The sequence below is a fragment of the bacterium genome (assembly GCA_030685015.1).
Taxonomy (GTDB): Bacteria; CAIWAD01; CAIWAD01; order CAIWAD01; family CAIWAD01; genus CAIWAD01.
The window spans coordinates 1-57,671 of record JAUXWS010000058.1 but is presented as its reverse complement, the minus strand read 5'-3'; the positions used below and the strand labels follow the sequence as shown (position 1 = coordinate 57,671).

The 57,671-nt window shown below is 64.8% G+C and carries 48 protein-coding genes and 1 pseudogene (1 of these 49 running past the window's edge); 43 read left to right on the top strand and 6 right to left on the bottom strand.

Annotation, left to right across the window (positions count from 1 at the left end; translation table 11 throughout):
* The 7 genes from Q8O14_07845 to Q8O14_07815 all read left to right on the top strand — a co-directional run.
* Window positions 1-405: the end of a DUF4070 domain-containing protein gene (locus Q8O14_07845; GenBank protein MDP2360650.1), read on the top strand. 1,077 nt of this gene lie to the left of the window's left edge; only the last 405 of its 1,482 coding nucleotides appear in the window; the start codon falls outside the window, past its left edge; it ends in the stop codon at window positions 403-405.
* A gap of 104 nt (window positions 406-509) precedes the next feature.
* Window positions 510-1,490, top strand: a complete 981-nt coding sequence (locus Q8O14_07840) for a hypothetical protein (protein MDP2360649.1) — start codon at window positions 510-512, stop codon at window positions 1,488-1,490.
* A gap of 57 nt (window positions 1,491-1,547) precedes the next feature.
* A complete protein-coding gene (locus Q8O14_07835; protein ID MDP2360648.1) occupies window positions 1,548-2,513 on the top strand; it encodes an ROK family protein in 966 nt (321 codons plus the stop codon).
* Window positions 2,506-4,941 (top strand): hypothetical protein, encoded by a 2,436-nt coding sequence (locus Q8O14_07830; GenBank protein ID MDP2360647.1) that lies wholly within the window; start codon window positions 2,506-2,508, stop codon window positions 4,939-4,941. The genes Q8O14_07835 and Q8O14_07830 overlap by 8 nt, the downstream gene beginning before the upstream one ends.
* Window positions 4,938-6,026 carry a carbohydrate-binding family 9-like protein gene (locus tag Q8O14_07825; protein MDP2360646.1) on the top strand — a complete coding sequence of 363 codons (1,089 nt, stop codon included), beginning with the start codon at window positions 4,938-4,940 and terminating at the stop codon, window positions 6,024-6,026. The genes Q8O14_07830 and Q8O14_07825 overlap by 4 nt, the downstream gene beginning before the upstream one ends.
* A complete protein-coding gene (locus Q8O14_07820; GenBank protein ID MDP2360645.1) occupies window positions 6,023-7,951 on the top strand; it encodes a sodium:solute symporter in 1,929 nt (642 codons plus the stop codon). The genes Q8O14_07825 and Q8O14_07820 overlap by 4 nt, the downstream gene beginning before the upstream one ends.
* Before the next feature lie 312 nt (window positions 7,952-8,263).
* Window positions 8,264-11,089, top strand: a complete 2,826-nt coding sequence (locus Q8O14_07815) for a glycosyl hydrolase-related protein (GenBank protein MDP2360644.1) — start codon at window positions 8,264-8,266, stop codon at window positions 11,087-11,089.
* Between the two features lie 54 nt (window positions 11,090-11,143).
* On the opposite strand, the gene Q8O14_07810 is transcribed toward Q8O14_07815, so the two are convergent.
* Genes Q8O14_07810 through Q8O14_07800 form a run of 3 tightly spaced genes read right to left on the bottom strand, consistent with a single transcriptional unit; the run spans window position 11,144 to window position 14,039 of the window.
* Entirely contained in the window at window positions 11,144-11,869 is a 726-nt protein-coding gene (locus Q8O14_07810) for a hypothetical protein (protein ID MDP2360643.1), read from the bottom strand.
* On the bottom strand, window positions 11,869-13,206 hold the full coding sequence (locus Q8O14_07805; GenBank protein MDP2360642.1) for an FAD-binding oxidoreductase: 1,338 nt from the start codon (window positions 13,204-13,206) through the stop codon (window positions 11,869-11,871). The genes Q8O14_07810 and Q8O14_07805 overlap by 1 nt, the downstream gene beginning before the upstream one ends.
* Window positions 13,203-14,039 carry a UbiA prenyltransferase family protein gene (locus tag Q8O14_07800; protein MDP2360641.1) on the bottom strand — a complete coding sequence of 279 codons (837 nt, stop codon included), beginning with the start codon at window positions 14,037-14,039 and terminating at the stop codon, window positions 13,203-13,205. The genes Q8O14_07805 and Q8O14_07800 overlap by 4 nt, the downstream gene beginning before the upstream one ends.
* A gap of 94 nt (window positions 14,040-14,133) precedes the next feature.
* Here Q8O14_07800 and pyk point away from each other — a divergent pair, with 94 nt between their 5' ends.
* Both pyk and Q8O14_07790 read left to right on the top strand, forming a co-directional pair.
* Window positions 14,134-15,564 carry a pyruvate kinase gene (pyk, locus tag Q8O14_07795; protein MDP2360640.1) on the top strand — a complete coding sequence of 477 codons (1,431 nt, stop codon included), beginning with the start codon at window positions 14,134-14,136 and terminating at the stop codon, window positions 15,562-15,564.
* Complete coding sequence (locus Q8O14_07790) at window positions 15,561-16,958, top strand: MBL fold metallo-hydrolase (protein MDP2360639.1); 1,398 nt, start codon at window positions 15,561-15,563, stop codon at window positions 16,956-16,958. The genes pyk and Q8O14_07790 overlap by 4 nt, the downstream gene beginning before the upstream one ends.
* A 119-nt stretch (window positions 16,959-17,077) precedes the next feature.
* On the opposite strand, the gene Q8O14_07785 is transcribed toward Q8O14_07790, so the two are convergent.
* Entirely contained in the window at window positions 17,078-18,313 is a 1,236-nt protein-coding gene (locus tag Q8O14_07785; GenBank protein ID MDP2360638.1) for a M48 family metallopeptidase, read from the bottom strand.
* Between the two features lie 128 nt (window positions 18,314-18,441).
* Between Q8O14_07785 and Q8O14_07780 the strand changes: the two genes are divergently transcribed.
* The 5 genes and pseudogenes from Q8O14_07780 (at window position 18,442) to Q8O14_07760 (ending at window position 24,078) form a co-directional block, all read left to right on the top strand.
* Complete coding sequence (locus Q8O14_07780) at window positions 18,442-19,095, top strand: class I SAM-dependent methyltransferase (GenBank protein MDP2360637.1); 654 nt, start codon at window positions 18,442-18,444, stop codon at window positions 19,093-19,095.
* Between the two features lie 78 nt (window positions 19,096-19,173).
* Window positions 19,174-20,076 (top strand): annotated as a pseudogene (locus Q8O14_07775) (zinc metalloprotease HtpX).
* A 1-nt stretch (window position 20,077) separates the two neighbouring features.
* Window positions 20,078-20,773, top strand: a complete 696-nt coding sequence (locus tag Q8O14_07770; protein ID MDP2360636.1) for a pirin family protein — start codon at window positions 20,078-20,080, stop codon at window positions 20,771-20,773.
* Between the two features lie 144 nt (window positions 20,774-20,917).
* Entirely contained in the window at window positions 20,918-22,081 is a 1,164-nt protein-coding gene (locus Q8O14_07765; protein MDP2360635.1) for an FIST N-terminal domain-containing protein, read from the top strand.
* A 2-nt stretch (window positions 22,082-22,083) separates the two neighbouring features.
* Window positions 22,084-24,078 (top strand): response regulator, encoded by a 1,995-nt coding sequence (locus Q8O14_07760; protein ID MDP2360634.1) that lies wholly within the window; start codon window positions 22,084-22,086, stop codon window positions 24,076-24,078.
* 271 nt (window positions 24,079-24,349) lie between these two features.
* On the opposite strand, the gene Q8O14_07755 is transcribed toward Q8O14_07760, so the two are convergent.
* Window positions 24,350-25,513: a Fic family protein gene (locus Q8O14_07755; protein MDP2360633.1), complete on the bottom strand. Its 1,164-nt coding sequence runs from the start codon at window positions 25,511-25,513 to the stop codon at window positions 24,350-24,352.
* A 638-nt stretch (window positions 25,514-26,151) separates the two neighbouring features.
* On the opposite strand from Q8O14_07755, the gene Q8O14_07750 reads away from it, so the two are divergent.
* The 7 genes from Q8O14_07750 (at window position 26,152) to Q8O14_07720 (ending at window position 35,471) form a co-directional block, all read left to right on the top strand.
* Window positions 26,152-27,228: a site-specific integrase gene (locus Q8O14_07750; GenBank protein ID MDP2360632.1), complete on the top strand. Its 1,077-nt coding sequence runs from the start codon at window positions 26,152-26,154 to the stop codon at window positions 27,226-27,228.
* A gap of 594 nt (window positions 27,229-27,822) precedes the next feature.
* Window positions 27,823-29,832 (top strand): AAA family ATPase, encoded by a 2,010-nt coding sequence (locus Q8O14_07745; protein MDP2360631.1) that lies wholly within the window; start codon window positions 27,823-27,825, stop codon window positions 29,830-29,832.
* Between the two features lie 774 nt (window positions 29,833-30,606).
* Complete coding sequence (locus tag Q8O14_07740; GenBank protein MDP2360630.1) at window positions 30,607-31,509, top strand: hypothetical protein; 903 nt, start codon at window positions 30,607-30,609, stop codon at window positions 31,507-31,509.
* Window positions 31,510-31,669: 160 nt separating this feature from the next.
* On the top strand, window positions 31,670-32,359 hold the full coding sequence (locus Q8O14_07735) for a hypothetical protein (GenBank protein MDP2360629.1): 690 nt from the start codon (window positions 31,670-31,672) through the stop codon (window positions 32,357-32,359).
* A gap of 200 nt (window positions 32,360-32,559) precedes the next feature.
* The gene (locus Q8O14_07730; GenBank protein ID MDP2360628.1) at window positions 32,560-32,973 is read left to right on the top strand and encodes a hypothetical protein; all 414 of its coding nucleotides are present in this window, start codon (window positions 32,560-32,562) and stop codon (window positions 32,971-32,973) included.
* 151 nt (window positions 32,974-33,124) lie between these two features.
* Entirely contained in the window at window positions 33,125-34,054 is a 930-nt protein-coding gene (locus tag Q8O14_07725; protein MDP2360627.1) for a nucleotide-binding protein, read from the top strand.
* Between the two features lie 142 nt (window positions 34,055-34,196).
* Window positions 34,197-35,471 carry a HEPN domain-containing protein gene (locus Q8O14_07720; protein MDP2360626.1) on the top strand — a complete coding sequence of 425 codons (1,275 nt, stop codon included), beginning with the start codon at window positions 34,197-34,199 and terminating at the stop codon, window positions 35,469-35,471.
* A gap of 509 nt (window positions 35,472-35,980) precedes the next feature.
* On the opposite strand, the gene Q8O14_07715 is transcribed toward Q8O14_07720, so the two are convergent.
* On the bottom strand, window positions 35,981-37,024 hold the full coding sequence (locus Q8O14_07715) for an IS110 family transposase (GenBank protein MDP2360625.1): 1,044 nt from the start codon (window positions 37,022-37,024) through the stop codon (window positions 35,981-35,983).
* Window positions 37,025-37,807: 783 nt separating this feature from the next.
* On the opposite strand from Q8O14_07715, the gene Q8O14_07710 reads away from it, so the two are divergent.
* From Q8O14_07710 to Q8O14_07605, 22 genes are all read left to right on the top strand, one after another.
* On the top strand, window positions 37,808-38,515 hold the full coding sequence (locus tag Q8O14_07710; protein MDP2360624.1) for a hypothetical protein: 708 nt from the start codon (window positions 37,808-37,810) through the stop codon (window positions 38,513-38,515).
* A 62-nt stretch (window positions 38,516-38,577) separates the two neighbouring features.
* The gene (locus Q8O14_07705) at window positions 38,578-38,889 is read left to right on the top strand and encodes a hypothetical protein (GenBank protein ID MDP2360623.1); all 312 of its coding nucleotides are present in this window, start codon (window positions 38,578-38,580) and stop codon (window positions 38,887-38,889) included.
* Window positions 38,890-38,913: 24 nt separating this feature from the next.
* Window positions 38,914-39,663 carry a hypothetical protein gene (locus Q8O14_07700; GenBank protein ID MDP2360622.1) on the top strand — a complete coding sequence of 250 codons (750 nt, stop codon included), beginning with the start codon at window positions 38,914-38,916 and terminating at the stop codon, window positions 39,661-39,663.
* Window positions 39,664-39,863: 200 nt separating this feature from the next.
* Window positions 39,864-41,765, top strand: coding sequence for an ATP-dependent DNA helicase (locus Q8O14_07695; protein ID MDP2360621.1), 1,902 nt, complete (start codon window positions 39,864-39,866; stop codon window positions 41,763-41,765).
* Window positions 41,762-43,813 carry a DEAD/DEAH box helicase family protein gene (locus tag Q8O14_07690; protein ID MDP2360620.1) on the top strand — a complete coding sequence of 684 codons (2,052 nt, stop codon included), beginning with the start codon at window positions 41,762-41,764 and terminating at the stop codon, window positions 43,811-43,813. The genes Q8O14_07695 and Q8O14_07690 overlap by 4 nt, the downstream gene beginning before the upstream one ends.
* Window positions 43,814-43,822: 9 nt before the next feature.
* The gene (locus Q8O14_07685; GenBank protein ID MDP2360619.1) at window positions 43,823-45,214 is read left to right on the top strand and encodes a toprim domain-containing protein; all 1,392 of its coding nucleotides are present in this window, start codon (window positions 43,823-43,825) and stop codon (window positions 45,212-45,214) included.
* A gap of 5 nt (window positions 45,215-45,219) precedes the next feature.
* Window positions 45,220-46,743 carry a hypothetical protein gene (locus tag Q8O14_07680; protein ID MDP2360618.1) on the top strand — a complete coding sequence of 508 codons (1,524 nt, stop codon included), beginning with the start codon at window positions 45,220-45,222 and terminating at the stop codon, window positions 46,741-46,743.
* Window positions 46,744-46,761: 18 nt separating this feature from the next.
* A complete protein-coding gene (locus tag Q8O14_07675) occupies window positions 46,762-48,153 on the top strand; it encodes an AAA family ATPase (GenBank protein ID MDP2360617.1) in 1,392 nt (463 codons plus the stop codon).
* The gene (locus Q8O14_07670) at window positions 48,143-48,757 is read left to right on the top strand and encodes a hypothetical protein (GenBank protein ID MDP2360616.1); all 615 of its coding nucleotides are present in this window, start codon (window positions 48,143-48,145) and stop codon (window positions 48,755-48,757) included. Before Q8O14_07675 ends, Q8O14_07670 begins: the two co-directional genes overlap by 11 nt.
* Before the next feature lie 16 nt (window positions 48,758-48,773).
* Complete coding sequence (locus tag Q8O14_07665; protein MDP2360615.1) at window positions 48,774-49,187, top strand: hypothetical protein; 414 nt, start codon at window positions 48,774-48,776, stop codon at window positions 49,185-49,187.
* Between the two features lie 171 nt (window positions 49,188-49,358).
* On the top strand, window positions 49,359-49,619 hold the full coding sequence (locus tag Q8O14_07660) for a hypothetical protein (GenBank protein MDP2360614.1): 261 nt from the start codon (window positions 49,359-49,361) through the stop codon (window positions 49,617-49,619).
* The gene (locus tag Q8O14_07655; GenBank protein ID MDP2360613.1) at window positions 49,616-50,101 is read left to right on the top strand and encodes a hypothetical protein; all 486 of its coding nucleotides are present in this window, start codon (window positions 49,616-49,618) and stop codon (window positions 50,099-50,101) included. The genes Q8O14_07660 and Q8O14_07655 overlap by 4 nt, the downstream gene beginning before the upstream one ends.
* A gap of 10 nt (window positions 50,102-50,111) precedes the next feature.
* Window positions 50,112-50,612: a hypothetical protein gene (locus Q8O14_07650; protein ID MDP2360612.1), complete on the top strand. Its 501-nt coding sequence runs from the start codon at window positions 50,112-50,114 to the stop codon at window positions 50,610-50,612.
* 55 nt (window positions 50,613-50,667) lie between these two features.
* Window positions 50,668-51,039 carry a hypothetical protein gene (locus tag Q8O14_07645; GenBank protein ID MDP2360611.1) on the top strand — a complete coding sequence of 124 codons (372 nt, stop codon included), beginning with the start codon at window positions 50,668-50,670 and terminating at the stop codon, window positions 51,037-51,039.
* A gap of 4 nt (window positions 51,040-51,043) precedes the next feature.
* Window positions 51,044-51,337, top strand: a complete 294-nt coding sequence (locus tag Q8O14_07640; protein MDP2360610.1) for a hypothetical protein — start codon at window positions 51,044-51,046, stop codon at window positions 51,335-51,337.
* Between the two features lie 39 nt (window positions 51,338-51,376).
* Complete coding sequence (locus Q8O14_07635; GenBank protein MDP2360609.1) at window positions 51,377-51,850, top strand: hypothetical protein; 474 nt, start codon at window positions 51,377-51,379, stop codon at window positions 51,848-51,850.
* 172 nt (window positions 51,851-52,022) lie between these two features.
* Entirely contained in the window at window positions 52,023-52,715 is a 693-nt protein-coding gene (locus Q8O14_07630; protein ID MDP2360608.1) for a hypothetical protein, read from the top strand.
* Between the two features lie 35 nt (window positions 52,716-52,750).
* Complete coding sequence (locus Q8O14_07625; protein MDP2360607.1) at window positions 52,751-53,293, top strand: helix-turn-helix domain-containing protein; 543 nt, start codon at window positions 52,751-52,753, stop codon at window positions 53,291-53,293.
* Window positions 53,294-53,890: 597 nt separating this feature from the next.
* Complete coding sequence (locus Q8O14_07620; GenBank protein ID MDP2360606.1) at window positions 53,891-55,261, top strand: PD-(D/E)XK nuclease family protein; 1,371 nt, start codon at window positions 53,891-53,893, stop codon at window positions 55,259-55,261.
* A 227-nt stretch (window positions 55,262-55,488) separates the two neighbouring features.
* On the top strand, window positions 55,489-56,169 hold the full coding sequence (locus tag Q8O14_07615; GenBank protein MDP2360605.1) for a hypothetical protein: 681 nt from the start codon (window positions 55,489-55,491) through the stop codon (window positions 56,167-56,169).
* A gap of 558 nt (window positions 56,170-56,727) precedes the next feature.
* Window positions 56,728-57,375: a proline-rich domain-containing protein gene (locus tag Q8O14_07610; protein ID MDP2360604.1), complete on the top strand. Its 648-nt coding sequence runs from the start codon at window positions 56,728-56,730 to the stop codon at window positions 57,373-57,375.
* 45 nt (window positions 57,376-57,420) lie between these two features.
* Window positions 57,421-57,671: hypothetical protein (locus Q8O14_07605; GenBank protein MDP2360603.1), on the top strand; the 251-nt coding region annotated here is incomplete at its 3' end.

The window sequence follows — 57,671 nt, the reverse complement described above, 5'->3', positions numbered from 1 at the left end:
TTCCAACGTCTGCGGGAGGCGGGACGGATCACGGCCCAGGAATGGGGGGACAACGCGGACGGCCTGACCAACATCATCCCCTCCATGAATCTGGACTCCCTGCGCGAGGGCTATCGGGCGCTGATGGGGCATCTCTACTCGCCATCCGCCTACTACGCCCGCATCCGCACCTTCCTCCGCGAGTACCGACCGGCCGGCGTGAGGGCGCCCCTCGACCGGGACCGGCTGGCGGCCTTGCTGCGCAGCATGTGGCGGCTGGGCGTGCTGGGGCGGGAGCGCTTCCAGTACTGGCGCCTGCTGCAATGGACGCTCTTGCACCGGCCACGCGCCCTGCAGATGGCCGTCACCCTGGCCATCTACGGCCACCACTTCCGCAAGGTCTGCGAGCTGCACCTGCGCCCCTGACCCGCTCCGGCAATCCTGATCCTAACCCTACCTTGTGACCGTGTGCGGCCGACCCCGGGAGGCGTCGCCGCTTGGTCTCATCCAGCGCAGGAAGCACGACCATCATGTCGACGGGTCTTCGCCGCTTGCCCCAACCGATCATCACGCGCAACGACATTCCTCCCTTTCAACCCGACCTGGCGGATGTCAGCGGCGTGTTCAACCCCGGCGCCCTCCGCCTTGGCCGCTTCGACCATCTGCTGCTGCGTGTCCAGGATCGCGGGCGGGGCAGCCACCTGCTTCCGGCGCGTCGCGCCGACGATGGGTCCATCCAGGTGGAGGGCCGCGACCTGGTTCCCCCTCCCGGCTGCTTGCCCGGACACCGACTGCACCATGTCTACGACGCCCGCCTGACCCTGCTCGATGGCGTCTGCCATGTGCTGGCCGCCGCCGACCTGGACGAGGGCTGCCGACTGCTTGTGGGCCGTTGGCCCGACTTCGGCCCCCTCGAGTGGCTGGGCCTGGCCGGCCAGCGCGGCGAGCGCAACGGCGTGCTCTTCCCCCGCCGCTTCCAGGGCGATGCCCTGCGCCTCACCCGCCCCAACCTGCCCGCCGCCTCGCCCGGCGACCCACCCAGCGGCAGCGAGATCTGGCTGGAGCGCTCCCGCGACCTGCTGGACTGGCGGCCCGTGGCCTGCGTCGCCCGCGGCCGGCCGCGCCGCTGGGACGAGTTGATCGGACCCGGACCACCCCCCGTGGAGACGGAGGCAGGCTGGCTCTGTGTCTATCACGGGGTGGCCACCCACTTCGCCGCCGCCAACATCTACCAGGCGGGCGTGCTGCTGCTTGACCGCCACGATCCCGCCCGGCTGCTGGGACGTTGCCGCCTCAACATCCTGGAGCCGCGCGAGCCCTGGGAACTTGCGGGACAGGTCCCGGGCGTGGTCTTTCCCAGCGGCCTCTGCCTGGACCTGGACGGGCGCGGCCTTGCCTCCCCCGCCGCCGACTTCCGGCTCTATTACGGCGCGGCGGACACCTGCGTGGGCCTGGCCACCGGCCGGGTGGCGGACCTGTTGGCGGCGGCCCTGGACGGCAATCGGGCCTGAGCACCCTTCCCGCGGTGGGAGGGTCGGCCGGCCTCAACTGGCGCATGGAGGATCGGGATGAGCAGTGGCCTCGTCATCGGCATCGACATCGGTGGGACCAACACACCTTTCGCCCTGGTGGATGCGCAAGGCCGCACCCCGGCGCAGGGACTCATCCCGACCGAGGGCGGCCGTCCCCTCTCCGACCTGCTGGACCGGCTGGTCAACCAGATCGAGCAGGTGCTGGCACGGGCCGGGGAGAAGGAGCCGCCGCTGGCCGTGGGCGTGGGAGCGCCCAACGCCAATGCCCTTACCGGCTGGGTGGAGTCGCCGCCCAACGTCAGTTGGGGACGGGCCGACCTGGCCGGCGAACTGGCCCTGCGTCTCAGGCTGCCCGTCTTCGTGACCAACGACGCCAATGCCGCCGCCCTGGGCGAATGGTGGTGGGGCGCCGGCGCCGGAGTCCAGGACCTGCTTGTGATCACGATCGGCACCGGCCTGGGCAGCGGCCTGATCGTGGGGGGCGAACTGCTGCACGGCGCCAGCGGCCACGCCGGCGAGCTGGGCCACCTCTGCGTGGAGCCGGAGGGACGCTGCTGCTCCTGCGGCCTGCGCGGCTGCCTGGAGACCTGGGTCAGCGCGGGCGGCATGCTGCGCACGGCCGCCGAGTCGGGCCTGGACCTGCGACCCTGGTGCCGGCCGGGTGAAAGCCCCGCGCCGCTCCACCTGCATCGGGCGGCCGAGGAGGGGAACCTGCGCGCCGCCCGCGTCTTCCGGCACACGGCCGAAATGCTGGCGCGCGGCTTGGCCGCCGCTGTCCATCTGACCAGCCCGGGCCGCATCGTGCTGGGCGGCGGGATCATGCGGGCCGGGGATTGGCTGCTGGAACCGGTGCGCGCCCTGCTGCCCGACCTGCTGATGGAGCCCTTCCGCCCCACGGTGACGGTGGAGCGCAGCCGCCTGGACCCCGACCTGGCCGGCGTGCTGGGAGCGGCCGTCTGGGCCCGGCACGGTCTGGCGCGGCGGGAGGCGAACCGTGCCTGAAGCCCGCCCCGGCCCGCGCCGCGTGCGCCGCATCCTGCTCATCCACCACACCCACACCGATGTCGGCTACACGGCCCCGCCCGGCGTCGTGGCCGCCTGGCAATCCGACTGGCTGCGCGCCGCCATCAGCCTGGCCGAGTCGCGGCCAGCCTTCCGCTGGACCTGCGAGGGCTTCTGGGGCGTGGAGCGCTTCCTGGAGAGGGCGGACGCGGCCTGGCGGGACCGCTTCGTCAAACAGGTCCGCGCCGGGCGGATCGGCCTCTCCGCCTCCTGGCTCAACCTGACCGAGCTGCCCGACCAGACGCTGTTGGACGAGCTGTGCGGGCGGGCCGCCCGCTGGGCCGCCACCCAGGGCCTGACCGTGTCCTGCGCCATGAGCGCCGACATCAACGGCCATTCCTGGGGAACGGCCACGGCCCTGCTTGACCAGGGCGTGCGCCTGCTCTTCACCTGCATCCACAGCCACCACGGCCTGCCTCCCCTTTTCCGCCGCCACCAGCCCTTCTGGTGGGAGGCGCCCGACGGGCGGCGCCTGCTCGTCTACAACGGGGAGCATTATCACCTGGGCAATGAGCTGGGCCTGGCCCCCGGCGCTCTCTCCTCCTATTTGATCAAGGACGAGTGCCGGGCGGAGGAGATCTTCGGCGACGCCTGGCCCGTGGCGCTCCGCCGCATTCCCCGCTATCTGGAGGCCCTGGAGGCGGCCGGCCACCCCCTCGCCTTCGCCCCGCTCATGATCAGCGGCCTGCGCACGGACAACAGCCCGCCCTCCGCCGCCGTCCTGGAGCAGGTGGAGCGCTGGGCGCGGGAGGGCGATCCCGCCATCGCCATCCGGCTGGCCACCCTGGAGGAGGTGCTGGCGGAGCTGGAGGCGGCCCGCGGGGACTGGCCCGTGCACCGCGGCGACTGGCCGGACTGGTGGTCGGACGGCGCCGCCTCGCGCCCGGCGGCCGTGCGCCAGTTTCGCCAGGCCCTGCGCGAAAGGCGCTTCTGCCGACAACTGGCCGACCGGGCGGCCCTCCCCGCCCCGGAGCTGGATCGCCAACAGGCCTGGGAGGAGGAGCTGGAGACGCGCCTGGGACTCTTCGCCGAGCACACTTTCAGCCATGCCGCCAGCCTGTCGCAGCCCTGGCACACGGGTGTCCAGCGCATCGCCGCCGCCAAGGAGGCCCAGGCCGCGCTGGCCCTGGACGCCTGCGCCCGCCGCGTGGCGGAGCTGCGGCAGCTGCTGGGCGAAGCCCTGCCCGCCCCCGGCCTGGCCCCGCGCTGGCGGGTGGAGAACCTGGGCGGGGAGCCCTGGGCCGGACCTGTGCTGCTGCCCGTCCAGTGGCACGAGTTGCACGAGCTGGGTCTGGACCGGCCGCAAGGCCTGGAGGACGCGACCGGAGCGGAGCGGCCCTGCCAGCGTGTGCCGGAGGGATTCCTCAGCTGGGTGCGCCTGGCGCCGCGGGAAGGGTTGGAGCTGCGCCTGCGCCCCGCGCCGCCCGAACCGCCGGGCAGCCTGCGGCCGGACGGAGGCTGGCCGGCCGATGGGGTGGCGGATCTGGCCGCCCACGCGGCGGCCCCCACTTGGCAGGGCCGGGAGAATGTCCTGGCGACGGCCTGGGGACGCCTGGACTGGCGGCCGCCGCAGGGCGTGGTCTCGCTCCTGGACGAGGAGGGACGCTCCCTGATCGAGGAGCGGGATCCGCGTCCGCCCTTCACCCTGGTCCATGAGCTCACCCCGTGCCGGCTGCCGGAGGAGGCCTGCGCCAGCCGCGCGGTGATGGGCCGCAACCGCAAGGGCGAGGCCGTGGAGCGCGCCGAGTCCCGCTGGCGGCGCCTGCTGCGGCGGGAGAGCGGAGCGGTTTGCGAGGAGCTCGAGGTGGAACTGGCGGCTCCTGGCTGCCCGTGGGCGGTGCTGCTGCTCCGTCTCCACCACTCCCACCCCCGGCTGGATGTGGAGCTGCGCCTGCACAAGGAAAGCCGCTGGGAGGCGGAGAACCTGTTCCTCAGCCTGCCCCGTCCGGCCGGCGTGCTGTGGGTGGACAAGGCGGGCGGTCCCCTGCGCCCCGGCATCGACCAGTTGCCGGGCACCCTGCTGGACTACACCAGTGTGCAGGCGGGCTATGCCCTGGTGGCGGAAGGTCGCGGCCTGGCTGTGGCCATGCCCGACCAGCACCTGCTCCAAATGGGGCCGCTCGCCCACGGCCCGCGCCGCCTGGCCGAGCCGCCCGCGCCTCCGGCCGGGCCCCTCTTCGCCTGGCTGATGACCAACTACTGGGAAACCAACTTCGCTGCCGAGTTGGGCGGCTTCCATGCCTTCCGCTTCAGCCTGCATTGGGGCCGCGCCTGCGCCGACGCCGCCAGCGCCCTGGTCGTCGCCCGGCAAGCCTGGGAGGACATGCTCGTGCTGCGGACGGGGGACACGCAGGGAGGAGACGCATGAACGCCGTGATGCTCGTGCTGCTGGCCGCGCTGCCGGCGGGGGCCACTTTCCCCGTGCCGGCCGCACCCTTCGCCCCGCGCGAGATTGCCTGCCCCTGGACGGCCCGGCCGCCCATCGTGGACGGGGACCCGGGGGAGGAGGCCTGGGAGGCGGCGCCCTGGAGCGAGGACTTCCAGGACATCCGCGGCGCCGGCTGGCCGACTCCTCCCCTGCGCACCCGGGTGCGGCTGCTCTGGGATGACGAGGCCCTTTACGTCGCCGCCGAGCTGCGCGAGACGGACCTGTGGGCCACGTACACGGGGCATGACGACGTCATCTATCATGAGCACGACTTCGAGTTGTTCCTCGATCCGGACGGCGACAACCACGACTACTACGAGCTGGAGATCAACGCCCTGGGCACGGTCTGGGACCTTTTCCTGACGCGGCCCTACCGCGACGAGGGGACAGCCGTCAACGCCTGGGAGATCGCCGGGCTGCGCAGCGCCGTGCAGTTGAAGGGCACCCTCAACAACCCGGGCGACATGGACCATGGTTGGTCCGTGGAGCTGGCCCTGCCCTGGGCGGTGCTGGGCCAGGCGGCGCATCGCCCCGCCCCGCCCCGCCCGGGTGATGCCTGGCGACTCAACTTCAGCCGCGTGCAGTGGCACCTGGAGGTGCTGGACGGCGCCTACGTCAAGCGCCGGGACGCCGCCACGGGCGCCGTGCTGCCCGAGGAGAACTGGGTGTGGTCGCCCCAGGGCCTGGTCGCCATGCACTACCCGGAGCGCTGGGGCGTCCTCCGCTTCACAAAGGCGGACCTGCCCCCGCCCCTTCAGCCCGAGTGGTCGCCCGATGAGCTGGCTGCCGGCGAGGCGCTGATGCAGGTCTACTACGCCTTTCGCCAAGACCGGGCGGAGGGCGGAGCCGGACCGGCGCCGCTGACGGGCGCGGAAGCGGCGCCGGCGCCTGGTTGGACAATCGTGACGGTGGAGGCCTGCGGCGAGCGCTTCACGGCCCGCACGGAGCGGGAGGACGGCCTGCGCCTGGCCGTGGACGAGACGGGACGCCTGCGCCGGCGGCGGCCGGCGGAGGCGGGACAATGAACCTGGCCTGGTACGACTGGTCCATCGTCCTCTTCATCTTCCTGGTCATCCTCGCCAGCGTGCTGCTCAGCCGGGGCTACATGCGCAGCGTGGCGGACTTCCTCGCCGCCGGCCGCACGGGCGGCCGCTACCTGCTGACCGTTTCGGCGGGGGCGGCGGGCCTGGGCGCCATCACAGTCGTCAACATGCTGGAGATGAACTACCAGGCGGGCTTCACCCAGACCTGGTGGGGTTTCACCATGGGCCTCGTCGTGCTGGCCCTCACCGTCAGCGGCTGGGTCAACTACCGCTTCCGGCAGACGCGCGCCCTGACCCTGCCCCAGTTCTTCGAGATGCGCTACAGCCGCAATTTCCGCGTCTTCGCCGGCCTCATCGCCTACATCTCGGGCCTCATCAACTTCGGCATCTTCCCCAGCGTGGGTGCGCGTTTCTTCATCCATTACTGCGGCCTGCCCGCCCAGTTCACCGTGGGCGGACTGGAACTGTCCACCTTTCCCGTTGTGATGGCCCTCATCCTCGGCTGCGCCGTGACCTTCGTCTTCCTGGGCGGCCAGGTCTCGGTCATGGTGAGCGACTTCTTCCAGGGGCTCTTCGTCAACACGGTCTTCGTCCTGCTCATCCTCTTCGTGATGACCCACATCAGCTGGGACCACGTGAGCGAGGCGATGGCCGTGGCGCCGGCCGACGCCTCCAAGATCAACCCCTTCAAGACCTCGCACCTGGAGGACTTCAACTTCTGGTACTTCCTCATTGGGGTCTTCGGCGTCATCTACAGCGCCATGTCCTGGCAGGGGACGGCCGCCTACAACTCCTCGGCCAAGAGCGCGCACGAGGCTAAAATGGGCGGCGTGCTGGGCACCTGGCGCGGGCACGGCATGTCGGTGGCCCTGCTGCTGTTGCCCATCGTCGCCTACACGGTCATGCACCATGAGGCCTACGCCGCCCTGCGCGGCAGCGTGGAGGGCGCCCTCGCCGGCATGGACACGGAGACGGTGCGCAACCAGATGCGCGTGCCCCTCGTCCTCTCGCACCTGCTGCCGCCGGGGCTGCTGGGGGCCTTTGCCGCCCTCATGCTGGCAGCCCAGATTTCCACCGACGAGACCTATCTCCACTCCTGGGGCAGCATGCTGGTGCAGGACGTGATCCTGCCGCTCAGGGGGAGGCCGTTCACGCCGGCCTTCCATCTGCTGGCCCTGCGCCTTTCCATCATGTTCGTGGCGCTCTTCATTTTCTTCTTCAGCCTGTGGTTCCCGCCCAACTACGAGTACATCGCCATGTTCTTCGCCATCACCGGCGCCATCTTCGCCGGCGGCAGCGGGGCGGTCATCATCGGCGGCCTCTACTGGAAGCGGGGCACCACCGCCGCGGCCTGGAGCAGCATGATCACCGGCTCCAGCATCGCCGTGGGCGGCATCTTCATCCGCCAGATGGACCCGGACTTCTTCCTCAACGGCCAGCAGTTCTGGGCCCTGGCCATGGCCGCCAGCTCGGTCATCTACGTCCTCGTCTCCCTGGCGGGCAGTCGCGAGACGGACCTGGACCGCCTTCTGCACCGGGGTCGCTGGGCCAGCGAGGCGGCTCCCGCGGGGCCGCGACCCACGCTCTGGTGGCGCGTCTTCGGCATGGGGCGGGAGTTCACCCGACGCGACAAGGCGCTCTACATCGCCACCTACGCCTGGACCTTCCTCTGGGGCGGCATCTTCGGGGTGGGCACCCTCTACCATTTCCTGCGCGGCACCACCGATGCGGGCTGGATGGGCTTCTGGCGGGCTTATGTCTGGCTCTATGTGGTGGTGGCGGTGGGCGTGCTGGTGATCTTCGGCGTGGGCGGCCTGCGCGACCTGCGGGAGATGTTCGCCAAGCTGCGCCGGACGGACCGCGACTGCGAGGACGATGGCTTTGTGCGCGAGGAGGAGCGGGGCTGAGGCGGTGGGTGGTTTCCGGCAAGAGGCTGGGCGGGCTGACGAGGGGCGGGTCAGATGATCGTCCATCGGATGGAACAGCCAGGGGCCATGGGCGCTGCCGCAAGGGGCGGGTGTCACCGGCAGGGATCGCCCGCGTGAGAAAGTTCGCGGAACGCGGCATGTACGGGGATCATTTTGAGGATTGCCCAGTGCCCCGGGCGGGAGGGGGGTGGTGGGAGGGCGAACCGTCGTTCAGCCCAAACTGAATGAGTCGAGCAGAATGCGTGACCATGCGCGGCGGGAGGATCCCAGGATGATACACAGGCAGACACCATGAAGAGCGTCGACGACTCCGTCCCTGATCCCCGCACACTGCAGGGAACCGTGCATGTGGTGTCCCACACCCACTGGGACCGCGAATGGTACCTGTCCTACCAGACCTTCCGCCTGCGCCTCGTCCGCGTGGTGGACCAGGTGCTGGACCTGCTCGAGCGCGATCCGGACTACCGGCATTTCGCGCTGGACGGCCAGGCCGTGGCCCTGGAGGATTACCTGGAGATCCGTCCCGAGGCGGCTCCGCGCCTGCGCCGGCTGGTGGAGGAGGGGCGACTGGCCATCGGACCCTGGGCCGTCCTCCCCGACGAGTTCCTCGTCTCGGGCGAGGCCACCGTGCGCAACCTGCTGGAGGGCGCCCGCATCTGCGCCGGGCTGGGCGGCGCGGCGGCGGTGGGCTACATGCCGGACAGTTTCGGCCACATCGCCCAGATGCCCCAGCTGCTGCGGCGGGCCGGCATCGCTTCCTTCATCTATTGGCGCGGCCACGGCGACGAGATCGGCGCCCTGGGCAGCGAGTGGACCTGGGAGGCCCCGGACGGCAGCCGCGTGCAGGCCGTCAATCTGCCCGCCGGATACTGTGACGCCTCGGCCCTGGGCTACGAGGAGATCTGGGAGATCAACGTGGGGCGGCGGCCCGACCTCGAGCGGGGGGCCCGCCAGTTCCTCGAGCGGCTGGCCAGGGTGGCCGAAGCGGCGCGGGGGCGGGTCTGGCTGATGAACAACGGTTGCGACCACCACCCGCCCCAGCCCGAACTGCCGGCCATTCTCCAGCTGGTCCGCCGGCTGGCGCCGGGTCTTGTCCTGCTTCATTCCAGCCACGCGGCCTTTCTGCGCGATGTGGCCGCCCAGGATCTGGAGCCGCGGATCTGGGCGGGCGAGCTGCGCGGCGGACGCCAGGCCCACCTGCTCAGCGGCGTGTGGTCGGCCCGCCTCTACCTGAAACAGGAGAACGACCGCTGCCAGCGCCTGCTGGCGGAGATCCTCGAGCCGCTGGACCTGCTGGCCGGCCAGGCGGGAGGCGGCGGACTGCCCCCCGGCCTGCTGCGCCAGTGTTGGGGCCTGCTCCTGCGCAACCACCCCCACGACTCGATCTGCGGCTGCTCCACGGACGAGGTGCACCGCGAGATGGAGAACCGCTTCGCCCAGGTGATCCAGGCCGGCGAGGAGGGCCTGCGCCAGGTGATGGGCGCCGTCACGCCGCTATTCGCCCCACAGCGGAAAGGGGACACCGCCACCTGCCTGTCCGCCTTCAATTCGCTCCCTTTTCCCCGCCGCGACCGCCTGCGCCGCTGGGTGATCCTGCTGCCCGAGGACCGTCCCGCCGAGGACCTCGAACTGGTGGACGAGCGGGGACGGCCCCTGCCCTTTCGCGTGCTGGAGCGCCATTGGCTGGAGCGCTTCTGGGGCATCGACTACCGCTCCTGCCTGGACTGGCGCGAGCAGGACACCCTGCTGCGCACCTATCTGGAGCGCTACGGCGACCGCATCGTGCGCCAGCCGGGGGATCCCGGCCTCACCGACCAGTTCCTCCTCATCGAGTTCCAGCCCGAGCTGCCCGCCCTGGCCTGGCGGCATTTCCACCTGCGCCCCCGCAGGTCGGCGCCGCTGCCCGGAGATCCTTTCGCCGCCACCGGCGAGGCCCGCGCCGTCCTCCTCTCGCCGGAGGGCGCCTGGCTGGAAAATGAGCTGATCAAGGCCTGGCTGCGACCCGACGGGCGTTTCGACCTGCTGCACAAGGCCAGCGGACGACGCTGGCAGGGGCTGGGCCTGCTCGAGGACCAGGAGGACGCGGGCGACGAGTACGACTGGGCGCCGGCCCCGCGGACGGGTCGCGAGACCAGCGCGGGGCTGCGTGGCCTCATCCACCCGCAGGAGGACGGGGGATTCAGCGCCGCCCTGCGCTGCGAGCTGGAGTGGCCCTTGCCCGCTGCCCTGGCGCCTGATCGCGGCGGGCGCTCGGCGGAGCTCGTGCCCGTGCCCCTGTCCATCCTCCTGCGCCTGGCGGCGGGGTCACCCCTCCTTGAAGTGGAGCTGCAGGTGGACAACCGCATCCGCGACCACCGCCTGCGCCTTTTGCTGCCCACGGGCCTGGCGGCGCCGGCCATCGTCTCGCACGGCCACTTCGAGCTGAGGGAGCGCGGCCTGGAACTGCCGGACGGCAGCGCCTGGGTCCAGCCCCCGCTGGGGACAGTGCCGCAACAGGAGTTCAGCCTGGTGGAGGCGGGAGGGGCGGGCCTCGCCCTCTTCAATCAGGGCCTGCCCGAGATCGAGGGGTGGCGAACGGAGGAGGGGGACGTCACCCTGGCGCTCACTCTGATGCGCGGGGTGGACTGGCTGAGCCGCGACGACCTCTCCACCCGCCGCCAGAACGCCGGCCCCACTCTGCACACCCCGGAGGCGCAATGCCTGGGTCTTCGGCGGGCGCGGCTGGCGGTCATGCCCTACAGCGGGGGCTGGCGGGAGGCCGGCGTGCGCGCCTGGAGCCGCCGCTGGCGTATTCCTCCCCTGCTGCGGCAGGGCGTGGCGGAGGGGCGCCGGCCGGAGCCGCCCGCGCTGGTGGAGCAGATGCGGCCGGAGGTGGTGGAGATCTCGGCGCTGAAACGGCAGGCGGAGCGCGGCACGCTCATCGTGCGCCTCTGCAACCTGGATCGAGACCCTGTGCGGGAGACTCTGCGCTGCGGGGCGCCGCTGCGGGGCGCGTGGCGTTGCAGCCTGCTCGAGGAGCGCCTCGCGGATCTGCCCGTGACGGAGCGTGACCTGCACGTGGACCTGGGGCCGGCGGAGATCCTCACGCTGGAGCTGGAACTCCGGCCGGAGACCTGATCCCCGCAGCCCGATCAACGGACCTGCCCGCCCCACGCCGGGCCGCGGTCGCGCTCAGAAAGGGACGTGCTTCCAGAGAGGCTCGGGCACGAGGGAGAGCAAGCGCGAGATGGCTCCCCACCAGGCGGGGGCGTAGACCGCGGGGCGGCCCGCCCGCCAGGCGCTCCAGATGCGTGGCGCGATCGCCTCGGGCCTTGACAGGAGAGGCCCGGGCGGGAGATGGGCGGTCATGGGCGTCGCCACGGGACCGGGCTTGACCAGCACGTAACGCACCCAGGGTGTGCGGCGGCGCAGGCGGTCGATGCCCCGTTCCAGTTCCTGCTTGCTCAGGCTGTACTCCCACTGGCGCCGCCGGGGCCTGTCTCCCGCCACGCTGCCCAGCACGGCGATGCGCGGCGCTTCGGCGGAGCGTGCCTCCCCCAGCCAGCCGGCCAGCTCCTCCAGCCAGCGCAGGGTGGCGGCGCCGTTGACCTCCCGCATGTGGGCCAGTTCGGCGGCCGTGCCGCGCCCCTCCGGCACGAGGATGCCCCAAGCCACCAGGATCAACTGGGGACGCCAGCCATCGGCCCCGACCCTGGCCAGCCAGGGAGCGGGATTCTCCCGGGCCTCGGCGCGGGCCCATTGCAGGCGGCGTCCGCCCGCTGCCGCGGCGAGGTCCGGCAAGGCCTCACCCGAGCGCGAGGCCAGCACCCAGCGCGCCTTCCCATCCTCTTCGCGCCACGCCTGGCGCAGCACGGCGCGGGCGATGCCCGAGCCGGCCCCCAGCACCAGTCCATCCATCACAGCTCCAATCGCCTTGACAGGTCCGTTGTCCAGCGGCGCCGGGGATCCCACTGGTCGCGCAGGATCCGCCAGGCGGCCAGGCCGGGGGTCATGGCGGCGAAGAGCGCCGCCTCCAGCACGGCGTCCTTGGCCAGGTAGACGCGGCCGCCCCAGTCCGCCACGAGGCGATGCGCCTGTTTGAGCGCGGCCCGGGCGGCTTCGCCCGCCGGCAAGTCGAGGGCCAGGGTGGCGCCCGCCCCCGGAAAAGCGATGGGGGCCGTTCCCTCGTCACGCTCTCCCATCGTCTTCATCACGGCCAGACTGCCACCGCCCGCCGGCAGGAAAAGCTCGAGCAGGCGCTGAAAGGGGGCCGCCCCCCGCGCTTGGATGAGTTCGGCCGGCAGCAGGCACTGGAACTGGTGGAAGCCGTGGGGGCCGTAGGCGCGGTTCCACCCGGCCACCGCGTCCAGGGGCCAGAAGAAGGCGCCGTGGGCCTGGACATCGCTCAGTCCGTGCTGCCGGCGGCCGCCCCGCCAGACCAGCTCGTTGAAGGCGCGCACCAGGGCCGGCCGCACCAGATTGACTGGCGGTCGGCCGGGCAGGCCCAGGCGGGCGCCGGGCGCCCGGCGCGGCGCCTCGACCTCGTCCAGGGGATCTCCCAGATAGACGAGGGCGCGGCCCAGACCCGGTCCAGACGCGGCGGCATCCACCCAGGCGACCGTGTGGCTCTGGGGACTCTCGCCGAGGACGCGCAGGGCCAGCTCGAGATCAGGGCAGGCGACGGTGCGGCGAAGGAAGCGTCCGCCCCGCCGCGGCGCCAGACGCAGGCCCACCTCCAGGATGGCGCCGGTCAGGCCCATGCCTCCGCAGCAGGCCTGGAAAAGGCCGGCCTCCCTGCCGCGGTCGCAGTCCACCACGCGGCCATCGGCCAGCAGGACACGCAGATGCTCCACGTGCCGGCAGAAGGCCCCCGCCACGTGGTGGTTCTTGCCGTGGACGTCGGCGGCCACGGCGCCGCCCAGCGTGACGTGGCGCGTTCCCGGGAGCACGGCGGGCGCCCAGCCGGCGGGGAGGGTGCGGGCCAGCACCTCGCCCAGGCTCCAGCCGGCCGAGGCGGTCAAGCAGCCGCGCTCCACGTCCAGTTCGAAGCGCCCGCGCAGCCGGGTGGTATCCAGCATCAGATCACCGGTGGCGGCGTCCCCGTAACTGCGTCCCAAGCCGCGGAGCCCGACCAGCGTGCCGGGTTCCGCCCGCAGCCATTGGGCGAAGTCCTCGGCGCCGGACGGTCGCAGCAGGCGGGCGGGCGGGCGGGGCAGACCGCCCCAGCCGGCGAGGCGGCGGCGCTGCTCCTTCACCGCAGCAGGATCCAGCAGGTGAGCAGCCAGCCGGCCACGGTGGCGGCCAAGGGTGTGTCCAGGAGCAGGCCGCGGCCGCTGCCCTGGTGCCGATGGACCTGGCCCAGGTAATGGAGCACGCCAAAGACGACGAAGGACAGGGTCCAGAGGAAGTCGTGGCGGGCCACGGCCGCCAGGTTCAGTTCGATGGCGTAGAGTCCGTAGAAGACAATGGTGCAGGCCGCCCCCAAGGCGAGCAACTGGTCAAGGAAGGCCGGGGCGTGACCGCGGAAGGTGGGGTCCCCGCCGCCGGCGTCGGGCAGGTCCAGGCGGCGCTTGGCCACGGCCAGGAAGAAGGCGAGGGCGCCCGAGCAGAGCAGGATCCAGCTCGAGGCGGGCACCTGCACCGCTTGGGTGCCGGCCAGCACGCGGATGACGAAACCCGCCGTGACGAGCAGCAGGTCAAGGACCGGCAGGTGTTTGAGACCGAGCGAGTAGCCCAGGTTGAGGGCGAGGTAGAGGGCCAGCAGGCCGACGCCGGGCGGGCGCCACCAGATGGCCAACAGGCACAGCAGGATGGCGCCGAGGACCAGCGCGCGCCAGGCCGCGGCCGGCGTGATCACGCCGGAGGCGAGGGGGCGCGTCCGCTTGCGCGGGTGCTGGCGGTCGGACTCACGGTCGCGCAGGTCGTTGAAGAGGTAGACCAGGCTGGAGGCAAGGCAGAACAGGGCGAAAGCGGCCAGGGCCGCCTGCCAGGCGGTGGGATCACTCCAGCGGGCGCCGAAAAAGAGGCCGGCCAGCACGAAGAGATTTTTCGGCCACTGATGGATGCGGATGAGCTGAAGCCACGCCATGGGGGAAGGTACCAAGGGCGCGCCGGGCTCGCCAGGAGGCCGACGCGGGGAAGTCCTACCTTGGCCCTGGTTCCTACCAACGCCGGGAGCTTGCATGCGCCGGACCAAGATCGTCTGCACCATCGGACCCGCCTCGGAATCGCCCGATATCCTGGAACGACTGGTGGCGGCGGGCATGGATGTCGCCCGCCTCAACTTCTCGCACGGCGACCACGCCTCCCATGCCGCCAAGATCCGCCACATCCGCCGCCTGGCCGCGCTGGCGGGGCGGCCGGTGGCCATCCTGCAGGATCTGGCGGGTCCCAAGGTCCGCATCGGCACCTTCGCGGAGGGCTCCGTCACCTTGCGCCCCGGCGACGAGTTCACCCTCACCGCCCGCGAGGTGCCGGGCGATGTGCACGAGGTCTCGCTGGGCTACAAGGGCCTGGCCCACGATGTCGAGGCCGGCGACACGCTGCTCCTGGCCGACGGCGCCCTGGAGCTGAAGGTGCTGGCGAGCACGGGGGAGGACATCCGCTGCCGGGTCGTCACCGGCGGGGAGCTGGGCTCGCGCAAGGGGATCAACCTGCCGTCGCGCAGCATCCGCGCCCCCATCCTGTCGGAGCAGGACCGGCGGGATCTGGCCTTCGGCCTGGAGCAGGGGGTGGATTACGTCGCCCTCTCCTTCGTGCGCAGCGCCGCCGATGTGGAGGAGGCGCGGGCCGTGATGGAGGGGTTGGGCGGCGCCTGTCCCCTCATCGCCAAGATCGAGAAGCACGAGGCCCTGGCCGAGATCGATGCCATCCTGGCCGCGGTGGAGGGCCTGATGGTGGCGCGGGGCGACCTGGGCGTCGACATCCCCCTGGAGGAGGTGCCCCGGGTGCAGAAGCTGCTCATCGAGAAGGCCAACCGCGCCGGCAAGCCGGTCATCACCGCCACCCAGATGCTGCGCTCCATGGTGGAATCCCCCCGCCCCACCCGGGCCGAGGTGGCGGACGTGGCCAACGCCATTCTGGACGGCACGGACGCGGTCATGCTCTCGGAGGAGACGGCGGCCGGCGCCTGGCCGGTGGTGGCCCTCGAGATGATGGACCGTGTGGCGCGGGCCACCGAGCGGGACTTCCCCCACCGCTTGTGGATGCGCCGCTTCTACCCGGAGGGGATCTGCGACCCGCCCCAGGCCGTGGCCCACGCCGCCTGCGACCTGGCCTGGCGCATTGGCGCGGCGGCCATCCTCACCTGCACCATGAGCGGCGGCACGGCCCGCCACGTGGCGCGTTACCGGCCGGCCCAATTGATCCTGGCCGCCACCCCGGACGAGGGCACCTGGCGGCGCCTGGCCCTCTGCTGGGGCTGCGTGCCGCTGCGCACCCGCCCCGAGGCGGGGCTGGACGAACTGATCGCCGCCGCCGAGGCGGCGGCCCGGGCCGCCGGTCTGGTGGGTCCGGGGGATCCCGTCGTCGTCACGGCCGGCCACCCCTTCCGCCAGCCGGGCACGACCAATCTCATCCGCGTCGATCTCTGTCCCCTGGAGGATCCAGCATGAGAATCTCCTTTCATGGCGCCGCCCGCACGGTGACCGGTTCCCGCCACCTGATCGAGGCCTGCGGCCGGCGCATCCTGCTCGACTGCGGCCTGATGCAGGGCAAGCGCAAGGATGCCTTCGCGGAGAACCGGCGCCCCTTGCCCGGCGGCCATCCCGACATCATCGTGCTTTCCCACGCCCACATCGACCATTCGGGCAATCTGCCCAGCCTGGTCAAGGACGGCTACGCCGGGGAGATCTGGGCCACCCCCGCCACCCGGGACTTGTGCACCCTCATGCTGCAGGACAGCGCCCACATCCAGGTGGGCGACGTGGCCTTCGTCAACAAGGTGCGCCGCCGCCAGGGCCGCGCCCCCTTCGAGCCGCTCTACACGCCGGAGGACGCCCGGGAGACGATGACCCTCTTCCGCGGCCTCGTCTACGGCCGCTGGCGGCAGATCGCGCCGGGGATCCGCCTGCGCTTCACCGACGCCGGCCACATGCTGGGCAGCGCCCACGTCTGGCTTGAGATCACGGAGGAGGGCGGTCCGCCCCGCACCCTGCTGTTCAGCGGCGACATCGGCCGCCGCGACATCCCCATCATCCGCGATCCAGAGCTGCCGGTGGAGGGCGCCGACATCCTGCTCATCGAGAGCACCTACGCCGGTCGCCACCACCCGCCCTACCCGGAGTCGGAGGCGGAACTGGAGCACATCATCCTGGAGGCCCACGCCGCGCGCAGCGTCGTGCTCATCCCGGCCTTCGCCGTGGGACGCACCCAGCAGCTGGTGGTGGCCCTCCACCGCCTGCACGACCGGGGCGCCATCCCCGGCATGCCCATCTTCGTGGACAGTCCGCTGGCCACCGACGTCACCGGCGTTTTCCGCCTGCATCCCGAGACCTACGACGAGGAGACGCTGGAGGCCCTTCACCGGCCGGGCAATCCCTTCAGCTTCCGCGCCCTGCGCTACACCCGCTCGGTGCAGGACTCCCAGCGCCTCAACGACCTGTCCGGCCCGGCCATCATCATCGCCTCCAGCGGCATGATCGAGCATGGCCGCATCCTGCACCACCTGCGCAACCGCATCATGAAGGAGGAGACGGTCCTGCTCATCACTGGCTGGCAGGCGCCCCACACCCTGGGCCGTCTGCTCCTGCAGGGGACGGACACGGTCTTCATCCACGGCGAGCCCTTCCCCGTGCGCTGCCGCATCCGCGAGCTGACCGGCTTCAGCGGCCACGCCGACCAGGAGGAGCTGGACGAGTGGGTGGGCTGCATGGCCAAGAAGCCGGCCCACGCCTTTGTCGTCCACGGCGAGGAGGAGGGGGCCATCGCCTTTGGCGCCCACCTGGCGAAGGAGTTCGGCATCGCCCATGTGCAGGTGCCCCGGCAGGGCGACCGCATCGATCTCTAGCCGCCTGCCTGGTTGGGCCTTCGATGGGATACACACCATGTCCGAGCGGCTGCCGGGTCCGCCGGTATTCCCCCCAGCGCCGACGGGGCAGGCTGTCCGCCCGCACCCATCCTTTCCGCTCAGATCATCCGCCGCCGCAAGGCGGCGATCCTGTCCAGGAGCGGGGGGTGGCTGTGGTGGAGCCAGACTGTGAAGGGATGGGGGGTCAGGTTGCTCAGGTTCTGCACCGCCAGCTTCTTCAGCGCCGTGATCATCTCGTCGGGCTTGGCCGTGGCGGCGGCAAAGGCGTCCGCCTCCAGCTCCTGGCGCCGGGCCAGGGCCTGGATCGCCACGCCGATCAGCGTGGCCAGGGGGGAGACGAGCAGGGCGAAGAAAACGAGGCCGGCGTGGATCGACCGCTGCTCCATGCGGAAGGCGGCGAAGAGTCCCTCATTGTCCAGGAAGAACGTGCAGAGCCAGCACCAGAAGCCCAGGGTGAGGAAGGAGGTGGCGATCCTCATCCAGACGTGGTGACGCTTGTGGTGCCCGATCTCGTGGGCCAGGACGGCGAGCAGCTCGCCCACGTCGAGGCGGGCCAGGATCGTGTCGTAGAGGGCGATGCGGCGGAAGCGGCCGAAGCCGGTGAAGTAGGCGTTGCCCTTGGTGGAGCGGCGCGAGCCGTCGATGGTGTAGATGCCTTTCATCTTGAAGGCGTGCTGGTGGGCGAAGCGCTCGATAGCGGATCTCAGCTCGCCCTCCGGCAGGGGGACGAACTTGTTGAAGAGGGGCAGGATGGTCACCGGCGCGACGAAGATCATGAGCAGGCTGAAGCCGATGATGGCCAGCCAGACCAGCAGCCAGGCCGTCGCGCCATAGGTCTGGAAGAGCCAGATGACGGCCGAGAGGACGAGACCGCCCAGGATGACCGCCAGCAGGAGGCCCTTGAGCTGGTCGACGACAAAGGTCCGGACCGTGCTGCGGTTGAAGCCGAAGCGCTCCTCGATGACGAAGGTGCGGATGAGGGCGAAGGGCAGGTCGATGATGGTGAGGAGGAGCATCAGGACGGCGAAGAAGAGCAGGCCGGTGGCCAGGGGCGGCCAGCCGGGAGTGCGGGCCACCTCGTCGACCAGATTGAAGCCGCCCAAGAGCAGGAAACCCAGCGTGAGCGGCAGCATGATGGTGGATCGGACCAGTGAAAGGCGATTGGTCGCCTTGGTGTAGAGCTGGCTCTTGGCATAGCTGTCCGCGTCATGGGAGCCTTCCATCTCGGCTGGTAGCTTCAGGGACAGGCCCTTCCAGTCCAGGATGATGGAGGTCGTGCTGAGCAGGTAGTCCAGCACCAGGATGGCGATGATGAGGAGCAGATAGCTTGTCATGACAACTCCCAGCCGGTTGATACCTGAATTGCCGACAGCATGATGGCGAACCAGGGCGAGAGGAGGAAAGCATGTGCGGCGCGAATGCAGACGGGGAGGGAGGCCGGCGACCAGCCGGGGGGGGACGGATGAGACGGGAGCCGCCCCCCTCCGCGCGGCGCGACGCCGCTTGGCTGCACGTGCCCGCCGCCGACTACGAGGCCCACATGGCGCACCCCGCCGTAGGACAGTCCGCCGTGCTGGCCGGGCTCCTGGCGGAAGCCGTGTCCCGGCAAGGACCCCGGCGGCGGCTGCTCTGCGGCTGCGCCACGGGCAACGGCCTGGAGGTCCTGACCGGCCGGAACCTGGAGCGGATCACCGCCGTGGACCTGCAGCCCGACTACCTGGATCTGGCCCGCGCCCGCCACGCCGCCGCCCTGCCGACCCTGGAACTGGTCCAGGCCGACCTGGAGGAATGGCGGCCGGAGGCCGGGGCCTACGACCTGATCTGGTGCGCCCTCCTCCTGGAATACCTGGACAGCGCTTCCTTCCTGCGGCGCATGGCGGACGCCCTGGCCGCGCAGGGCCGCCTGCACGTGGTCCTGCAACTGCCCGCCGCCGGCCAGCAGGCGGTCACGGCGACGCCCTTCACCACCCTGCGCGTGCTGGAGGATGCCATGCGTCTGGTGGATCCCCGCCGCCTGGCGACTGAGGCGGCCGCCGCCGGCCTCCGCTGCCTGGAAGAGCGGCGCCTGTCCCTGGCCAGCGGCAAGGCCTTCCACCTGGCCGTCTTCGCGGCCTGACGGCCAGGTGGGAACCTGGAGGCGGGGATGCGGCGTTTGCGCCGTCCTTTGATAGCATCAACAAAATTGGAGACACCCATGGACGCGACACCTGGACGTGCCGCAAGCCTCCCGCGGACGCCGGGGGGATTCGCCAACCAGCTGCGCACCGTCCTCCTGCTGGGAGCCCTCTCGGTGGTGCTGGTGCTCATCGGCGGCGCCCTGGGCAAAGCTTATCTGTGGCTCTTCACCGGCCTGGCCGTGGCCATGAACGTGGGCGCCTAATACTTCTCGGACAAGCTGGTGCTGCGCATGAACGGGGCGCGCGAGCTGCCTGAGCACGAACTGCCCGCTCTGCGCCGCATGGTGGGGGAGCTGGCCGCGCGGGCCGGCCTGCCCCTGCCGCGCCTCTTCGTCATCCACGATTCCCAGCCCAACGCCTTCGCCACGGGACGCAACCCGGAGCACGGCGTGGTGGCGGTCACCACCAGCCTCATGGCCCTGATGAACGAGCGCGAGCTGAAGGGCGTCATCGCCCATGAGCTGGCCCACATCCGCCACCGGGACATCCTGGTGGCTTCCGTGGCGGCCACCATCGCCGCCGCCGTGGCGATGATCGCCCAGGTGGGCCACTTCGCCATGCTCTTCGGCGGTCGCGACGATGAAGAGGAGGGCAACCCGCTGGGCGCCCTCCTGCTGATGATCGTGGCTCCCATCGCCGCCACCCTGATCCAGTTGGGCATCTCCCGCTCCCGCGAGTACCTGGCCGATGCCGGCGCCGCCCGCCTGACGGGGGATCCCGCGGGACTGGCCTCCGCCCTGGAGAAGCTGCGCCGGGGGGCCGAGCTGCATCCGCGCGAGCAGGCTCCGGCCACGGCCAGCCTCTTCATCATGAACCCGCTGGGCGGCGGGCGCCGCCTCGCCACCCTCTTCTCCACGCATCCGGCGGTGGAGGAGCGGGTGCGTCGGCTGCGTCAGATGACCCTGCTCCCGGAGGCCTGAGATGATGTCGATCCGACCCGCCGGCCAGCGGGGCCACGCCGACCACGGCTGGCTGGACAGCTGGCACAGCTTCTCCTTCGCCGATTACATCGATCCAGCCTGGATGGGCTATCGCGCCCTGCGCGTGCTCAACGAGGACCGGGTGGCGCCCGGGCGGGGCTTCGGCCTGCATCCGCACCGGGACATGGAGATCGTCACCTGGGTGCTGGCCGGCACCCTGCGCCACGAGGATTCGCTGGGCAACCGCTTCGACATCCGGCCGGGCGAGGCTCAGCGCATGAGCGCCGGCACAGGCATCCTGCACAGCGAGACCAACCCCTCCTCCACGGAGGAGGTCCATCTTCTGCAGATCTGGCTGCTGCCGGCGCGCCGGGGGTTGCCGCCGGGTTATGAGCAGCGTCCCCTGGGCGGCCCGCGCAGTGACGGCTGGCGTCTCCTGGCGGCTCCGGCTGGCGAAGGCGCGGCGGTGACGATCCAGGCCGACGCCCGCATCCTGGTGGGCGACCTGGCCGCGGGGCAAAGCCTGCGGTGGCCGCCCGCGCCGGGGCGCGGGCTGTGGCTCCAGGTGGCGGCCGGCCGCCTGGAGCTGGACGGCCAGGAGCTGGCCGCCGGCGACGGGGCCCATGGCGAAGAGGGGGGCGTCACGCTGGTGGGCCGGGAGACCGCCAGCCAGGTGCTGCTCTTCGACCTGGCCTGAGGCCGATCCCCCGGCTTTTCCACTGTCGCCGTGCTTCATTCATGGGGGCCGGTTGACGATATTCCCTGGCGCGTCCATCAGGTTCACGTCACATGACGTTCCCGCCAAGGCCACGGTCTGGACGCAGATCGGAAGGACATGGCCATGCAGTACCGGTCAGCCTCCACCCTCAATCCCGATCCCTACCGGGCTGGAATCCAGATTGGCGACGCTTTGCGCAGTGTGGATCCAGAAGTGATTCTGCTCTTCGCCTCCATCAGCTACGACCCGGATTTCTCCGAGTTCTTCTCCGGCCTGCAGGACGCCCTGGAAGGACGTTCCCCGCTGATCGTGGGGGGCACGGGGGACGGCATCTTCGAGCGCAACCTGGCCGCGGATTACGGGGTGTGTGCCCTGGGCATGAACTCGGGGGGCGCCGTGCGCTGGTCGACGGCCCTGAGGCGCGGCGTGGGTGGAGACTCCCGCAGCGCCTCCCGGGAGGCCGCCCGCGAGGCGGCGGCGGGGCTGGACGGCGATCCTGCCTTCTGCTTCGTCCTGGCGGATGGACTGCAGGCCGACGGCACGGAGGTGGTCGCCGGCCTGCGCGAGATCCTGGCGATCCCCTTCTTCGGCGGCTTGAGCGGCGATGATCGCAACTTCACGCGCAGCCGCATCTTCCATGGGGGGAGGGAGCACGAGGACGCCGTGGTGGTGCTGCTGGGTTCGGGTCCGCTGCCCTTCCTCCTGCAGGCGGCCAGCGGCTGGACCCCCATGGGCGAGGAGGGGGTGGTCGAGGAGGTGGCGGGCCGGCGCTTGGGCCGCATCTCGGGGCGGCCCGTGCGGGACTACATCTCGCAGCAGATCGGCCGCGTGATGGGCGCCACCGATCTGGGCGTGATGCCCTTGGCCGTGTACACGGACGAGCAACAGGGGCGCTTCTTCCTGCGCTCCTCGGCCGGGCTGGACGAGGGGGACGGCTCCACCACCCTCTTTGGCAGCCTGCCGGCCGGCATCCGGGTGAAGGTCTGCGCCGCCTCGCGCGAGGAGGTGCTGGACGGCGTGCGGGAGGCGGTGGCGAGCCTGAAACCCTGGCCCAGCGGTTTCCAGCCGGGCGCCGCCGTGCTGATCAGCTGCGCCGGACGGAAGTGGTACTTGGAGGACACGGGCCGCCGGGAGTTGGAAGCCTTCCAGCAAAGCCTGGGCCTGGACCTGCCCCTGGTCGGCATCCCCTCCTTCGGCGAGATCGGACCCTTCCGCCTGGCTGACGGCCGCACCACGCCCCCTTGCTTCCACAACGTCACCTTCGTTCTCTGCCTGCTGGGAGCCTGAGGATGGACGGGCGCCTGTTCAGCCTGGTGATGCCACCCCCGCCCGGCTTCGCCATCTGCCACGAGTTCGTCCGGCGGGAGTTCCGCACCAGCCCCTTCGCCCTGCTGGTGAGAACAGAGAAGGACGGGCGGGTCTTCCTGGGTGATCTGCTGCCCAAACTGAGCGGCATCGTGGTCACGGTGGGGGTCGAGCCGGCCTGGACCGCCTGGCATGACCACTTCTTCCATTTCCAGGTGAGCGCCGATGCGCTGCCCCACTTGGCCCCGGTCGTGCGGCCGGTCCTCCACCTGCTGGAGAAGCTGCGGGAAAGCGCCGATGAGCAAACCCTGCTCCAGTTGGAGTTGAAGCGGGCCATCGAGAGCCGGAACCGCATGGTGGACGAGTTCGACCACAACCGGACCGGCCTGCTGCGCGAGATCGACGAACGGCGCCAGGCCCAGCGGCGCTTGGAGGAGTCCGAAGGCCGCCTGAGCAGCATCTACGACGCATCCCCCGACGGCATCCTCGTGCTGGACCTGGAGACGGGCCGCTTCGTCTCCGGCAACGCCCGCATCTGCCAAATGCTGGGCTGCGGCCAGGACGATCTGCCCCACCTGGGGGTGGAGGACATCCATCCGCCGGAGGCTTTGCCCGCCATCCGGGAGGTGCTGGCCGACCAGGCCCGCGGCAGCCAGCGGGTGGCGGTGGACATTCCCCTGCTTCGCCGTGACGGCAGCCGGTTCTTCACCGACATCAATGCCCAGACAATGCAACTGGGGGGGCGCCCGCACCTGGTGGGCCTCTTCCGCGACGCCACCGCGAGGAGAAGTTTGGAGGAGGAGCGCCGCCAGCTCCAGGACCAGCTTCTGCAGTCGCGCAAGATGGAATCGGTGGGACGCCTGGCCGGCGGCGTCGCCCATGACTTCAACAACATGTTGGGGGTCATCATCGGCTTCACCGATCTCCTTCTCTCCCAGGTGCCGCCGGGAGCGCCCACCCGGCACGAGATCGAGGAGATCCGCAGCGCCGCCCAACGCTCGGCGGAGTTGACCCGCCAGCTGCTGGCCTTTGCCCGCAAGCAGCCCGTCATGCCCCGCGTGCTGGACCTGCGCCTGACGGTGGACGGCATGCTGGGGCTGCTGGGGCGCCTCATCGGCCCGCGCATCCACCTCTCCTGGACCGCGGACGAGGATCTCTGGCCGGTCAGGCTGGACATCACCCAGGTGAACCAGGTTCTCACCAACCTCTGCGTCAACGCGCGGGATGCCCTGGGCGGCAACGGCCGCATCGAGCTGGAGGCGGCCAACCTGCACCTGGACCCGGCCGCCTGCGCCGCGATGCCCGATGCCCAGCCCGGCGATTATGTGCGGCTGAGGGTGTGCGACGAGGGCGAGGGCATGTCGCCCGAAGTGCTGCAGCACCTCTTCGAACCCTTCTTCACGACCAAGGAGCTGGGACGGGGGACGGGCATGGGCCTGGCCACCGTCTATGGCATCGTCCGGCAGAACAAGGGCTTCATCGTCGTGAAGAGCGCGCCCGGACAGGGCACCTGCGTGGATGTCCACCTGCCGCGCCACGCGCCGGAAGGGAAAGTGGATCCGGCTTCGGACCCGCCGCCGGGCAGTGCCCGGAACCAGGGTGCGATGGTGCTGCTGGTGGAGGATGAGCCGCGCCTGCTCGCCATGTGCCGGCGACTGCTGGATGGCATGGGCTGCCGCGTGCTGGCGGCGGGAACGCCCGGCGAGGCGCTCCGCCTGGCCCAGGAGCACAACGGACACCTGCACCTGCTGGTCACGGATGTGATGATGCCGGAGATGAACGGGCGTGAGCTGGCCGACAAGCTGCACGCCACTCATCCGAAGCTGCGCTGCCTCTTCATGTCTGGCTACTCGGCGGATGTCCTGACGGCCAACCTGGGGTCGGTGTCAGGCTGCCGCTTCCTGCAGAAGCCCTTCTCCTTGCAACAATTCAGCACGGCCGTGCGACAGGCCCTGGACGAGGCGCCGACGGGCGCATGAGGCGCGTCCGGCCTTGACCGCGAACACGGCAATGGGACTTGATGTAAGCCGGGACGATCAGGACGCTCATTGTCAGCCAGCAACTGGTATTTGTCGTCATGATCTGGCACCGTGCCCTGTGCAAATACCGTGAGTCCAACTGGAGCTTCCATTTCGAATTCTCTCATTGCTCCCCCAAATGCCCATCGGTACTTCTGTTGCCCTCACAACCTAGCGTGACAAAATCTGAATTTCGTGTTGCTCAGACAGCGGCAATCACGATCCTCACGTCTCACAGCGGCTCTGTTCCCTCGTTCAGTATCGCCAAGTACCGGCTGTAAGCGAACACCCGGTCGCGTCGACGGCCCGTGAGTTCACGCAGGATGCCCAGTTTCCCCAACGCATCGATTTGCTTGGCAGCCGTCGGGTAGGTGACGCCCGTGCGAGCGGCCAAATCACTGACTGTGACCACAGGCCGTGCGCGCAGGGCGTCGAAGACCCGCAGGGTGCCGGCGGCTTGGCGGCCCAGGCCGCGGACACGGGCGGTGTCCTCCTGAAAGAGGGCCAGCAAGCGATGTGCCGTCTCCACGGCGCCACTGGCAGTCTGCTCCGTGCCTTCGATGAAGAAGTCCAGCCAGGCCTCCCAGTCTCCATCCAGCCGCACGGCGTCCAGCAGCCGGTAATACTCGGCGCGGTGCTGCTTGAAGAAGAGACTCAGGTAGAGGAGCGGCTGCCGCAGCACCTGGGCATCGTGCAGCATCAGCGCGATGAGCAGGCGGCCCACGCGGCCGTTGCCGTCCAGGAAGGGGTGGATGGTCTCGAACTGCACATGGGTCAGGGCCACCTTCACGAGGATGGGCAGGCCGCTTGCTTCCTCGTGAATGAAGCGTTCCAGCGCCGCCACACAGTCCTCGACCCGGTTGGCAGGTGGCGGCACGTAGCGGGCGTTGCCGGGGCGCGTGCCGCCGATCCAGTTCTGGCTGCGGCGATACTCACCCGGCATCTTGTCGGCCCCACGCCCGCGAGCGAGGAGCACGCCGTGGACCTCGCGCAGCAGGCGGCTGGAGAGCGGAAACCCATCGCCCAGACGCATCAACCCGTGCTCCAGCGCCGCGACGTAGTTGGACACGTCCACCACATCATCAATGGGCACGCCCGGGGCTTCCTCCAGCTCGAAGAGGAGAAGCTCGGAGAGCGAGGACTGCGTGCCCTCGATCTGGGAGGAGAGCACGGCTTCTCGCCGCACATAGGCGTAGAGAAACAGGTCAGGGTCAGGTAGCAAGGCAGCAATGCCATCGAGCCTTCCACAGGCGAGCTGGGCTTGTTCCAGCCGGCGCTGGCGCAGGCCGGTGAGATCGATGGGCTGTTCGGGCGGAAGCGGAGCGGGCACGAAGGCTTGAACCTGCTCACCTGCGACGGCGGTGGACTCATAGTGACCGGTCAATCCACGATGCATCGGGTTGTCCTCCTGATCACGCTCGCTTGAATAGCAAACGATGCTATTAAATCAAATCGATTCTTGCTTTAATATCCCACGAGCCCAGGATCATCTCCTCCCGGCGCACCTTCGGGGCGGATTTGGACTGGCGCTGGTTGCACGCTCCATCTGAAGCCCGCATGAAGCCCGCAGTTTCACGCTGATGGCGCATGGGGAAGGCCCAACGGTGGTACCGTCGGCCAGGTGGGACCTGGGTGGGAATGAAATCAAAAAGGGATCCGCCTCGCGGCGGAACCCTTTGACCTTCAAACTCCTGAGGAGGGACTTGAACCCCCAACCTAGTGGTTAACAGATAAGAAACCACTCGGTTTGACTCCTCCAGACTCGTCCAGCCTTCTCCATAATTATCAATCATATCAAAGACTTCGCCTCTGGCGACTTGTTAAGAGAACGCAAGTTATCCATACTCATGCAGGCTAGAAAAGGAGACAGGAAGGAGACAGGGTCAACCGTTTGGTTCGTCTCCTCGAATAATTAAACGGTTGAAACGGCCAGGATCGGGGGACACAGTGCGGCGAATTCGGTTTACCCAAAAGGCCCTGGAAGAGCTCAAAACGGACCTCCCGCGGGAGTGGATCTATGATGAGCAGGTCCCATTGCTTGCGCTGATGATCACCAAGAGCGGCGGGAAGTCCTTCTACGTCGTCAAGACACGGGAAGGGAAACGGAACTTCGTTCGCATCGGATCCGCAAATGAAATCCCGATCCCAGCGGCTAGGCGGATGGCCGCTGAGACCCTCTTGAAGATGGCGGCTGGGGAAGTGGTCGGGGCCCCGAAGAAGAGGGCGGTGCGCGTTGCTGCGCACACCCTTGAAGATGCCTACGAGGAATACCACCGCTACCTGGAGCACCACCGCAAGGCGAATTCCATCGCGCAATACGAGCGGCTGTGGATGAAGCACTTGAAGCCTTGGGCCGGCAAGCGCGCCATGCGAGAGGTCCGCAGGCGCGAGGTCGTCGAGCTGCATCAGGAGGTTGGCGAGCACAACGGCCACCACCTTGCCAACCGCGTGGTCGCCTTCTTGCGCGCCATCATCAACCGCTCCATCCGCGAGCACGAGCTGGACATTCCCAACCCGGCGAACGCCATCACGTTCTACCGAGAGGACCGTCGGTCCAGGCGACTGATGCCCGAGGAGCTCCCGGCCTTTTTCCAGGCCGTACGTGATGAGCCGAATGAGGACATCCGCGATTTCGTGCTCATTGCCTTCTTCACGGGCGCGCGCAAGTCCAACGTGCTCACGATGCGTTGGCAGGATGTCTCACTGGACCGAGGGCTCTGGGTGGTGCCAGCCGGGGACTCGAAGAACAGCAAGGAGCTGGACGTGGTCCTGACCGAACGCGTGGTGGAGATCCTGCGCGCCCGTCTTGCCAACACCCAGGGCCTCTACGTCTTCCCAGGGCGCCGCGGCGTGCCGCACATGATGGATCCCAAGATCGGCTGGATGCGGATCTGCGAGAGGGCCGGACTTCAAGGCCTGCACATGCACGACCTGCGGCGCAGCCTCGCCTCCTTCCAGATCGACACAGGGTCACCGCTGGAGATCATCCAAAAAACGCTGGGGCATGAGTCCAAGACCACGACCGAGATCTACGCCAGGCTGGCCCTGGATCCCGTGCGGGTGAGTCTGGAGCGGGCCATGGAAGAGATCTTGAAGTCCGAGACGAAGTAGCCATCGAAATGCTGCCGACTTGTATCACGGATATCAACATGCATAACCTGCGCTGCAGCCTTGCGTCCTTCCAGACGACACCGGCACGCCGCTGGAGGTGATCAAAAAGACTCTGGGCCATGAGTCAAAAGTGACGTCGGAGATCTACGCTAGGATGCCGCTGGAGCCTGTACGGGTTAGCCTGGAGCGGGCGAAGGAAAAGACTTTGAAACCACAGCAGTAGTAGCTTGACTGGCAGGGCGCTTCATATCAAACGCCTACCATTCAACATGGCGCATGTTTTATTGCCCTGAAGTAAACTCTGAGTTCTTGCCGGTCCGTGCGCGCCCCTCAGGCAAAGGCGGATTATGACAGCGCAGGTCTTAACCAGGCCTTCCCCTCCATCCGTCACGACGGCGAGTCTGCACATATCGTGTAAAGCCCTTCCTCTCATGCCACCTTTGCGCACCTTCTCTCGGGCGGATCAGGGGGATGTCCTAGTCGAAAAAGGTCCCGAGGGGGCTTTTCGAGACTGTTCAATCCTTAGCCAACCAAGCAGACGTGGTCCATTTGCACTTGGCGCGGGACAGCTCGGATGAACAGGGAGCATTCACGATGAGACTCAGCAAAGCTCGCATCTGCAAGTACCGTAGCATCCGTGACACCGGCGAGTTCGAGATCGAGACGGGGAAGACGATCCTCGTCGGACCGAATGAAGCTGGGAAGACGGTAATCCTCCAGGCGCTTCAGCAACTGAACGCGCCGAAAGGGAGCGAGAGATTCGAACCGCTTCGTGACTATCCGCGATCCGAGTACAACAAAGACATCGGCCGCGGGGCTACCGATCCATCCGCAATCACAGTCGTCGAAGGTCACTTCACGCTGGAGCCGAGCGACCTGGATGGCCTTCCGGATGGCTACGAGGGATGCACCTTCGTCTGCGGCCGCAAGCTTGACAACAACTCTTGGCACAAGATCGACGGAGGGCCAGCTGTCCCCAACTATGGCGCGTTATCGAAGGACCTAACGCGGCTGGGTGCGCACATCGATAAGCGCAAGGGCGCCGCCGACCCTGCGCCCAGCGCGGCGCTCACTGAACTCGTAAAGGAATGGACCGACACCACGAGCATGGAGGGTGATCGCGCGGCGAAGCTCAAGGCATGGCTGGAGGGCGCGCTTTCGTTGATCGACGAACAGGACCAGCCTGAGGAGGAGCGCTACGACCGCCTTTTAAGGTCGTGCAAGGTGGCGGATGAACGCGCGGTGGCACTCAAACACTTGGCTGGACGCCTGCCCCTGTTCATCCTGTTCAACAACTACTTCCGCGTGCGCCCCCGTATTCACTTGGAACACCTCGCACAGCGCTTGCAGAGTGGCGTACTTGATGACAAACAGTACGACTACGGGAATCTGTGCCTGCTCAAGCTGCTCGGGTTCACCGCGAAGGAGCTTGCTGACCTCGGGAACGCCCCGAAACCCGCTCCCGGAGATGCGGCAGCGCTCCAAGCGTACCAGGACAACCTCGACAAGCGCGACTATCAACTCAACGCAGCGAGCGTTCAACTCACCGAAGAAATCGTCTCGGCTTGGAATCCGAATCCGGACCGCCCGGAAGCAAGCAAACTCCGGATCAAGGCGGACGGTCAATACCTCAAGGTCGTGGTCGAGGATGAGCTGGGCGTTGAGATCGAGCTGGATCAACGGTCCGAAGGCTTTCAGTGGCTCGTATCGTTCTTCGTTGTGTTCTTCGCGGAAGCCGCAGACAGGCACCAGAACGCGATCCTGCTACTCGATGAGCCAGGTCTGCACCTGCACGGGCTCAAGCAGCGGGACTTCCGAGAGACCATCTCCCGCCTCGCCGATAAGAATCAGACACTCTACACAACACACTCGCCGTTCCTCGTCGGCCCGGGCGAGCTTGACATGGTGCGCGTGGTGGACATGCCGGACCGCAAGGTCGGAACCAGGGTCCATGATACGCTATCGTCGGGCGATCCGGCCGCGCTGTTGCCGCTCCAGGAGGCCCTCGGCTACGACCTTGCGCAGAGCCTCTTCTCTCAGACGAGGAATCTCGTCCTGGAGGGCCTGACGGACTACTGGTACTTGGATGCCGTTGCGCAGCTCCTTCGCGGCGCGGGTGCAGTGGACCTCGACGAGAAGATCGCGCTCATCTTCGCCAACAGCGCAGGGAAGGTCGTGTACTACGCGACCATCCTGCACGCCCACAAATTGAAGGTCGCAGCTCTGCTGGACTCTGACGCGGCTGGTGATCAAGCGGCGCAGCAAGATACGCTCGTTCACACGCTGGGAAACAAGAAGATTCTCCGGACGAAGGATACATACACGGGAAAGGTCACTAAGCCGGAGATCGAGGATTTGCTCCGGGAGACCTTAGTGAAGATCGCTTTCGATGATCTGGGCTGGGATGTCAAGGCGACTGCCGCGTCGCAAGATGTTCGCCCAATTGCGGACATCTTCGCGGATAAGATCAGTGGCTTCTCGAAATACAAGCTCGCCAAGGCGTTTTTGCGCTGGACACGGGAACACGAGGCGTCCGACCTAACCGAGGAAGAGCGCACTCAGTGGAAGAAACTGATCGAGGCAATAAACAAGGCTCTCAAGTAGGGGCGGTGGAATGACTGGGACGTTCGCGTTATCGTCATACGCGCGGGTGTCCCAAAACCGGTTGTAGCGGATGGCGCTGAGCGCCGCCACTGAACCGGAGCGTTAGATTCACGGAGAGAGAATGGGTCAGAATCCTCAGGACTCACTTGGACAAGATCCCGATAGTCACAGCTTTGAACTAGCCAAATCCTTTCACAGTCAATTTGCGGAGAACCAAAATCACCATCAAACAATATTTTTACAACTTCTCACGCTCTTACTAACCATATTTGCTGGAAACGGATATTTGTACTCTAAATTAATAGATGATAAATCTTTTAATTTCATTGTTGAGACAATATATTTCTTCCTTCTTATATCGAGTGCCATTCTTACACTTGGGATGGCGCTTGTGTTAAATATGGGATATAATTTCCGTAGAGATCAACTTGCGACTTGTTTAATCAGAAAAAGAGCTAAGGCGATGACCAATTGCATAGATACTACATATTTTCTCGCCTCATTCAATCCTTCAAAACATACTGGCCTAATTTCTTGGGTTCCGGGCTTCCAATTCATCTTCTTTTTATTTCTCTTCTTGCTAAAACCGTTTCTCATTACCGGGGTTGTATTCGGTAGTATGACACAGCCATGTTCTTGCACATTCACTGTATTGATGTCAATATCGCTTTTTATTTCTATTCTGAGTATAACTTTGGATATGTTTCTATTTTGTTTTTTCAAACATAAATGGACTAAATTTGCACATGATAATTCCATAAGAATTGATTAGGGATGATCATCACTTGGAATCATTGCTCTCAGCCAACTTTACGCCCGTCACGGCGCTTGCAGTCAGACTTGAGACAAACGTCGGTAGGAAATGGCAAGCGCCGCGCCATGCGCGTCGCGGCTGAAGCCACCGTTATACGCATGATGGAGAGCGAGGCAGTGAGCGAAATACTCGATAATGCAGTTGATTCGCTGGAGTTCGGAATTGGCATCTGGTTACATGGCGAATACGAAACGGCGCCAAAGCATGCGATTCTGAACATATTTCACGCCGTTGAGCTTCTTCTCAAAGAACGTTTGTTTCGCGTACATTATTTACTAATCTACAAAAATATCGATAAGCCAATTTCGGATGAATCAAACACCGTTGGTCTCGAGGATGTGTTGGCGAGATTTTTCAATTTAGGTATTGTATTGTCAGATGATGACATAAAGACATTAAGAGATTTAAAGAGGCGTCGTAATCGTATTGAGCATCACATTTTTAAAGTTGACCCAAGCCACAAGTTATCCGTTGGAAAGGCGTTGAAGTTCATATATTATTTCTTGCGTGATCATCTAGGAACCGAACTTGAAGATGTTCTTTCTGAAGAGGATATATATAATAAAGTCAGTCAGGAGATATTTGATTATGAAGAACAACTGTGCGAGGCATTAAGAGAAGTTGCACTTGAGACTACTCCAAAATCTAAAGACGATCTAGTATCTATGCCTCCATGTGGCACTTGTCCAGATTGCGGCAATGAAACAATTGTTATTGGATCATCGAGAGGTGATTATTGCTTTTTGTGTAGAGAAGAGAAATCGATGGAGCAATGTCCAATTTGCGAAAAATATGTAGGATTCAAAGAACTTGAAAGTTATGAGATATGCGCCAATTGTGAAGAAAGAAGATGGGCGAAGTAAAAGCGTATAACACTGCTTAAAGCCGACTTTGCACCTGTCACGGCGCTTGCAGTCGGAAGCGAAAGTAAACGTCGGTTTGAAAAGGCAAGCGCCGCGCCAGGTGCGTCGCGGCTGAAGCCACCGTTAGGTTGCAATGAGCAATTACACTCTCGGAGGATCCATGAACGATAGAGTCCGTTCCAATCCTAGAATTTCAGTGAACAAGCTTGGCGAGTACATGGTAGCGTCAGCTGCAAGACGGCGCGGCCTTGTTCGCGATCAGAAGCGACCGCGTGATTTCATCGTGGCACGGTACAGCGATGCTTACACTGCCATCCGTGAGTTTCTGGTCAGCGGCGGTGCAGATTTCTCCTCTCTCGATCGTGCGATTTCACGACTTGAGACAGCAAGCACAACAAGCGAGTGGCAGGAGCAGGACCGTCAGCTTTCGATCGAGGCGATCGAAGCTTTCATTGATCTCAGCGACAGCCTTGATCTGGCAAATTTCAGAGCTACTGCGACCGAAGGTGACGCGCCTCAACTGACGATCGCGGGTGTATCAGTAAGCGTCAGGCCTGAGCTTCTTCTACAGGGAACACGCCCTGATGGTAACTCAACTGCTGGCGCGATCAAGCTTTGCATTGCGAAGAACTCGCCACTCGGCATTGATGCTGGACATTATGTGGCTACTGTAGTTCATCAGTACCTTACAGATTGTCTTCGTCCTGCCGCCCTTCTTGAACCAAGCGCCTGCATCGTTCTGGATCTGTTTGCGCGCGAGATCTACGTCGCACCGAGATCATTCAAGCGCAAGCGAACAGACATAGAGGCTGCTTGTGAGGAAATTGCACGAGCGTGGTCTGCTGTGTAACATGCAACCTAACATCGCTTGCAGCCGACTTTGCGCCTGTCACGGCGCTTGCAGTCGGAATTGAAGCAAACGTCGGTAGGAGAAAGGCAAGCGCCGCGCCAGGCGCGTCGCGGCTGAAGCCACCGCTAGCCATATCAGAAACCCTCTGACACAAATGATTCGGAAAAACTTCGGATGGACAGTGAACTTGTGGAGCCATCATGTCGAGTGCGATTGAAATTGCATATGTGCGTACGCTTTCTAAAGCTGAGGACAGGAAGGACAAAAGGAAGATCGTTCGAGTTGCAAATACTGTATTACAGGAGTTAGGTGGCCGAGGAAAGTGGCTGAAAATCTCTAACTCTAATCGCAGAATCTATCGCCAATGTTATGGAGGCGGAAATGTTTCGGGTCTATCAGCAGATACAATTGAATTGGATTACGATGGATTATCTGAGCTTGGATTAGTTAAGAATTGTGGGAGGGAGATTGTCAAGCTCTTGCCAGTAAGTTCGTTCATCGGTCAATTGAATCATCCGGATGATAAGCACAGATGGGTGATTAGGGTAAGCATATTGGCCATCATTATGGGCATCATAATTTCATTGATAACATTAAAATTTGCAAATGGCTAACATTGCTTGCAGCCGACTTTGCGCTTGGTCACGGCGCTTGCGAGCTGGACTTGATGGAACGTCAGAGGGGAACAGGCAAGCGCCGCGCCAGGCGCGTCGCGGCTGGTGCCACCGTTAGGCTGAGTCAATTATCACCATCAGGGAGCTCACGATGTTCAATATTCTAGTTTCGGGAACTATAGATAGCTGGGAAAACGGAGAATATACTTTCGAAAGAGGCAGAGTGGCGATTGAATACACTTCGAATGAGCTCAGTGAGCGATATAGAGAGCTAGATGCTACCGCAATTGAAGAACTGCAGAACTTCCCTACTCTTTTCATGATAGAGCGCGAAGAAGGGGCCTCTCATATAGGTAAAATCTTGAGTATAGTAACCGCTGGACAAAGAGTTACTATCAGATTCGAAATGGACGAGTCGATTCCGGCCTTAGATGTTGGCACTATTGACAGAGTAAGAGCAAGTCTTGATATTGGTCGATGGGAACTCTACAGAACTCATTGGGCCGTCAAAAATGTGGATTTGGTGAGTGTCTTAATTCAAAATGAGATAATAAGTGAAGAGGTAGCACGTTCGTCAAATGTTTTCAGATCATACTATTTTGAGCCGACCAGAGCAGCGATCACAGGTGAAGCAGAACCTCTTCAAAGAAGAAGAGTATTTCTGGTCCACGGCCAAGACGAGATCGCCAAACTTGATGTGAAGAACTTTTTGGTAGCGATTGGATTAGATCCTGTAATAATGCAGGCTCAGGCGAGCGCTGGCATGACGATTATTGAGAAATTGGAGGCGAATGCTGACGTTATATTTGCTGTAATATTATACACGCCGTGTGATATGGGAGCAAGGTACTTCAGTCTGAATCTGAATTTGAGAGCTAGGCAAAATGTAGTATTTGAGCATGGGTTCTTTACGGCTAAACTAGGTCGAAGTCGTGTTGTAGCCTTGAAAAGAAACGGAGTCGAACTCCCTAATGACTTCAGCGGAGTCATATTTGTCGAATTTGATGATAGTAATAGGTGGAAATCAGAACTTGTGCGAGAAATGAATGCGGTCGGTCTCGAGGTGCGTGAACCAGCCTAACACTGCTTGCAGCCGACTTTGCGCCTGTCACGGCGCTTGCAGTCGGAAGGGATAACGAAGCGCTGGTGGGAGAAGGCAAGCGCCGCGCCAAACGCGTCGCGGCTGAAGCCACCGTTAGGTCTATCAAAACTACGGAAAGCTCATGAGCTACGATCTGAGTAAAGTCGCAAGAGCACTAACGGAGTCTCAACAGTTTGCTGAACCGGGCATGAACTTGTCCGATCCGAAAACCAATTTGCGAGTTATTTCTTCTCAAGACCACGGATCAATTACAATCAGGGACAATGGATGTATCTTGTTTAATGAAGCTGTTCATGAGCTATTAAAAGATGAAGACCTCGCAGAACTTGTGGGACAAGAAGCAATAGAAAACGAAGTGAAAAAATTGGTGATCGCTAAGTATTTTAGTGATAATCGCACAATTGATCGTGAAGAGATAAAAACGAGCATTATCAAAAGAGTCAAAGAAGATATTGGAGACTGGATCGTATTTCACCCCATAATAAATCTGGACATGAAAGGTGCATTTGAGATAGGTGCCATTCGTTTCTTGCCGCTAGAGATGGCTTTAGCTGAATCAACAAGATGCGTGATGAGTTATGCATTCCCTGGAGAGGCTGACGATCAGGAATCTCAAAGAGGACTAGGGCTAAGATGCATACATATGGCAATAGGGAACGGCAATTGCTACGCCAGGGTGGTTGTGCGAGCTCACAAGCAGCAGTGCATTAATCACTCTAAAATAATGGTCGAATATATAATCAATGCTGTTCGTGCATTTTCATCAATGTTCTATAATTACTCTGAGAAGAGGATTTTCGGCTTACCTGAAGAGGTTAGTTCAAATCGGTCATGGACAATTTCAATTGGTACACCAAGTGGGTCCTTCAATACGACAAACGAATTGCATGGATTTGAGCGGCCATTTGTTTTTGACAAGGATGTTTACGCTAGATTGTGTAAAGTTATAAATATTAGCAAATTAGTTGCTCCACTATCGAGAGTAAGAAAAACCTGGAATTCTCTAGAATCGGCAACTCTAAGTGCCGCTATTTCCCTCGGAAGATCAGTAGTTGCTCCTAGACTGGATCAAGCCTTTCTCGGTTGTGCCATTGCAATTGAGAGATTGTTGATACCGGACGGAAGTGAATCTACCGTGGAACGCTTTTCAGATAGATTGGCATTATTAATAGGCAATAACAAAGATCAGCGTATGCAAATTGCCAAATCAGCGAGAAGATTGTATGACTTACGATCTAGGATAGTGCACGCCGCCTACACAAGCATTGAACGTTCAGATCATTTAGAGTTAGAAAGGCTCGCTATCTACGCACTTTTGGCGGTTATAAATGATGAAACTGTTTATGTTTTGCATGAAGCATTCTGCCTTCAATTAAATGCGAAAAAATATGAATGACACATTTCAAAAAGATCTAACACTTATGAGGTCTCCAGAGTCAAGGGCGCGCAAGGGCCCCTTCCGACTTTTCTTCGGTTCTTTGATGCGAAGGGATTGAGGCGAATCCCGACTTGGTTTCATTGGCAGGCACAGGGTGGGAATCCTGCACCAAACACCTATTGAGGGTCACGAATCGGCAGTGCCGATCCGGCAAGAGCCGTGCTCTTGGCGCCCTAGAAATCCATCGGTGCCCACGTACCGGCCTTGTCACTGCTTGGGCTCGGCGGTTGCCGTCCAGTTTGTTGCAGGCTCGGGGATGGGGCAGGATCCTTTCCTCAATCCCTTCCGGCTTTGGATCGGGTGGCCCGCCAATCACTGCTGGGGCTCGGGGCCTTGTGTCCGAAGACCGCGGTCGGGGTCGTGGCCCCAGGGTTGTCGATCCGGTTCTCCAGGAATCGGATCGGCGGTCGTCGCCGGTTCGCCCCTTGTCGTCCAGTTAGACGTCGGGCTGGGCCGCCCGAGATCGATCACGCCGCCAGGAAGCGGGCCCGATCGAAGGTTTCGCTGCGTTTCAACATGTGGTAGACGGTCCTTCCAATTCGATGGGCCAGGATGGACAGGGACTTGCCCTTGCCATGCTTCTTGACCAAGCGGTTTCGGTAGGTGCGGATTCCGGCATCGAGGCGCAGCTGGCTGACGGCGGCTTCGGAGAAGGCCCACTTCAAGAAGGGGTTGCCGATCTTGCGGCCGCCGGACCCGCTCCTCTTTCCGCCGGATTCATGGGCACAGGCCACGAGCCGGGCATAAGAGACGAAGTCCTGGACGCGGGGAAAGCGGGTCAGGTCATGGATCTCGTACATGATGGTCATGGCCAGGATGGGACCGATGCCGGGGACGGTGCGCAAGAGGTCCAGCGTGCGGGGTTGATCGGCCTGCGCCTTGACCAGAAGTTCGCGCTCCAAGGTGGTGATCTGCTGGTCCAGGAATTGGATGATGTCAATGTCCAGCTCCACGGCGCGGCGGGTCATGGGATCGTGAAGGCGCTCGATCACCTGAGGCGCGGCGGCGCGGCGTCTGCCGCTCAAGGCCAGGGCCGAGAGGTTGGCCTGGCTGTTGGTGTTGGCGACATGGGCCAAGAGGTCGGCGCGGAAGCGGACCAGGTTGGTGCGGCGGCGCAAGAGATCGCGCGTGGAGCGCATGCCGGCGGGGTAGGCGTAGGCCATGGGAAAGGCCCCGCTTCTCAAGAGGACGGCGAGTTTCCTGGCGTCCAGCTTGTCGTTCTTGGCTTTGGCACCGTGGATGGCTTTCATGTAGAGGGCGTGGCCGAGAACAAAGGCGATGCCTTCGGCGTGGCAGAGATCCGCCAGCCAGTACCATGTGAACATGCACTCGGCGCCGACGACGAGGTCGTCACGAAAGGGCGCGATGGCGTCCAGGAAGGCCGCCGGGTCGGCGGGCAGATTCTGGTGCAAGCGGATTTCACCGGCCGAGTCCAGCATGCAGAGATACATGGTGCTGGCGTGCAAGTCGACTCCGCAGGTGAACGTGTGCTGGCCTGGGTAGAATCGCATGGTCTCCTCCTTTCTGGGTTGGGATACCCCACGCGTATCGGGTGATGCGCGCAGGGAGGAGACCTCTATGAAGATCACTGCTTGCAGCCGACTTTGCGCCTGTCACGGCGCTTGCAGTCGGAAGGGATAAGAAACGTCGGTAGGAAAGGACAAGCGTCGCGCCAGGCGCGTCGCGGCTGATGCTGCGGAGCCAATGTCCTCGCCAACTTCTCCTTCAGTGCTGACGTACAAAGCCGCAGCGTTCGCCTAAGCACTTGATCACATTGAAAATTGGCTTCTCGAAAACCGCGCAGCCGCTGCTGGAGCGGGCTGTAGGCCATACCGAGCACGGTTTGCAGAAGACTTGCCTCGGAAGCCCCCGTCCATCAACGGGGCCTCCGGTTCGTGTTTCACCCCCTCGTATCTTGGCTCCCGTAGCCTCACACGAGCCGCACGCCTGGAGCCAATCATGTCTTGCCCGAATAGATTCCAGCCCCCCGCCGATCATCGGCGCGTTCATCATTGCGCCCTCTCCCGATCCGTTCTGCTGATCCTCTTCTAACCCGGACCGACAGTCAAGGCCTGGCTGATTACCAGGCTTAAGCAGGGACTTGTCCGCCCGGGCTTCCTCATGCCCAATCCATTCCCGTGAAATGCACGGGTCGGGTGATCCATGTCTGTGGGTCTCCTGGGCGGACTCTGTCCACACCCACAACTCTGTCGGCCCGGCGCGCACCAGCGCCCGGGTCTTGATCATGCCTCCTGGCGGCTACGCGCCGGCGCTGACCCAGCGCTGGAGCCATCATGCTGCCCACCAGACAAGACGCCTTCACACCCGCGTCCACCACCAACTACCTCGCCCTCGCGGCTCGCGAGCCGGCTTTGCCGCCCACGTTGTCGGACTTCCTGGCTCTGCTGGGACCAGCAGCCAAGACTCAACAACAGGCTCGTCACGCGGCCCTTTCCGCCTGCATTCGCCACCTGCAGGCGGGCATGCCGGAAGCCGCCAGCATCCAACTCTGGCTGCTCGTCTCCTACGCCCCGGCACTGCAGGCCTTGGCTGGTCGCTATCGCATGACGGGCAGCAGCCTGGAAGAGACCGAGAGCTCCGTGATCATGGCGTTTCTGGAAACCCTGATGGGACTGGGGGAAGGGCGCCTGACGGACCCGTGTTTGGCGCATGAGCTCTTGCGCGACACGAAGCTGAGACTTCGCGTGGCCCTTGGGCTGAGGGACTACCAGCGTGTGGCGAAGGTGAACGTCGCGCCCGACGAAGTCGTCATGCAAGATCATGTCCCGGATGAGCGCGTCGACGCCTACCAATCCCTTCAGGACCTGATCCAGGACATGCCTCTCACCGATGCCGAACGTGGCCTGCTGGTCGGTCTCTACGTCTACGGGTACTCGCTGCAAGAGATGGCATCCATGTTGGGCGAAGCCTACGACACCACGCAGAAACGCCACAACAGGCTGCTGAAACGGTTGCGTCAAAAAGGAGAGAGAATCTCCTGACCCCTGTCCGATTTCGGCCTTTTCGCCGCCCCTTTGGTGGGAAAGGACGAAGGAGAGACAGGATGTCCGAGCCCACACCCACAGACGCCACCAAGGTCGACCAGATCGAAGCCCGCGTGCGCGGCGCCTTCCTGGAGCTGGCCCTGACCGTCGGCGGCATCGTCGCCGAGCACCCGACCCGGGACCCGGTCGTGTTCGCCATCAGCCGCTCCGTGGAAAAGGCCTACCGCTCCTGCATGGCGCCACTGGCCGACCTGCGCGAGAGCGGCGCCGACGAGCCCAAGCCCACCGTGATCAACCTGCGCCGGCACCCGGCCATCCTGCACCTCCTCTCCGTCATCGAGACGAAGTCCAGACACGAGCTCAAGCACTAATCCACACCACAAGGAGGACCCATCATGGGCCGGTTCGATGGCATGAACAAGAGCTACGAGGAGCACGACCTGCAGAGCGGGCGCTACCTCAAGTTTGAGGACGGTGACAAGCACCTGGTCGCCTTCCTGGGCGAGCCCCACATCCGCGAGGTCTATTGGGATGGCACGACTTACCACCCCTGGACGGAAGGCTGCGGGAAGGAGAAGACGCTCAAGACCAGCATGAACGTGGCCGTGCTGGAGAACAAGAACGGCGCCTACATCCTCAAGGCCGTGAAGGTCCTGGAGAACTCGAAGACCTTCTACAAGCAGGTGTCCAAGATGGACACCAAGTACGGCGTCGACAGCCAGATCTTCGAGATCGAACGCACCGGCACGAAGGCCAAGGACACGAGCTACACTGTCTTGCCCGAGGCCACCATCACCCCCGCCCTGCGCGTCCAGCTCGACGCCTTGGACCTCTTCGACCTGACGTCGGACGGCAGCGATGATGGCGCCAAGTCCACCAAGCCCGAGCCCGCGGCCATCCTCACCCAGACAGATGGCGACGCGCTCATCGCCCGCCTCAAGGCGCTGAAGGCCACGCTGGGCGACGCCCAGGGCGGCCAGATGATGGGCGACTTCCTGGCCAAGTTCTCCATCGCCAAGATCCGCGACCTCCCCGCCAAACACCTCGCGGCGGCCCAGAGCTGGGTCACGCAGGAGGAAGAGGCCGCGCGCCACGCGGCGGCGGATGGTGGCGGCGCGCCGGGCGATGAAGACCCCTTCAACTAGTCCCTGCAGCCCCCACGTCCCGGGCCCGGTCGGCACACGCGCATCTCATGCCGGCCGGGCCCACTCCACGCCACGAATGCCAGTGAGAAATCATGCCCCAAGACGCGACGGACTACTCGGCCTTGCTTGAAGCATCAGCACCGCCTGCCCAACCGAAGCCGACCCTCACGATGGACGAGATCTTCGGCCCAGGTGGACTGATGGCCCAGCAGCTCCCCGGCTACATGCTACGCGAGAGCCAGCTCATCATGGCGCGCGAGGTGGCCGCGGCACTGGCGACCGGCAGCAACCTGCTGGTGGAGGCGCCGACGGGGACTGGGAAAGGCATGGCGTACTGTGCGCCCGCCATCCAACACGCCCTGGCCACGGGCCAGCGCGTGCTCATCGCCACGGCCAATATCGCCCTGCAGGAGCAGCTGGTGCAGAAGGACCTGCCTTTCCTGGCGGGCATCCTGCCCGAGCCGTTCCAGTTCACCCTGCTCAAAGGCCGGTCGAACTTTTTATGCAAGGACCGCCACGACGAGCACAAGAGCCAGCTCTTCGCCGGCGCCGTGTCGGACGAGGACCAAGACGAGTTCGACCAGGTGCTGGCCTGGGCCGGCACGACATCAACGGGCGACACCAATGAGATCCCCTTCAGGGTTTCCCCGCGCGTCTGGCGTCACTTTTCCGTGGCCGACACCAGCGAGTGCGCCGGCTGTAAGCTTCTCTGCTTCCACCGGGCGGCCGTGACGGAAGCGGAGGACGCGCAGGTGGTGGTCTGCAATTATCACCTGCTCTTCGCCCACCTGATGGTCCAGCAGGCCACGGCCGGCAATGCCGGCGTCGTCCCGCCCTTCGATGTCCTCATCTGCGACGAGGCCCACGAGATCCCGGACATCGGCAGCGACTTCGCCGGCGAGCAGATCGGTCGCTGGAGCTTCCGCGGATTCAAGCGACACCTGTCCCAGAGCGGATTCCAAGCCCTGGACCAAGCGGCGGAGAACCTCGCGCGCGCCATCAAGCAGATGAGCTTCACGCACGGCGCCCCGGGCAGCGGCCGCATCAAGGAAGCGGGCTTGATTGATGAGGGCCCCATCCTGGACGCCCTACGCGACGCTCTGCGCGAGCTGAAGGCCTTGAGGCGCCAGCACCTGGAAGACTCAAAGGAGTTCAAGCAGCTGGAGCGCCAGGAAGAGCAATGCTGCCAGCTGGCCAGGCGTGTCAAGGCCCTCATCTGGCAGGAACACGCGGAGTGGGTTTACTGGACTGAACGCGTGGAGTCCGCGTCCGGCGAGACGTGGAAGCTCTGCGGCAAGCCGGTCTCGATCGCGGCCTTCGTACGCCAGTCCCTGCTGCCCTGGGTGTCAAGTTTCATCGCCACCAGCGCCACGTTGACCACCACGCGAAGCGACTTCTCCTTCATCCGCGAGCGCATCGGCCTGTCCGTGGAAACGCGGCAGGTGATCCTGCCCAGCCCCTTTGACTTCGACCGGGCGGCCCTGTTGGTGGTTCCGGCCGGCCTGCCCGAGCCGAACGCGCCGGAGTTCCGGGACCGCGTCCACAACCTCTTGCACGAGGCCGTGCTGCTCTCCCAGGGGCGGGCCCTGCTCCTCTTCACCTCCAGCCAGGGAATGCGGGCCGCGCATGATCTGGTGGCGCCGGAATTCGAGCGGGCCGGCTACCGCTGCCTACGCCAGGGTAGCGCCCCCTCCACCCTCCTCATCAAGCAGTTTCAGGAGGACGTGCACAGCGTGCTTTTCGCCACCAGGACCTTCTTCCAGGGCATCGATGTGCCTGGGGAGAGCTTGTCCCTGGTCGCCCTCGACCGCCTGCCCTTTCCCTCGCCGGCGGATCCCGTCATGGACTACATCGCCGAGCACGATGCGAAGGGCTGGTTCTTTCACCACAGCCTGCCCGTCGCCCTGATCACGTGGAAGCAAATCTTCGGACGCCTGATCCGCCGGCACGATGACCGCGGCGTGGTCCTGCTTTTGGACGGCCGGGTCACCACCAAGAAGTACGGGCGCCAGTTCCTGAAGGCCATCCCGGGCGGGCGCATGAGCCACGAGGTGGCGTCCATCAAGAGCTTCCTCTCCACCAGCGAGGACCCCTTCGAATGAGCATCCACGTCGCCAGCGTGATTCGCATCCCTCTGGCCGAGCTGCCGGCCCGCGCCCGCGAGCAACTGGAAAGGGCGCTGTCCTACGCAAACCCCGCCTACGTGGCGGCCAAGAAGCGCGGGATCCAAGTGCCCAAAGAGAAAGTGGACGGCCGCTGGCGGGAGATCCCCAAGCGGCTGGAGGGCTTCCACGTTGACCCGCATCACCACTGGTGTGCCCCACGCGGAGCGATCGCCCTTCTGAAGGAGGTGCTGGTCCCCTGGCCGGGCGCCCAAGACCACCGGGCGACGTGGGAGGCGGCCATCCCTCCCTTCCATCCCCCGCTGCGGACCTACCAGGTGGCGGCCAAGACCGCCATGGTCCAGCGCCAGCAGGGCGTGGTGGTCATCCCCGCCGGCGGCGGCAAGACCTTCACGGCCCTGGCGGCCCTGGCCGAGATTGGGCAGCGCACGCTGATCCTCGTCCACACGCTGGATCTGCTGGAACAGTGGCGGGAGGAGATCGAGGAGCATTTCGGGTTCCTGCCAGGCGCGCTGGACCTGCGGACCAGCCCGCCCATCACCGTGGCCACGGTGCAAACCTTGACCCGACTGGAGACCGGCGCCCTCACGCGCGAGCTGGGGCAGTACGGGTGCCTCATCCTGGACGAGGGCCACCACTCCCCAGCCAGCACCTTCGACCGCGTCGTGAATGCCTGCCCGGCCAAGTGGCGTTTGGCGCTGACGGCCACGCCCGAGCGCGAGGATGGGCTGACCCAGAAGCTCTACCACACCTTTGGCCCCATCCTCCATGAGACCCACCAGGCGGACCTGCTACAAGGCGGCTACCTGGTTCCAGCCATCGTCCACGAGGTCCACACGGCCTTCACGTTTCCCTACCGCGGCGCCGGCGACTGGCAGGCGCTGACCGACGCCCTGGCCAAGGACGAGGCGCGCCGTGCCCTGGTGCTGGACACGCTGGAAGCCCTCCACCAGGACGAGGAGCGCGCGATTCTGGTGCTTTCCGGCCGCGTGGAGGACCACCTGGTGCCCCTTTTCCAGGCGGCAAAGGCACGAGGCATCGTTGGCGAGCTGCTGGCCGGGAAGGTGAAGAAGGACACCCGGCGCCTGATCCGGCACGCGGTTCGGTCCGGACATGTGCGCGTGCTCTTCGCCTCGACCGTCGCCGACGAGGGCCTCAACATCCCCGAGCTCAACACCCTGCTGCTGACCTTCCCCGCCAAGGCCGAGGGACGCGTTGAGCAGCGCGTGGGGCGCGTGATGCGCGCGTCGCCAGGCAAGATCCGAGGCGAGGTCTTTGACTTCATCGACAGCGCCGTCACGAACGTGGACAACGACACGAAGCCCCTGCTGCGCCAGTATGCCAGCAGGAAGGCCGCCTACAAGAAGCTCATGGCGACGATCGTGAAGACCCAGCCGGCCAGCCAGGCGCAGCAACTCGAAGCGGCGCCGGCGACCATCCTGGCAGCCCCCGCCATCATCGTTCGGCCCGGCGGGCCCGCCCGCACCGCCGTCGGCATGGACCCGTCCTTCACGCACTTCGCCCTGGTGGCCGTCGACCTGGCCACCTGGTGGCCTGTGGCCATGACCACCCTCACGACCCAGCCCAGCGACAAGAAACTCGGCCTGCGCAAGGCCGACGACGATGGCCGCCGACTGGAGATCCTGGCCACCGGGATCCGCGACTTCCTCCTGGCTTACCCGCCGGTCATCCTCTGCTGCGAGACGCCGTCCAGTGGCGCGCAGAGCGCCGCGGCCTTGAAGGGCCTGGCCTATGCCAAAGCCCTGCTGGTGGCGGCGCGCGTCTATCACGAAGTGCCCACCATCTGGCTCTTGCCGGGCGAAATCAAAGAGCGCGTGGGCGGCGGCCTGACTGCGACGAAGGCCCGTGTGGCCGACGTGGTGCGAGCTGTTCTGACCCATGACGGCCGCCAGTGGGCCGGGGCAGGCTGGGACGCCACCAAGGACCGAAGCGAGCACCAGTACGACGCCGCGGCGGCCATCCTGGCCGCGCGTCACGAAGACCTCTTCATGGCGGCCATGCGATAAGGAGCCCATGTGGGGCACTACCTAGATCTCGCTGAGCGCATCAAGCGCGAGCTGACCATGGACAAGCTCGTTCCGCATCACACGGGACGAAAGCCCATCCGCTGCCCGCTTCCTGGCCACGCGGATAAAAACGGATCGTTCATCGTTTACAGCGAGACCAACTCCTGGTGGTGCCCCAGCCACCAGACGACCCCGTGTGGTGGCAGCCCCATTGACTTCATCATGGCGGACAAGGGCCTCGACTTCAAGGGGGCCGTGCGCTACGCAGCCGAGCTCATGCACCTGGACCTGGCGCCGCCCACGGAAGAAGAACGGGCGGTCGAGGAGGCCAAGCACAAGCGTGAGGAAACCCTGAGCGTCCTGGCGCGCTACGCGCACGGCCAGCTCATGGCGGACACGGAACCCGCTCGCCAGGCGCGCGCCTATCTGGAAGGCCGTGGCTTCGTGGTGGAACTCCTGAAGGAGCACGTGGTCGGGCTTGTCAATCTGGCCAAGGTCTATCAGGTCAGGGCCACGCATCCCATCCTGGGCGAGTTCAATCAGGCCGACTTCGAAGAGGCTGGGCTTCGCACGGAGCGGGGCGGCTTGCTCTTCCGCGACACCCGCATCTCCTTCCCCTTGCTCAAACGCCACCGCGCCACGGGCATGTCCTTCCGCGCGCTTCCAGACTCCGAGGACAGGCGCAAGTTCGTCCACCTTGCCGGCCAGGCCGCGGGCCTCTGGAACGTGGACGCCCTGCACAACCCCGAGCGCAAGCTGGTGCTGGCGGAAGGCATCCCGGACGCCCTGCAGGTGGACACCTGGGGCATCCCCGCCGTCGGCAACCTGGGCCTGGAAGTCGCCAAGAACGCCCACCTCTTCGCCCACCTGAAGGACGTCACCCTCGTTTGGGACAACGACGCCGCCGGCCGTGGACGCGTGGTGAGGTCCGCGCGCACCATCCAGGCCGCCCTCCGGGACGGCGAGGTGCGCATCCTGCACATGCCGGGCGAGAAGGACATCAACGACTGGGCGCGCGCCGGCGGCACGAAGGAGGAATTCCAGGCCCTGCTGGATGGCGCGCCGGACCTGATCGAATACCAGATCGAACAGCTGCCCGACGTAAAGGCCGGCGGGAAAATGCGGCGCGAGGATCAGGCTGCGGTGCAGGATGTCCTGGAGTCCATGACAGCCCTGTCTGAGCTGCGCCAGGCCGTCTATCTGGATCTGCTGAAGAAGCGTTGCGGACTCCAGATGGGCAGCCTTCGCGCGTCGCTGAAAGAGATCAAGTCGACTCAGGCAGAGCGGGCGCGGGCACAGGAAGCCGTTGTGCAAATGGAAACGAGCGCCGCAAGCAAGCTCATCTTCGAAGACACACTCCCCTACATCGCCTCTCTCTCCTTCACAACGGAAAGGACTTAAGCAGCATGAGCAATTTTCCCACCGCCAACATCGGTCTATGGATGGACGTCGACGACAACGGATTGCGCATCAAAGAGCGCTACGTGATCGAATCGTCGATCACGGATGACGGCATCCACGTGGTGCTGGTCCCGTACAAAAATCGTCAAGTGAATGACCCCAAACTCACGCGTTTCCCCGATCCGGACTTGCCACGGTGGAGCCACCCATCCGCCATCCCCTTCAGCGTCGAGCGCTTCCTGAAGGACCCGGCCGCCAACACGCCCAATACCGCCGAGCTCTTCCAAGACATCCGGGCCCTCTTGAAGGAGTTCATTTGGTACCCGGCAGACCACGAGTTCGACATCATCGCCCTTTGGATCATGATGACCTACGTCTACCCGCTCTTCGGCACGCTGGGCTACCTGCACTTCAACGGCATCACGGGATCGGGCAAGTCCCTCTCGCTGGACTTCATCGCCGCCCTGGCCTTCAACGCCCGCAAGACCACCAGCATCACCGAGCCGGCCCTCTTCCGTTTGGTGCACGCCAACCGCTCCACCGTCATCCTGGACGAGGCGGAGAAGCTGAGCCACCCCAAGCCCGGGACCATGGAGGCCACCATCCGCCTGCTGTTGAACGACGCCTACAAGAAGGGGGCGAGCGCCAGCCGCACGAACATGGACACGGGCATGGTGGAGATGTTCGAGACCTTTGGACCCAAGTGCCTGGGCAGCATCAACGAGATCGACCATGTCTTCGGCAACCGCTGCGTTGTCATCCACAGCCTGAAGAAGCAAAAGGACGTGCGGCTCAAGGACTACGCCCAGAACGCGGCGGAGATCGAGGCGCGCACGATTGCGCTCAGGAACCGCCTTCACTGCTGGGCCCTGACCAAGTTCCTCGTGCTGCACCAGATCTACACCGTGGACCTCATGGGTGCGCTGCCGGACCTCATCAGCCGGGAGCGGGAGATCTGGCTCCCCCTGATCACCATCGCCCATCAGGTGGACCGAGAATCCAATCTGGACGAAACGCAGTCCCTGGTCGACATCCTTCTCAAGACCCAGAAGGAAAAGGAGAAAGAGCGGGACGAGCGGGCCCGCCGCGAGAACCTGGACATCCTCATCCTGCAGACGCTGCTGAACCTGATCACGGGTGACGACCGGAAGATCTACGAGATCCTGATGGCCCCCCACGTCTTTTTCTCACACAAGCTGGCCGAGGCCATTCACGCCGAGCTCGTCGATGATGGCGCGTGGCCCTTCGAAAAGAAGCTGACCACCAACCGCCTGACCAACACGCTGAAGACCCACCACGTCATCACGGAGAGCGACATCAGCCGCCCCACGGATGGTGGGAAGCGTGTGCGGGCGTTCCGCCTGCTCGAAGCAACCCTGAACGAGGCTTTGCGGCGCCTCCAAGGCCAGGAAGAGGAGGACGTGGGCCAGGATGCCAAGCCAGCGGCAGCAGCCTCCACACAGCCGCCTGTGCCGCTAGGAAGGCCCACCCAGACCAACATCAGCGACGACGAACCACTCCCCTTCTGACAGAAAGGACAGTCCCCCATGGCGAAGACCACCAAGCCGGCCCACCAGCTGGCGGACAGCTACCGCATCGTCGGGCTTGAGGCCGAGGACTTCATGCGCCTGAAGGCCGTGCGGATTGCTTTCGACCCGGCGGCCCACGCCGTCGATCTCTCCGGCGAGAATGGTCAGGGCAAGACCAGTGTCATCCAGGCCATCTGGACGGCCCTGGGCGGCGCCAAGGTCACGCCGGGCGAGCCCGTGCACGAGGGCGCCGAGAAGGCCACCATCGTGCTGGACTTGGCGCCGGCGGACGACGCCCGCTCGAACAGCCCGCGGCGCATCCGTGTGACGCGGACGGTCACGGCCGAGGGCGGCTGGGGCCTGAAGATCTGGACCCCGGACAAAGGGAGCTTCCCGAGCCCCCAGGCCATCCTCGACGCCTTCTACCACACCCTGTGCTTCGACCCCAGCGAGTTTGTGCGCATGAAGGCCGAGCACCAGAGCAAGGTCATGATCGACCTGGCCGGCGTGAAGGAGCCCATCGATGCGCTGAAGACCCGGCGCCAGGGGGTCTACGATCAGCGGACGGACGTCAACCGCGACCTGAAAGCCGCCCAGTTGCGCCTGGACGCCCTGGACATGCCGGCCTCAAGTGTCCCCGAGGAAGTCAGCCTGACGGAGCTGACCCGCCAGATGGACGCCGCGCGGCTGGTGGAGGACGCGGGTGCCGCCACGCGCCAGGCGCTGCATGATCTCTACCAGGAACATGCCGAGGCCAAGGCCGAGGTTGCTCGCCTGGAGATTGCCCTCACGGCCGCGCGGGAACGTGTGACCAGCCTGGTGGCGCAGGGCAAGGAGAAAAAGCTGCTCGTGGATGCCCTGCAGCCGTCAGGCCTGGAGGCCCTGCGGGCCAAGCTGACTACGGCAGAGGCCGACAACGAGCTGGCCCGCGAGGCCAGGAAGTACCGGGAAACGGAGGCCGAGGTCACGCGCCTGCAGGGCGAGAGCGAAACCCTGACCACCAGCATCGACGCGGTGAACGACGAGATCTCCCAGGTGCTGCTCAGCGCCAAGCTGCCCATCGACGGTCTGGCCATCACCGAGGACGGCACCATCCTCTACCGCGGGAAGCCCTTTGCGCAGGCCAGCGACGCCGAGCGCCTGGAGGTCTCGCTGGCCATGGGCGCGGCCATGCATCCCAAGCTCAAGTTCCTGGCCCTGCGCGAGGCCTCGATGATGACGGAGCGAACGCGCGAGCGCGTGAAGGCCTGGGCGACCGAGCAGGACCTCATGGTTCTCTTCGAGCTGGCCACCAGCCAGGAGATCGGGATCCACATCGTGGACGGCGGCGTCGCTGGAGCGGGCAGCGATCCCCGCGAGACTGCAGACCTGACGCCCGAACCCGACCCCGCGGACGACGATGAGGGTTGACGCCATCGATCGCTGGCCGGGGGGCGCGCAGCCCCTGTTCTTCGCGACCCCGGAAGCCTGGGAGATCCTGCATCTCCTGGATCGCCGCGGCCTGTCCATGAATGAGAAGCTGCAGCGATTGGCGCCCTATTCAATGCGTGACATCCGCGGAGCCTACTTCCTGACCCGGGAACGTGGCGCGCTGCAGCGGCGCGAGACTCTAGTGTTCGGGGAGGACCGTGGCCGCGCGGACCGCATCAGCGCCAGGAATGCCCTGCGCCGGGCGTTCTGCCAAGCTCAGGCGATGGAAGAGGCCGCGCAACTTGAGCGAGAGGCCGAGTCCATCCTGGAGCAGGTGCGGGCCTCCCCGCCGGCCAAGGTTGGCCACCGGATCAAATCCGCCCGCCAGGTCCTGGCCCTGGCGAGTTCCCTGCAGCCGCTTCCGGTGCGGCTGCAATTGCTCATGGAGGTGCGCGTGGAGGACCTGGCGGCGGGCATCGCGCGCCTGCAAGCGCTGACTCCTGGCCGGTTCATTCACGCCCGCTGGCCAACGCCTCACGAGCGCCACATGACCACCCGTGCTTTGGAGCTGGCGATCGGGCTTCTGGCCGAAAGGGACAGGTAGGCACGGAGGGTCATCCATGGCCACACCCAAGAAGAAGCGGCGGCCTGGCGCACCCCTGCGCGAGGACATCAACACGGATCCCCGCTGGGTCAACTGGGAGTTCCTGGCCGCCTTCGGTGTAGACGATACCGGCCATACTTACCTGGACGCCATCAAGCAGCACTGCTGCGTCAAGAGCGACGAGGACCAGTGGATGGAGGACCTGGTGCGGCGCGCACACCAGGTGCATGACCGGGCCGGGCACAGCGCCATGGGCCGGAACGCCGCCTGCGACTTCTTCCGCAAGGCAGGCATGGTCCTGCTGCCGGACTTCATGGACGACCTAGGTGTGGGGGGCACACTGAAGCCACGTGCGGCGTTCTGGTGGCCGGCCGCGCTCACAACCGTAATCGTGCACACGAACTGGAAGGTCTCTTCCATGCCCGCTTAGTCTTGTGCCCTCCGCATTTTTCTCACCTTTTTCGAACCCCCTGTCCGATTTCGGCCCTTTCGCCGCCCCTTTGGTGGGAAACACCAACGGCGGAGGCGGCATGCCCATTCCCATCCAAACCTCCAAGCGCGTCACCATCGCGCCCACGTGCGCCAACGGATGTGGCGCAAAGTGAAGATCGCGTCCGAGGACTCCAGCCGAATCCTGGCGGCCATCCGCACAGAGCTTGGACACGACCCCGCGCGCCCGCCGGCCTATCTGACAGAGGTCGAAACCGCCACCGTCCTTCACCAGAAGCGCTCCAACATCCGCAACTGGCGCTACGCCGGCAGCCAGCCCCTCCCCTGGCGAAAAGTCGGCGCCGTCGTCCTCTACCTGGCTGACGACGTCGCCCAATTCCTGCTGACCAAATCCTCTGGAGAGAAAGCATGACCACCCAGCTTGTCGCACTGGGCATTGTCGCCGTTTGTCTGCCCCTCGCATGGCTGTGGCACCGCCACGACGTCCGTCGCCAGGTGGCCACGGACCGCGCCGCTTGGCGCCTGGAGATCGCCCGCGGCCTGTCGGAGGCAGCTGCCGCCACGGCTGCGGCATCGGAGGCCGCCAGCGAAGCCATCACCACGATTGCCGAGGCCATCCAAAGCACGGGCGAGATGGGACTGCTGGAATCCAGGGTGCTCATGGAGCGCGTCAAGGCTGGCGCCCAGGCCGACGACAGACGTTCCCGCCAGGACCTCCTCATGCGCCTGGCGGCCACCCTGCAAGGCCTCGCCGGCGCGCGCGAGCTCATCCGCGTCATGCTCCCCGAGACCCGCCGCGACACCGGCCTGCAGGGCGACGCCATCACGCTGCTTGACGCGACGGAAAGCGCCTGCAAGGGCCTCCCCACCCTCGTCACCAACCCCACTTCATAGGAGCCCGCGCATGACGAGAGCCAAGCAACACACCCAGGACGCGACCACGCCTGCCCCGGAAGGGGTGAAGGCGCCGCGCCCGCCACAGACGGACCTGGATGCCTACGACCGCCAGCTGAAGCACGTGTTCGAACTCCAGGCCATCACGAGCGACCCGAGTTGGGCATGGTTCTTCGGCGGCATGCTGAGTGACTCGGTGACGGCCACCAAGGCGCTGAAGTCCTGCGAGAAGATGAACGACGTGATCCGCTGCCAGGCCACCATCGCCTATGTGGAAAACCAGCTGGCCAGGCTGCGCCAGCCGGCGGAAGACCTCAACGCCATGCGCGAGCGCTGGCCTCTCTTCTTCCAGGACCATCCCTACCGCGCCGACTTCGACGAGCTGAGCGGGCGCGTGACCGTGATCCACTTGGAGGGCGAAGCCTGCGGCATCGGCCAGCCCGAGCCGATGGTGACGGCCGGCGACCCCAAGCCCAGGACGGCGGAGCCCGGCGACCCCTTCGACGACTGACAACCAGGACCTGCCTGGGGCGCCCGCGGCCCCAGGCGAGCACGCGAGGACATCCATGAGCACACTCAACAAACAGCACCTGGCCCTGCGCCTCCGGGCCGCATTCGGCTACTCGGACCGCGATGCCCGCCGGACGGTTCGGGACTTCCTGGTCGTCCTGCGTGACCTCCTGGAAGACCTGGACACGGACGAGAGCCTGGGCCTGGAGCATATCGGGAAATTCGAGTCCCAAGCCAAAGCATGCCTTTCTGGGAAGAGCCACCACCACCTGCGGTTCAAGCCGTCCATTCCCATGGCCACTCTGTTCTACCAGCGCCCGCTTCCGGATGACGACCCACGCGTCATCGCAGCCAAGGAGCGGCGGGCCATGCTGGACGCATTGCCACGGCCGCCTTGGTGGCGGAAGCCTGCGCAGCGGGAGGCATGATCCCATGCGCCCCCTTGGCCAAAACCCAAGCGCCGCCGAGGTCCTGGCCGGCATCATGGACGCCCTGATTGTCCCACGCGACACGCCCTGGGACGAGCTTCCTCACGTGGTGGCCTTGCGCTGCCGGCCCATCCGCCGCGAGGACCTCTTGGGCCTGATCCTGGGTAGCCTGACGTACGCGGTCGATGCCCACGGCCCGATTGACCACCAGCACCTCCACAGCGCCACCACGCGCGTCACGGACGCTCTCCACGCCTACCTGAAGGCCAAGAGCACGGGCGGCGACGCCAATTCTTAAGCACCCCGCAAGACCCATCAACAACCAAGGAGAATGCACATGAAGACGTCCGCAATCGCTCTCATCCTGGTGCTCGTCCTGGCGCTTGGCGCCATCGCCCAGGATGCCCCCGAGCTGGTCACGCCGACCTACGGCCAGCACTGCGTCCCGGCCACGGGCACGCGCTTCGCCTGGCTGCCCAAGGCCAGATACCACAACTGGGAATTGCAGGTGGCCGACAACCCGTGGCTGGCGCATCCCCTGGTCCAGGTCCAAGTGATGACGACGCACTACCGGTTCGCCGGGACGCTGCCGGCCTGGACGCATCTCTACTGGCGCGTGTTCTACATCAACGACGAAGGTCAGTGGTACTACTCGTGCCTGGGACACTTCTGGACCGCGCCCGTCATTCACCGCCCTGAGTTCTTGGACGAGGAGGTCCACCAGGCCACCCACTGCCCGTGCTGGACAAAGCGGCCCGTGGACACACTGCGCCGCGCCCGCCTTTGGCGGGGCGCTGGAGGAGGACGCTAGGCCGCGGCCACGTGATAACTGATGGTCGGCACGCCCCTGGTGGCCGCCACCCGCTGGCGCTGGGGCGTGCCCCATTGCGGCACGTGGCATGGCCGAAGGTCAATGCAAATGTGACACAGGGCAGGATGGAACACCCTGATGGACAAGAAAAACAATAGAAAAGGACGTCCCCGTGAACATCTCACAGACAGCAATCGACATCTGCTCTGCCTTTGCCAAAGGCCACCAGCTCGGGCTGATCAGCCGCGACGTGGCAGACCCTGCCATGAAAGCCAACAGCCTCTACGCCACAACCATTGAGCGCGAGTGCTTCCACCTGGGCGTCGCCGCCGGATATGAACGGGCCACGGGCAACTGTGGCCGTAGCCTGGCCAGGTCCCTGGCGGAGGAAGTTTGCCTGACGGCGCCGGGCGAGGTCCTGACCCAGCGGGCCGTCGACTTCAACCTGAAGCAAGTCGAAGGCGATCCCGTGGGGGCACTGCGCGCCGCCAACATCGCCCTGGCCAACGCCGGCCATCTGCACCAGATGGTGGGCGACAACTTCATCGTCAACGACGTGCCCCACGCCATCGCAGACATGGCCAAGGAGATCACCTACCTGAAGGCCTGGCTGAACATCCTGCTGGCGTCAGTCAAGGAGAAAAAGAAGCGCATCACCCTCTCCCCAGAGCACGCCCACGAAGCCCTGTTCAACGCCTGGCGCGTCCTGGACAAGGCTGGCGTTCCGGACACCACCCACAACGGAGTAGACAACCCCTACGCCATCGCCCAGTGCATCGAGCAGCTGGTGGATGAACGCGACCAGGCACTGGCGGCCAAGCGCGGGCTGCTGGACGTGTCCGCAAACGCCGCCGACGCAAGCTGAGTCAATGAGAATCGCCAACAGAAAGACAACCCCCGATGGGCGACACCCCCACCCTCGACCCCAACCAGGACAAGCTCTCCCCGCGGCTCATGGAATACCTGGCCACGCGCGAACGCCGCCTTGCGGAGAACATCGGCATCATGACAAGCAAGGCACTGGAGAGCTACCGTCAAACCCCTGAGATGCGCGACAAACGCGAAATCATCGATGGGATGAAGGAACTCAACAGACGCATCGAAGCCCTTGGGCGCCAGGTCGCGGCACACATCGACCAGCACGCGTCACAGGCGCGCGCAACTGCCAAATACCGCCCCAACGGTCGGGGATGGCCACGGGGCGTCGACGGCCGGCTGGAAGACCCCATGCTGCGCGCCCTCGCGCACAAGAAGATCGACCTGGGTCTCACCCGGCAGGAGCTGGCGGACGAATTGGGCGTCAACGCCAACACCATTTCTCACTGGTTGAACCGGCATTGGGCTCCACGCGGGGCAGAATACGACCGGGTGAAGAAGTGGGTGGACGAGATGGAAGGTGTGTTCGAGACGGAGTTTCGCGCGATGCGAGGGCTGCGCAAATGAGTGGCCTCTGTCCCGCTGTCCAAGAATTCGGTCCTGAATCAAGGACTGGTCGCGACCATTCGACCAAAACCACGAAGGCGGACATCGTGATACAAAGGTCCTGCTTGGTCGAATGGTCGCGACCAGTGGGGCATTCCGGCATTTTGCTTTGGGCAATCGGGCGTCCAAATAGCTTTGCTGGACCGCTGTCCAAACAAAATACCAGAGATAGGGGTGGTGCAAAAAAAAGAAAATCCTGCCCGCTGGATCGTGACCGCTCGACGAATGAAAATTGCTCTTTTTTAATTGTAAGTCGTCGTGCGGTCGCGAGCCAGCGGTCGTCCCACTTTTTCTTTTTTTCACCACCCCGTTCCATGGTTTTTCCAGCGATCCAACGGTCCATTGGGCATCTTGTTTTTAACGGGGATAAAACGCAGCAAGCACCACGCGTGTTGTTCCCCCCGTTCCCCCCGCTGTTTTTCCGGCAACTGCCGTTCCCCCTGCTTCCGCCCGCGCTGCGCCGCACACGCCCGCGCCGCGCCAGGCGCCCGTCCTGGGCCACACAGCCCCGCCCTGCCACGTTCACCCCACTCCCCGACCACCGGGAAGGACACGCCCATGCTTAGCCCCTGCAGCCTCGACACAATGTGCCGTAAGGACACGCCCCTCTTGGAGCCCGCCATTCCCGAGGGCTTCATTGTCCACAACGAGCACTGGTCGTTCTCGCGCCTCGACACCTACGCCAGGTGCCCACTCGCCTACAAGGCCAGATACCTGGATCCGCAGATCTACGGTGCCGACAACGTCCTGCCCCTGCCCGACCCCATGTCCCCTGCTCTCCTCGGCAACCTGTGTCACCGCACGCTGGAACTCGCTGGCCAGGTTCTCCACAAGGCCAGGCACAAGGGCCGGATCATGTACCAGCAGAAGCTCTTCTTCGAAAGCCTCTCCCAGGCCTTCCTGGAACACCCGCAGGCCAGCGGCCAGCTCCTCCAGGACGCCCAGGCCATCCTCGTCGAATACCTCGCCGCCGGCGACTTCTACGCCGACCAGATCATCGGACTCGAGTGGCCCTTCGAACTCGTGCTCGAAGAGCCCGACGGCGACATCCTGCTTGTCGGCTTCATCGACCGCTTGGAGGTCACGCCCGAAGGCGTCGTGAAGATCCGCGACTACAAAACCAACCGCATGCTCTACACCAAGGACGAACTCAGGCAGTCCCTGCAGTCGTCCATCTACGAGATCGCCGTGCGCGAGTCCGAGGCCCTCGCCATCACACCCGACACGCCCGTCGACTTCGACTTCATCATGCTCCGGCACCGAACCATCCAACGGACCAGGCGCACCCCGTCCGACTTGAGCCTCGCTCTCCACCAGATCGTCACGCTGGTGCGCAGGTGCGAGCGCTCCACGTGCTTCGAGCCCCAGCTCAACAAGTACTGCGGCTACTGCGACCACAAGATCCGCTGCAGCCTCTGGCGCGAGGTCGTCGCACGCGGCCTGCCCCAGGCCCACATCGAACCGATGGACCTCTCCGCCATCGCCGTCGAATACGACCGCCTGTCCAGCGTCGCCAAGATCCTCTACGGCCGCAAGGAAGAGCTGGCCGACCTCATGAAGATCCACTTGATCGGAAACGAGCAGATCGAGACGCCCACGCATCTCTTCCGCACGACGCCGGCCAACGAGACCACCTTCCTCGACCCGCATAAGGTGGCCAGCCTGCTCGCACACGCCTACAACCGCACCGTCGCCCAGGTCCTCCGGCGCATCGGTCGCATTTCGAAGACGGAGTTCGACTCGGTCATGAAGGACGCCCAGGGCCGGCTGACCGCCACGGCCTGGAAGGAACTGCAAGAGGCGATCACGCCACTCATCGAGACCATGCCCAACCCCAAGCTCCAGGCCTACAAACGCCCGGTGGAAGAGCCGGAGCTCAAACCACGCCGCGCGCCCAGGCCGAAGGTCAAGCGGCGGATCAAAGTGTGACGGCCACTTTCTCAGAAATGAGAAAACGGTGCCCGGATTCTCAGAATTGAGAAAACGCGGGAAGTGCAGGCGCTTCGAGAGCTGGCAAGGCAAATGGGGGTATGTGGATGCGAGGATTCTCTTAATGGGACAGGCACTTAGGGCGCGGAAATGGACCGCGACTTCCGCGTGAGCCCGCCCGCCCAAAGCTGGGCGGCGGGTCCAGAGGGGAACCCATGGAGGTGAGCGTGAAGCAGGAGCCAGGGAAGATCGATACCAGCGACCAGGCCGGGCCCGTCTCGATAGGCCCGCGCTGCGGCACGGACCTGGGCGACGGCAGGGTTTGCCGAGTCTATGTGCCCGCGGCCGGCCTGCGCTGCGCGCTGCACCAGGACGTGTCGCCCGGCGATCTGGAGGCCAGGCTGGAGCTGCCGGCCGGCGTGGTCGTGCCGACGGTCTTCCCGAAGGATCAGGATCGCCAGCGGGCCCTGGAGGGTTACGTCGCCGAGATCTACCGGGACTACACCGGGCTCAACACCGGCGCAGACCTGCGCCAGATTCTGGTGGCCGGCGCGGCCTACGTGCGCCTGGTCCATGACTGCGCCACCATGGAGCCCAAGGCCCTGGACTTCCTGTCCAAGATTGTGGACAGGCACCTGCGGAACCTGAAGGCGACGCCCAAGGAGATCGCCGATGGCCAGGCGCGCGGCGTCAAGGGCGGCGCACAGTTGGGTGCCTTGGCGGCTGCCGCCGGCGTGGGCGCCCTGCTGGAACGTGTACGGGCAACCATGACCCCGGGCCAACTGAAGGCCCTGCAGGCCGGCGGCGCGCCACGTGGCCTGGGCGTGGAGGCCATGGGCGCGCCAGGCGCCGGCGTGGAGGTGCCCCAGGACGACGACGACCAGACGGCGGACCCCTTCGGGGATTGATCATCTGGGGCCCCAAATGCCCAGAACCCGGAAACTGAGTCCGAGATCATGCCGCCCCAGATCAAGGCGGCCTTTGCGTGTCAAAGGGATCGCCCGCCAGGCGCCGGGCACTGAGTCCGAGAATCACTGTTCTCGGACATTGCAGCTGCCGGGGGCGGCAGCCCAGCGGCGGGGTGAACGGGCCAGCCCAGGGCGGAGCGGGGCGCTGAAGGCGGGACACGCGGCCTGCTGGCCCAACGGCGCAGCGGCTGCGGGCCGGGACGGCGCGCGCGCCGGCAGGTCCTGCCGGCCATGGGGGCTTGTGGATGGCGCACGCCGGCCGGCCGGCTGGATGGCGCAACCTGGTCTGCCTAGCCCGGCCTGGCGGCTGGCGGGGGGGTGTCCCGCGGCAAAGCGGCGGGCCCCGCCGGGGCACCTTGGCTGTAAGGGGTCCTTCCGCGCGCGGGCGGTTTGTTCATTAGGCATTCCGATGCTACTCTCATAAGAGAGTTAGTCGTTCAAGAAGTTCAAATTCTACGTGAACCAATGCCAGATCAGACTGAACGCATAAGTATCTGGATGAAGGAAAAGGAAGAGCTCTATAAAAGACAACTATCGAATTCAGAAAACTATGATAAAGCGATTCTATCTTATTCTGTTGCCGCTTTGGGATTCTCAATCGCGTTTATACGAAACACCAGACAATGGGCAGTTGCCGAGCACACATGGGTGTTATTGATATCATGGATTGCATTTGTATTCAGCATCATATTAGTAATAATATCATTTATGATAAGTCAAAAAGGCATTGAAGAACAACTCGAAATTAATAGAAAATATTACGAAGATGGCGAAGATGCCGCAGCAGATGAGGTCAATAAATTTGCGAATGCCACAAAATTCTGTAATTACGTAACAGGATCATGTTTTATCGTTGGAATTGTTCTTACGGCGATATTTGTCGGTCTAAACATGAATCAGGAGGGTCCCATGGCAGATCAAAAAAAGCCCCTACATGAAGGTGCCCCGATCCCACAGATCTCGAAGCCAACGAGTTCAGACATCGCCAAGGGCGCTCCTGTCCCAGGTGTTCAGCGGCTACCACGTGAAGCTCCCGCGACTGGACCTACGAATCCGCCTTCTGAAGGTGGGAGTACGAGCTCTAACCAAGCTTCGCCTTCGCAAACGCAAGCGACACCGCCTGGCAATTCAGGCAATAGTAAGTGAAGACACTGAGTTCAGGTTACTCGTTATCAAATGAAAGGGATAGAGATGATTAAGATTTCGTACGAAATAGACGGAAAAACTGCGACGAAGGAGCAATTTTTCGCATCATTGTCAATTAATTCTATTATTGGTGAAATTATTGAAGATATGAGTAAGGCAATATCCTCAGTAAAGTGCCCTGACCACGGAGAGAACCCGACTTTGATTGCAAAGGGTGTTGTGGATGGGAATTTAGAATATGAAGTGGTTGGTTGTTGTGAAAAGGCAAAGGATCTCGCCATGAATAAAATTGATGA

Excerpts from the sequence above, each read along its gene's own strand:
- Q8O14_07840 (MDP2360649.1), top strand. The coding sequence starts at position 510 with ATGTCGACGGGTCTTCGCCGCTTGCCCCAACCGATCATCACGCGCAAC.
- Q8O14_07835 (MDP2360648.1), top strand. The coding sequence starts at position 1,548 with ATGAGCAGTGGCCTCGTCATCGGCATCGACATCGGTGGGACCAACACA.
- Q8O14_07825 (MDP2360646.1), top strand. The coding sequence starts at position 4,938 with ATGAACGCCGTGATGCTCGTGCTGCTGGCCGCGCTGCCGGCGGGGGCC.
- Q8O14_07820 (MDP2360645.1), top strand. The coding sequence starts at position 6,023 with ATGAACCTGGCCTGGTACGACTGGTCCATCGTCCTCTTCATCTTCCTG.
- Q8O14_07815 (MDP2360644.1), top strand. The coding sequence starts at position 8,264 with ATGAAGAGCGTCGACGACTCCGTCCCTGATCCCCGCACACTGCAGGGA.
- Q8O14_07810 (MDP2360643.1), bottom strand. The coding sequence starts at position 11,869 with ATGGATGGACTGGTGCTGGGGGCCGGCTCGGGCATCGCCCGCGCCGTG.
- Q8O14_07800 (MDP2360641.1), bottom strand. The coding sequence starts at position 14,039 with ATGGCGTGGCTTCAGCTCATCCGCATCCATCAGTGGCCGAAAAATCTC.
- pyk (MDP2360640.1), top strand. The coding sequence starts at position 14,134 with ATGCGCCGGACCAAGATCGTCTGCACCATCGGACCCGCCTCGGAATCG.
- Q8O14_07790 (MDP2360639.1), top strand. The coding sequence starts at position 15,561 with ATGAGAATCTCCTTTCATGGCGCCGCCCGCACGGTGACCGGTTCCCGC.
- Q8O14_07785 (MDP2360638.1), bottom strand. The coding sequence starts at position 18,313 with ATGACAAGCTATCTGCTCCTCATCATCGCCATCCTGGTGCTGGACTAC.
- Q8O14_07780 (MDP2360637.1), top strand. The coding sequence starts at position 18,442 with ATGAGACGGGAGCCGCCCCCCTCCGCGCGGCGCGACGCCGCTTGGCTG.
- Q8O14_07770 (MDP2360636.1), top strand. The coding sequence starts at position 20,078 with ATGATGTCGATCCGACCCGCCGGCCAGCGGGGCCACGCCGACCACGGC.
- Q8O14_07765 (MDP2360635.1), top strand. The coding sequence starts at position 20,918 with ATGCAGTACCGGTCAGCCTCCACCCTCAATCCCGATCCCTACCGGGCT.
- Q8O14_07760 (MDP2360634.1), top strand. The coding sequence starts at position 22,084 with ATGGACGGGCGCCTGTTCAGCCTGGTGATGCCACCCCCGCCCGGCTTC.
- Q8O14_07755 (MDP2360633.1), bottom strand. The coding sequence starts at position 25,513 with ATGCATCGTGGATTGACCGGTCACTATGAGTCCACCGCCGTCGCAGGT.
- Q8O14_07745 (MDP2360631.1), top strand. The coding sequence starts at position 27,823 with ATGAGACTCAGCAAAGCTCGCATCTGCAAGTACCGTAGCATCCGTGAC.
- Q8O14_07740 (MDP2360630.1), top strand. The coding sequence starts at position 30,607 with ATGATCATCACTTGGAATCATTGCTCTCAGCCAACTTTACGCCCGTCA.
- Q8O14_07735 (MDP2360629.1), top strand. The coding sequence starts at position 31,670 with ATGAACGATAGAGTCCGTTCCAATCCTAGAATTTCAGTGAACAAGCTT.
- Q8O14_07730 (MDP2360628.1), top strand. The coding sequence starts at position 32,560 with ATGTCGAGTGCGATTGAAATTGCATATGTGCGTACGCTTTCTAAAGCT.
- Q8O14_07725 (MDP2360627.1), top strand. The coding sequence starts at position 33,125 with ATGTTCAATATTCTAGTTTCGGGAACTATAGATAGCTGGGAAAACGGA.
- Q8O14_07720 (MDP2360626.1), top strand. The coding sequence starts at position 34,197 with ATGAGCTACGATCTGAGTAAAGTCGCAAGAGCACTAACGGAGTCTCAA.
- Q8O14_07715 (MDP2360625.1), bottom strand. The coding sequence starts at position 37,024 with ATGCGATTCTACCCAGGCCAGCACACGTTCACCTGCGGAGTCGACTTG.
- Q8O14_07710 (MDP2360624.1), top strand. The coding sequence starts at position 37,808 with ATGCTGCCCACCAGACAAGACGCCTTCACACCCGCGTCCACCACCAAC.
- Q8O14_07705 (MDP2360623.1), top strand. The coding sequence starts at position 38,578 with ATGTCCGAGCCCACACCCACAGACGCCACCAAGGTCGACCAGATCGAA.
- Q8O14_07700 (MDP2360622.1), top strand. The coding sequence starts at position 38,914 with ATGGGCCGGTTCGATGGCATGAACAAGAGCTACGAGGAGCACGACCTG.
- Q8O14_07695 (MDP2360621.1), top strand. The coding sequence starts at position 39,864 with ATGGCCCAGCAGCTCCCCGGCTACATGCTACGCGAGAGCCAGCTCATC.
- Q8O14_07690 (MDP2360620.1), top strand. The coding sequence starts at position 41,762 with ATGAGCATCCACGTCGCCAGCGTGATTCGCATCCCTCTGGCCGAGCTG.
- Q8O14_07680 (MDP2360618.1), top strand. The coding sequence starts at position 45,220 with ATGAGCAATTTTCCCACCGCCAACATCGGTCTATGGATGGACGTCGAC.
- Q8O14_07675 (MDP2360617.1), top strand. The coding sequence starts at position 46,762 with ATGGCGAAGACCACCAAGCCGGCCCACCAGCTGGCGGACAGCTACCGC.
- Q8O14_07670 (MDP2360616.1), top strand. The coding sequence starts at position 48,143 with ATGAGGGTTGACGCCATCGATCGCTGGCCGGGGGGCGCGCAGCCCCTG.
- Q8O14_07665 (MDP2360615.1), top strand. The coding sequence starts at position 48,774 with ATGGCCACACCCAAGAAGAAGCGGCGGCCTGGCGCACCCCTGCGCGAG.
- Q8O14_07655 (MDP2360613.1), top strand. The coding sequence starts at position 49,616 with ATGACCACCCAGCTTGTCGCACTGGGCATTGTCGCCGTTTGTCTGCCC.
- Q8O14_07650 (MDP2360612.1), top strand. The coding sequence starts at position 50,112 with ATGACGAGAGCCAAGCAACACACCCAGGACGCGACCACGCCTGCCCCG.
- Q8O14_07645 (MDP2360611.1), top strand. The coding sequence starts at position 50,668 with ATGAGCACACTCAACAAACAGCACCTGGCCCTGCGCCTCCGGGCCGCA.
- Q8O14_07640 (MDP2360610.1), top strand. The coding sequence starts at position 51,044 with ATGCGCCCCCTTGGCCAAAACCCAAGCGCCGCCGAGGTCCTGGCCGGC.
- Q8O14_07635 (MDP2360609.1), top strand. The coding sequence starts at position 51,377 with ATGAAGACGTCCGCAATCGCTCTCATCCTGGTGCTCGTCCTGGCGCTT.
- Q8O14_07625 (MDP2360607.1), top strand. The coding sequence starts at position 52,751 with ATGGGCGACACCCCCACCCTCGACCCCAACCAGGACAAGCTCTCCCCG.
- Q8O14_07620 (MDP2360606.1), top strand. The coding sequence starts at position 53,891 with ATGCTTAGCCCCTGCAGCCTCGACACAATGTGCCGTAAGGACACGCCC.
- Q8O14_07610 (MDP2360604.1), top strand. The coding sequence starts at position 56,728 with ATGAAGGAAAAGGAAGAGCTCTATAAAAGACAACTATCGAATTCAGAA.